The sequence below is a fragment of the Halolamina litorea genome (assembly GCF_026616205.1).
Classification (GTDB): Archaea; Halobacteriota; Halobacteria; order Halobacteriales; family Haloferacaceae; genus Halolamina; species Halolamina litorea.
Window position 1 is genome coordinate 1,159,632 of the sequence record NZ_JANHGR010000001.1, and the last position, 57,671, is coordinate 1,217,302.

The following is a 57,671-nucleotide window of genomic DNA, read 5'->3' on the forward strand; positions in this document are numbered from 1 at the left end:
CCGTTCGGCCGTGAACCGTGGGCACTGTCGACAGGATTATGCGCGCCTGGGCGACAAAGCACCCATGACCGAATCCCCGTTCGACGCCTTCGACGCGATCGACACGCAGATACTGGTCATCCTCTCGGAGGACCCTCGGATGTCCTATCAGAAGCTCTCCCGACGGCTCGCCGAGGAGGGCTACGAGATGAGCGCGGAGGGTGTTCGTCGCCGCGTGACTGACCTGATGGCGGCGACGACGCCGTTCTTCCTGCTCGATCCCGAACAGCTGACCTGGGAGATCGTTCGGATCTCCGTGCGCGCGACCGACGGACCCGGCGACAAGGACGAGGCGTTCGAGCGGATCGCCGAACTGCCGTTCTGGCACGTCACGAAGGGGATCGGCACCTACGACATCTACGGCGTCGGGATGGCGCCGACGCTGGCCCACATCGAGGAGATGGTCTCGGAGATACGGGGCTACGACTGTGTCGATCAGATCGACTTCATCGTCGTGACCGACCGCCGGAGCGATCTGGAGGACTACTACCGACAGGAGATGCGGGAGGACTCCGGCTGAGCCCGGCGAGGGGTATATGTCCCCGGGGCGGGTAGCCGCCGGCCATGACCGATCACGGCTGTAAGGTGTGCCGCGTGCTCGACGAGCGGGGACTCGGCCACCTCGACGCCGAACTCGTGGCGCGCTGGCGCGGCGACGGCGAGGCGCGACTGGGCTACCGACGCCTCGCCGACTGGCTGAACACGACGCTCCTTCGCCGGGAGATGGAGCGAGTCGGCATGGCGACCGGGGGCGGCGAGGCGCGCTCGCGGTACGACCGACTGTCGGACGACGACACCGCCGAGGGCGTGGCCGACCTGCTGCGCCGCGGTGGCGTCGCCGTCGACGACCTCCGTGCCGACTTCGTCTCCTACAGCGTCGTCCGAACCCACCTCCGTGACTGTCTGGGCGAGGAACGCGACCCTGCGCCGCCGTCCGACTGGGAAGCAGACCGGATCCAGGCTCTGGAGGAGTACGCGGCCGACCAAGCCGGGGACGCCGTCAGGTCGCTGGTGAACAAGGGGACTCTCGACGCCGGTGGCGAGGTGTCGCCGTCGGTGTCGGTCACCGTGACGTGTGCGGACTGTGGTGCAACGGTTGCGTTTGCGGACGCTGTCGACGCCGAACGGTTCTGTGACTGCGGGACGTAGTGTCTGCAAAAGCTGTCAGCTCGTTTGCCGCGGGTCGACTGTGCATTCTCCGCCGATAGCGGCAGTCAGAAAACGCCTATGGGCGTTTATTCAGCCCCGTTTGCTTCCGTTTCGATGTTCCATCCAAACCACATGTGAGAGAATAGTTCTCACACGGCGAGCTTCTTCGACCGCGAATCGACCGTGGTGCGAACCGCGTCCAGTGGGTTTCGGCGACGCTGACCGAGCGGCGACGACGGCCACGGAACAGCCGTGTCACTCGTTGGGAGATGGGTTCTGGGAAAACCGAGAGAAGGGGTTGGACGACGTGGAGCGGACCCCGGCTTACCAGATCTGTTCGAGCGCGTCGATGACGTTGCCGCCGAGCACCTTGCGGATCTCCTCGTCGCTGTAGCCGTTGGCGACGAGCCAGCGCGGGATGTTCTGCCACGCTTCGGTGGGGTTCTCCAGTCCGTCGACGTACTCGCTCTCGAGCGTCGACTCGGGCAGTTCCATCCCGTGGAACGACGAGAGCACCCGGAGCAGTTCGGTGTGGTTGCCGTAGAGCACGTCCGGCCCGAACGCGACGTGATCGATGCCGATGAGGTCGACGACGTACTCGAAGTGTTCCATGTACGTCTCGATGTCCGGCAGGTGCGTCGAGGAGAGCAGGCCGACGACCCCGCCGGTGTCGGCGATGGCCTCGAACACCTCGTCGGAGGTTCCGCGGGCGCCCATCCCCGCACCCTGTGCGAGCGCGTGGGTGTCGAAGACGGGCTTCTCGGCCACCTCACACACGTCGAGTGAGGTCTGCGGGCTGGCGTGACTCACCGAGACGGCCATCCCCACGTTGTTCATCCGCTCGACCGCCTTGACGCCGAAGCCGGTCAGGCCGCCGTCGCGCTCGTGGATGTCGCCGCCACCGGTACCGAGCGCGTTGGAGGCGCTGTAGGTGATCCCCATCGAGCGGACGCCCATCCCGTAGAGCTGTTCGATCCGGTCGAGTTCGTTCTCGATCATCGCCGCCGACTCGACACACTGGACGACCGCGAGCTTCCCCTCCTCCCGGGCACGGTGGATGTCGTCGACAGTCCGGCACTGGAAGGCGTAGTCCGAGTGCATGAGGTCACAGGCCCGCATGCTGACCTCGTGGGTGATGTCGTCCCACTTCCACCCGTTGAGCGAGTGGACGCTGGAGAGCCCGTCCAACTGCATGTCGAAGACCGCGTCGAGGCTCGTCTCCGCGAGGAACTCGTAGGCGGTGTGGATCCGCCCCTCACGGATGTAGTCGAACAGGTCCTCGTCGATGTCGTCGGGGAACTGGAAGGCGTGTTCGTGCAGCGAGAGCACGGTGTCATCGGTGAGGTCGTCGACCCGCGCCTCCTCCTCACTGGTGAGTTCGATTTCCCGCGGGGGGAACCCCGCGGTTTTGCTGCTCAGCGGGAACGTCCGGTAGTCCTCGCCGGCTTCGAGGTAGTCGTACGGCTGGTACCCGTCGTACTGCTTGTCGGCACCCATGGTTCTCACAGGAGCCTGACTCGCACTTAGCCGTTTGGGTCGTCACAACATCACACGAAACTCAGCCGTCGAGGCCCGTCCACGCCGCTCCCGCCCGGAGCGCCGTCGCGTCGGCGCCGCGCGGGGCGATGAACTGGAGCCCGACTGGGAGTTCGTCGACGGTGCCACAGGGGACGCTGACGGCGGGGTGGCCGGTGACGTTGAACGGCCCGGTGTTCGACAGCGCGCCGAACAGGTCGTCGACGGCCTCGTCCCAGGTCGGCGCCAGCTTCGGCACCGTCGGCGACGCGAGTACGTCCACCTCCGCGAGCGCGCCGTCGACGCCGGCCGCGACGCGCCGGCGGGCCTCGTGAGCCAGCGCGTAGGCGGCGTCGCCGTCGGTCGCGGTCCGGTGTTCGGCGTAGAGCATCGCGGCCTGGAGCGACGCGCCGAGTTCCGGTTCACCCGCGACACGCGCTTCCTGCAGTCGCGCGGCGAGTTCGGGGTCGCCCGGCGAGAACGACCAGTAGTTCGTGGCGTTCGACGCGAGGTAGTTCCCCACCTCGGTCATGCCGATCCCGAGCCACGCCGGCAGCCAGTAGTCGTAGTCGGTGATCGACACCGAGCGAACACTCGCGCCGGCGGCCTCCAGTTCGTCGACGGCCTCGCGGACCACCTCGTCCAGATCGGGGGCCTTCCCGAACAGTTCCTCGGGGAGACCGATCGTCAGAGCCGCCGGGTCGGCGTCGGCGACGCTGGCGGCGTACTCCTCGGCCTCGTGCCCGCAGGTGCGCTCGTCGCGCGGGTCCGGACCGGCGACGGCGTCGAGACCCAGCGCGAGGTTCTCGACGCTCGGGGCGAGGAAACCGACGTTGTCCAGCGTCTTCGCGTACTGGACGAACCCGTCGTGGCTCACCAGCCCGCGGGTCGGCTTGATCCCCGGCACGCCGGACCACGCGGCGGGGAACCGGATCGAGCCGCCGGTGTCGCTCCCGATGGCGAGGTCCACCTCCCCCGTCGCGGCGACGACGCCGCTGCCCGCCGAGGAACTCCCGGGCTGACGCTCCGGGTCGCGGGGGTTCCGCGCGAGTCGGAAGCGCAGGCTCTCCCGGCTGCCGCCGAAGGCGAACTCGTCCATGTTGGTCTTGCCGGTGATCCGGGCCCCCGCATCGAGCAGTCGGTCCACGACGGTCGCATCGCGTGCCGGGACGAACGCCGGGTCTGTCAACAGCGGGGAGCCACAGGTCATCGGCACGCCGGCGACGGCGACGTTGTCCTTCACCCCGACGGTCAGCCCGTCGAGCGGCCCGCCGACGCCATCGCGCGCCACGTCACAGCGGGTCAGCCACCCCCCGAGTTCGTCCTCCTCGGGGTCCGGGTCCCAGTAGTCCCGTTCCGGCGGGTCGTCCAGAACGAGCGCGTCGAGGGCGTCGAGGACGGCGTCCTGTTCGGCGAACTGCTCGGCGAGCGCCGCCGCCTCGTCGCCGTCGATCGACAGCGAGAGTCGCTCTGCGTACTGTCTGAGGGCCGCTGGATTGGGTGTGTGCTGTGGTGGCATACGGTTCCCAGTTCGGTGGGGCCGCCTTCAACGTAGCGCCGGGTCCGGCACCGTTTGCCGGTATTGTGGGATGTGGCACCGGTACACAAGCTATTTCCCAACCCGGTCGAGAGTTGAGTCCGAAGGTAATGTACGCAGACATCAACGGGGCCGACCTCTACTACGAGGTCCACGGCCCGGACGACGCGCCCGCGATCGTGTCACTGCACGGCGGGCCGGGTATCAGCGACCACCAGAAGGGGAAGGAAGCGTTCGAGGCGCTCACCGACGCCTACCGGCTGGTGGTGTACGACCACCGGGGCTGTGGCCAGTCGAGCCTGACCGAGCCCTACTCGAACGCACAGTACGCGAAGGACTGTCACGGACTGATCGAGCACCTCGACCTCGACGACGTGGTGCTGATCGGCGGCTCCTACGGCGGCTTCATCACTCAGGAGTACGCCACCCGATTCAGCGACGAGGACCGGTTCAACGGCTTCGTCCTCCGGGACACCGCCGCCTCCCACGCCTACGAGGACAACTCCGTGGAGAACGCCCGGGAGTCGTGGGACGACATGAAGGCCCGACACTTCGACCTCCCCGACATCACGTGGGAGGAGTTCATGACGGTCATGGACGGCAACGTCGAGTCCGACGCGGAGTTCGAGCGCATCTGGCTCGGCATGCTGCCGCTGTACGCCCCGAACCTCGACGAGTTCGACGAGGCGGGCGCCAAGAAATCCACCGCCGAGCGCGACTTCCACCACGAGACCCACAACGAGATGTTCACCAACGCCTACCCGAACATGGACTACACCGACGACCTGCCGGACGTAGACGCCCCCGGGCTGGTCACGGTCGGCCGCCACGACTGGATCACGCCGCCGGAGGCCAGCGTCGAGATCGCCGACCTCCTGCCCGACTCGCGGCTGGTGATCTTCGAGAAGAGCGGCCACTCGCCGAACCTCGACCAACACGACCAGTACATCGACCGGGTCCGGGAGTTCTTCGACGAGATCGGGTTCGGCGACCCCTACGCCGAGGCGAAAACTGCCTCTGCCGACGGGGGTGAGCGGCGATGACCGAGACCAGCGATCCGGACGTGATGAACCTCGCCGACGCGCTCTCCGTTTCTTGGCGCCCCGGCACGCCCCGACGGCTGACCTACGTCGAGCGCGAGCGCGGCGAGGACACCGTCTACGACTACCGATTCGACATCGACGCCTCCGAGCGCGTGAAGGCGTTCGACGAGCGCATCTCCGGGCGCTGGGGCCAAGTCGACTGGTGCCCCGAGGGGCGCCACCTGCTCTACACCCGCGGCGGCGACGTCCGCGTCCTCGACACCGAGACCGGCGAGGAGTCGACGCCGGCGCCGAGTGAGTCCTTCGACAACGCGCCGCGGTTCTCCCCCGACGGCGACCGGATCGCGTTCGTCTCCGGCCGCGGCGACGCCGGCAACGACATCTGGGTCGTCGACCGCGACGGCTCGAACCTCGAACGGATCACCGAGGGCGCGAACCCCCACGACGACAAGCGCTGGGAGCCCTCGTGGTCGCCGGAGGGCGACCGGATCGCCTTCGTCGGCGCCGCCGACTGGCACGGCCGCGACTGGGCCGACGAGGCCCACGTCGTCCACGTCGGTACGGGCGAGGTCGACCGGCTCACCCGCGGACTGAGCGTGACCGCGGTTCCCTCGTGGTCGCCGTCGGGCGACAAGGTCGCGTTCTTCGCGAAGGAGGTCGCGGAGCCGTGGTACCGTCACTCCGAGGACGTGCACGTCCACAACCTCCGGACGGGTAACCGGGAGATCTACCCGGTAGAGGCCTCCCACCAGTACAACGTACAGCAGCCCCTCTGGGACGGCGAGGACCGGCTGTTCTTCCCGACCCGCGAGCGCGGCAAGCAGCAACTCGAAGCGATGTTGCTCCACGACGAGAGCGACGCCCGGGGCATCCCGACCCGTGTGACCGTCCACGACGGCGTCTTCGGCGCCGGCCCGGTGGCGCTCTCGCCCGACGGGGAGTACCTCGGCTTCTCCTACGCCGAGGCGGAGCTACCGCCCCACCCGCGCGCCATCCCGACCGCGGGAGGCCACGAGGAGCAACTCCGCGACCCCGAGGTGCCGGAGGGCGTCATCGTCCCCGAGAACGTCACCTACGAGAGCTTCGACGGCGGCTACGTCAACGGCTACCTCTACAAGCCCGAGGGCGTCACCGAGGACGACCCCGCGCCGACGCTCGTGCAGGTCCACGGCGGCGGCCACTTCCAGTACGGCGACGGCTGGCACCCCATCGAGCAGTACCTCGCGGCCCACGGCTACGTCGTGTTCGCCATCGACTTCCGTGGCTCGGGCGGCTACGGGCGACCGTTCCAGGAGCTCTCCATGGGCGACTGGCACGGCGGGCAGGTCGACGACGCCCGCGAGGCGGCCCGGTACGTGCGCTCACTGCCCTACACGACCGACAGCGTCGGCATCTACGGCGGCTCGTGGGGCGGCTTCATGACGCTCATGAGCATCACGCGCTACCCCGAGGTCTGGGACGCCGGCGTCGAGTGGTACGGCGTCTCGAACCAGTTCACCGACTACGAGGAGGTCGATCGCGTCGGTCGCCTGCTCACCGAGCGGGACATGGGTGGCACCCCCGACGAGCAGGAGGACCTCTACCGCGCGGCCAGCGCGGCGTTCAACCTCGACCGCGTGGAGACGCCGCTGCGCGTGCTCCACGGCGCCGAGGACGAGCGCGTCCCGATCAATCAGGCCGAGGAACTCATCGACGAACTCGACGACGGGCCGGTCCCCTTCGACGCCACCATCTACGAGAACGAGGGTCACGGCTTCCGCGACGAGGCGAACCGCCGCGATTCGGTCGAGCAGACCCGCGCGTGGTTCGACGAGCACCTCTGACCCCGGTTTCGGGCCTTTTTCGGCCGCGGGGTTGGGTTTGTGACCCCCCCTACGGGGGGAGGTATGCTAAGACTTATGGTGGGTGCGTCGAACCCATGTGTTAGAGTCCCATGGTTGATGACAGCCCAGACCCCCAGCAGTTGATAGACCGGCGGTCGATACTCCGATACAGCGTCGTCGGCGGCGCCATCGGCCTCGCCGGCTGTACCGGCGGCGGCGACGGTGACGGCACCGACAGCGCCACCGACGAACCGAGCAGCACCGCCGAGGGGACCCCGCTCTCGACGGAGGAGGACGTCCAGACCGGCGGCCGCCCGGTCGTCGGCCTCGGCGCCGAGCCACAAGCGTTCAACCCGCTCGTGACGTCCGACGCCGACGCGTGGGCCATCATGGACCGCCTCTACCCGTACCCGACGGTCCGTGACCCCGCCGACGTGGACAACACCCACCCGTACGTGTTCAACGACTGGTCGTTCGACCCCGACTCCCTGACCGGCGAGGTCACGCTCACCGAGGGGTTCCAGTGGTCCGACGGCGAGCCGCTGAACGCCGAGGGCGTGGCGTGGTGGTTCCAGTACCTGATGGACAACTCCGGCCACCGCTACGAGTCGAACACCAACCAGATCGCCAGCATCGAAGCCACCGGCGAGTACGAACTCAGCTTCGAACTCGAGGCGTCGACGGCCGCGGTGTTCACGCCCGAGACCGGCGTGTTCGCGGTGCCGCTCCTGCCCGCCCACGTCTGGCAGGAGGTCGACGACTACACCCAGTACTCCCCCGACGAACTCATCGGCGCCCAGGGGTTCGAGTGGTCGGACTCCAGTCCGGGGAACTGGTACGAACTGAACAGCAACCCCGACCTGATGCCCGACGAGATCCACGAGGGTCCCTACGTCGACGGCCTCCGGTTCCGCGTCTTCGGCGACATGACGACGCTGGTCGAGGAGCTCCGCCAGGGGAACGTGGACCTGACGTACAACTCCATCGCCCCCAACCGCGCGTTCCAGCTACAGGACGCCGACTCCGCGAAGGTGTGGAACTCCCGAGCGCGTGGCTACAACTACATCGCCCACAACATGCGCCGGACGCCGTTCGACGACAAGCCGTTCCGGCAGAGCCTGGGGTTCATCTACCCGTTCAACTACCTCCAGAGCCAACTGCGACGGGGCATGACCGAGACCGGCGACTACGTCGCCGCGAAGGTGTACGACCCGTGGCGCCCCGACAGCTTCGACAGCCCCATCCAACACGGCCCCTACATGACCGAGGACGGCCAACTCGACGTGGAGCGGGCCCGTGAGTTCCTCGAGAACGCCGACGGCGAACACGACTACACGTTCGGCTCCGTCGAGTCGCCGCAGGTCACCGGCGACCAGGAGATCCGTGTCGACGGCGAACTGCTGACGGAGGCCCACACGAACAACGCCGGCGACGCCGGCCAGGGGCCGATCAGCCTCGTCATCACGCCGCCGAGTACCGCGCCCGTCGAGGCACAGGCCGGCGCACGGTTCGTCGAGAACCTCAACGAGGTCGGTATCCCGGCGGAGACCGAACCGGTCGCCGAAGGGAGCCAGAACTCCCTCATCTGGGGACAGGAGGACTTCGACATGTGGTCCTCGGGCTGGATCTGGATGCCCAAGCCCCACATGTACATGGGCTTCTGGCTCACCAGCAGCAGCGTCGACGCCGACTCCAGCAGCGACAACGTGAACCTCAACCCGATGGGGTACACGAACGCCGACGACCTCATCTCGGCGGTCCAGACGACCTACGAGCCCGAGGAACAACAGCAGGCCACCAAGGAAGCGCTGGCGCAGGTCTACGAGGACCAGCCCGTGTTGGTGACGGAGTACCCCAACCGGCTCCACGCTTCCTCGAACGCCTACACCGGCTGGGTGAAGCTCCCTGGCGGCATCACGCAGAACCCGTGGACGTACCTGAACGTCCGACAGGCCTGACTCCCCCTCCACCCACTCAATGGTCCAAATAACTGGAAGATATCTCCTCCGGCGGGTGGCGATCAGCGTCCTCACCGTCTACGTGCTGGCGACGCTGCTGTTCGCCCTGATGCACGCCATGCCGGGCAGTCCGATCGACGCGCTGATCGGTCCCGGGATGACGACCGAACAGATCGAGAACATCGAGCAGCGCTTCGGCCTGAACCAACCCATCTGGCTCCAGTACGTCGAGTTCATCACGTCGGTGACGTTCTTCGACTTCGGCTACTCGGTCCAGACGCTGGAACCGGTCCGCGAGCGACTGGTCGAGCGACTGGTGCCGACGATCGTGCTGTTCGCCCCGGCGTTCATGCTGCAGTACTCGCTGGGCACGGTGATCGGGACATACCTCGGCTGGAACCGCGGGTCGAAGACCGACCTCGCGGGGTTCACCACGGGGCTGTTCATGTACTCGATCCCCTTTTTCTGGCTGGCGTGGATCCTCGTGGGGGTGTTCTCCTACGAACTCAACTGGTTCCCCAGCGGCTCGATGGTGCCGCCGTACACCACCAGCTTCGCGTGGTTCGAGGCGGTGTTCAACCTCCTGTTGCACATGACCATTCCCGTGCTCTCGCTCGCGCTGGTGGGCTGGGCCGGGCCGATGCTCATCATGCGGACGACGATGCAGGACGTGGTCGACGCCGACTACGTCGACTTCGCCCGCGCACAGGGGTACGACGAGCCGACCGTGATGACCCGCTTTGGCGCCCGGAACGCGCTGATCCCGGTCGTCACGCAGGCCATCATCGGCATCGCGTTCATGATCGACGGCTCGGTCATCGTCGAGACGGTGTTCTCGTGGCCGGGCATCGGCGAGTTGCTCGTCGACGCCATCTTCGCGAAGGACCTGCCGACGGCGCTGGCGGCGTTCTACACGCTCGGGGTCATCATCATCGTCCTGCGGCTCATCACGGACGTGGTCTACACCATGATCGACCCGCGGATCGAGTTCGGGGGTGAGGCCTGATGGCGGCCGAAACCGCCGACGCCGACACGGAGCCGGGCACGCAAAGCCAACTCCGCGAGCGACTCTACCCCTTCGCCGTCGGCGTCCGACGGACGTGGGACCAGTTCACCGAGTCCCGACTCGGCGTGACGGGGCTGTTCATCATCGCGGCGATCTCCTTCGTGGCGATCTTCGCGCCGTACATCGCCCCGCACCCACTGGAGTGGCAGGCGTTCGGGAACAACCCCACCTTCCAACAGGCCGGGCAGTTGCCCCACCCGCCGGCGTTCGGGGACCCCTTCTTCGCGCCGCTGGGCACCGACAGCCTCGGCCACGGGATCCTCACACAGCTGATCTACGGCTCGCGCACCGCGCTGTTCATCGGGCTGGCCGCGGGGGTCCTCTCCTCGCTGGTCGGCGTGCCGCTGGGCATCATCAGCGGCTTCTACAGCAACACGTGGGTCGACGAGGGGATCCAGCGCGTCGTCGACGTGATGTACGGGCTGCCGTTCCTGCCGCTGGTGATCGTGCTGGTGTTCATCAACGGCGTGACGACGACGAACATCATCCTCGGCATCGTCGCCAAGTCGTGGCTGAACAACGCCATCGTGATCCGTGGACAGGTGCTCTCGCTGTCGAAGCGGCCGTTCATCGAGGCGGCCGAGGCGAGCGGCGCCAGCGACTTCCGCATCATGTGGCGTCACATCCTGCCGAACGTCCTGCCGCTGGGGTTCATCTACCTCGCACAGGACGCCGCCTTCGCCATCCTGATCCAAGCGAGCCTCGCGTTCCTGGGGCTGGCGGACTTCACGCAGGTCTCCTGGGGCACGATGCTCCAGTGGATACAGGTGGAAGGCTACATCTACACGGCGCCGTGGTGGCTCATCCCGCCGGGGCTGATGATCGCCCTGCTGGCGGCGTCGTTCTACTTCATCGGCTACAGCCTCGAAGACGTGATGAACCCCGGAGGTAACTCATGAGCAGCGCGACGACACCCACGACGCCCGACGAACCGGACGACGAGACGGTCCTCGAAGTCGAGGACCTCTCGATCACCTACCGCATGGACGACGAGGCCGACGTACACGCGGTGCAGAACGTGAGCTTCTCCATCGAGGCGGGCACGACGTTCGGCCTCGTCGGCGAGTCCGGCTGTGGGAAGACCACCGCCGCCCGCTCGCTGATCGGGCTGCTGGACGACAACGGCGAGGTCACCGGCGGCTCGGTCCGGAAGGACGGCCGTGACCTCACCGAGGTGTCCGACGACGAACTGCGCGCGGCGCGCTGGGACGAGATCGCGACGATCCCCCAGAACGTGATGAACGCGCTCAACCCCGTCGAGACGGTCGGCTCACAGATCCTCGACGTGATCCAACTCCACACCGACCGGAGCCAGGACGAGGCCAAGACCCACGCCGAGGACCTCTTCGAGCAGGTCGGCCTCACCCCCGACCGGCTGAACGACTACCCCCACGAGTTCTCCGGCGGCATGCTCCAGCGCGCGGTCATCGCGATGGCGATGTCCTGCGATCCGGACCTCATCATCGCCGACGAGCCGACGACGGCGCTGGACGTGGTCGTGCAGGACGAGATCCTCTCGGAACTCGCGGAACTGCAGGCCGAGATGGGCGTGGCGGTGCTGGTGATCAGCCACGACATCGGCGTGATGGCCGAGATCTGTGACGACGTTGGCGTGATGTACGCCGGCGAACTCATGGAGGTCGGCACCGCCGAGGAGGTGTTCACCGACCCCTCGAACCCCTACACGATGGGGCTGGCGAACTCCTTCCCGGATATCACCGACCCGGACCGCGACCTCGTGGACATCCCCGGGACCGCCCCGGAGCTGAAGGGCGAACACACCGGCTGCCCGTTCGTCGAGCGCTGTCCGTTCGCGACCGAGGAGTGCGAGAGCTACCGGCCCGAACTCGCCGCCGTCGACGACGGCGCCGACCCGAACGCCGCCGGGAGCGACGCCGACGGCCACCGCTCGCGCTGTCACTACGTCGACGACGTGGAGCGCCTGCGCGAGGACGCCGCCGACCCCGAGACGTGGGGCGGCATCGCCGGCGGCGGCGACGCCGTCGAACCCGGCGACGAGACGGTGTTCGCCGCCGACGGCGTGAAGAAGTACTTCGACGCCGAGTCGGGGCTGCTCGACTCCATCCTCGGTCGGGAGCCGACGCCGGTGAAAGCAGTCGACGGCGTCTCCTTCGACGTGAAGGAGGGCGAAATATTCGGTATCGTCGGCGAGTCCGGTTGCGGGAAGTCGACGCTGGGCCGGACGATGCTGAACCTCCACCAGCCGACGGAGGGAACGATGTCCCTCGACGGCGAGGCCATCGGCGACATCCCCAACGAGGAGTTCCGCCGGGCCGCACAGGTCATCTTCCAGGACCCCTTCGAGAGCCTGAACCCGCGGATGACGATCCAGCAGACGCTGACGGAGCCGTTGGCGCTGCTCGACGACGACCTGACCTACACCGAGCGGATCGAGGTCGCACGGGCGACGCTCGAAGAGGTGGGCCTCTCGCCGGCCGAGGAGTACCTGAGTCGGTTCCCGGACCAACTCAGCGGCGGTGAGCGCCAGCGTGTCTCCATCGCGCGGGCGCTGGTCGTCGACCCGCGCTTCCTCCTCGCCGACGAGCCGGTGTCGATGCTCGACGTGAGCATCCGGGCGAGCGTGCTCAACATCCTCCGGCGACTCCGGCGGGACGAGGGGCTGACGCTGTCGATCATCAGCCACGACCTCAGCCTGATCCGGAACGTCAGCGACCGGACCGGCGTGATGTACCTCGGCGAGTTCGTCGAGACCGGCGACACCGACCGGATCGTGGAGGACCCGAAACACCCATACACGAAGGCGCTGGTCGACTCCGTTCCCGTGCCGGACCCGACGGTCGAGCGCGAACCGGCGGAGATCGGCGGCGACCCACCGTCGCCGCGCGATCCGCCGTCGGGCTGTCGGTTCCACACCCGTTGTCCGGCCGTGATCCCGCCGGCGGAGTTCGAGTTCGCCGACGGGCGGTTCCGCGAACTGATGGACCTGCGGCAGGCCATCGACGCCGGCACGGTGCGGGTCGCCCGCGCCCGGCAGGACAGCGCCGACCCGGACGACCCCGCGTCGGTCGCCGATGCGATCAAGGCCCGGCGCTTCGACGGCGAGTTCGTCGACCCCGAGGCCGAGTCGGTCGTCGACGACGCCCTGACGGCGCTCGCCGACGGCGACGACGGGGCGGCGGCCGACCGGCTGGAAGACGCGTTCACGACGCCGTGTGAACTGGACCGGCCGGAGCTGGTCGAGTTCGAGGACGGGCGACAGGTCGCCTGTCACCTGTACGACTAAGGCGCGGTGACGGTCGGCGGCATCCGTGTGCGACTACGGCGCGGCCCGCCGCCGCGCCGACACCGTTATGTGGCACCGAGCCACGTGATTACTCGATGACTGCGAACGCTTCGAACCCACTGAGTCGACTCATCGCTGCCGGCGGCCAGAAACTGTTCCTCGTGACGCTGAGCGTCGCCGCCCTGTTGGCCGCGCTGGGGTTCTCCTTCGCCGTGTTCGGCGCGTTCTCGGGGCTGCTGGCGTCGACGTTCGACCAGCTCATGGTGATCGCCGTCGGCGTCGGCCTCATCGGCGTCTCCGGCGTCGTCGGCTACTCGGCGCTCAACTGAGGCGCCGACTCAGACACGTGCCGGTGCCGGCGCGCCGAGATATCGGAAAGTTTCCGCGTTCGAACTCGTTGCGAGCGATCGGCGACAGCCGCGCTACCAGACCGTTTCGAGCACTCGCAGCGTGTTTCCGCCGGTGACCTTGCGGATCTCCTCGTCGCTGTAGCCTTCACGGACGAGCCACCGGACGATGTTGTGCCACGCCTCGGTGGGGTTCTCCATCCCCTCGACGTAGTCGAACTCGATTTCCTGCCAGTCGGGGTACTTGTCGTAGTTCTTCCCCATGTACTTGTGCAGGCCGACGTGGTCGCCGTACAGCGTGTCCGGGCCGAACGAGACGTGGTCGATGCCGACCAGCTCCTCGACGTACTGGAAGTGGTCCATCACCGACTCGATCGTGTGTTTCGGGTGGTCCGGGGAGGCGACGTTGTGTGGTGCGCTCTGGATCCCGATGACGCCGCCGGTGTCCGCGACGGCCTCGAGCACCTCGTCTTCGTCGAGACGGGTGATGTCGAGCAGTTCCCGTGCGCCGTTGTGAGAGAGCATCACCGGGTCCGTACTCGCCTCGCAGGTGTCGAGCGTCGTCTGCCTGCTCGCGTGGCTCGGGTCGATCAGGATGCCGAGTTTGTTCATCCGTTCGACGGCGTCCTCGCCGAAGCTCGTCAGCCCCCCGTCGCTGTCCTCGTCGTTGATCCCCGTTCCGAGGGCGTTCGACTCGCTGTAGGTGATGCCCAACGCACGGACCCCGAGCCCGTAGAGGACGTCGAGTCGATCGATCTCGTTCTCGATCATCATGCAGCCCTCGATGCTCGGGACGATGGCGACCTGCCCGTTCTCGTGGGCCGCACGGATGTCGTCGACGCTCCCGGCGCGGACCACGAAATCCTGTTTCGCGATGTCAGCAGCCCTGATCCCGAGGTCGTGAACGACCTCCGAGAACTTCCAGCCGTTCTTCGAGTGCATCCGGAGCACGCCGTCGAGGTGCCAGTCGAACACCGCGTCGAGGTTCGACGCCGCCAACGCGTGGTAGGCGGTCATCGCCCGCCCCTGCCGGCAGTAGTCGTCGATCTCCTCGATGTTCTCGGGGAAGTAGAACGCGTGTTCGTGCAGCGAGACGACCGTCTCCTCCGCCCCGAGGCGCTCGGCGCGTGCCGCCTCGTCGTCGTCCAGCGGGATGCTGTACGGTTCCCCGAAGAAGTGTGGGTCCGCTTGCGTCGCGAACGCCTCGTAGTCCTCGCCGGCCTCGAGGTAGTCGTACGGCTCGTACCCGTCGTACTGCTTTCGCGTAACCATGGGTTACGCTATTACGCCACATGAATAGTTCTTCCGAGCGTGTCGTGGGCTACACCCCCGAGCAGACGCCCCGCTCCCAGTCGCTGACGAGTCGGTGACGGTGACCGGGTCCGGGAGATGGGAACTCGCGAGCGTCGGCGGCCGTCCGATCGAACAGAATCACCGTTCCGCTCAGCAGAACGTATAAGTTGGCGCCGTGGCACTGGGGAACTGACCCATGCCGGACGGCTCACCTTCCCTGAAGTCCGTCGAGCGCTCGTTCCGAATCTTGGAGTTCATCCGGGACAACGAACCCGTCTCGCTCACGCGGGTGTCCGAGAGCCTCGACGTTCCGAAGAGCACCATGCACCGCCACCTCTCGACGCTCGTGTCGGCCGGCTATCTGGTGCGGGAGGACGGGATCTACCGCCTCTCCTTCGAGTTCCTCAGTTACGCCAACCGGATCCAACTGCGTGACCCGGCGTACCCGATGATCAAACGAAAGGTCCGTGACCTCGCCGAGGAGTCCGAGGAGTTCGTCCAGTTCAGCACCGACGAGGAGGACCGCCTGGTGTACCTGTTCAAGGAGACGGGCCGGAACGGGCTGTTCTCGCGGTCGGACGCACGAACGTTCCGGCCGCTCCACTCGACCGCCGGTGGGAAGGCGATCCTTTCGACGTGGCCACGGGAGGCCGTCGAGACGTACATCGACCGGAGCGAACTCGAAGGGATCACCGAGAACACGATCACCGACCCGGACGCGCTGTTCGACGAACTGGATCTGGTCCGGGACCGCGGCTACGCAGTCAACAACGAGGAGACCGTCGAGGGCCTCGGTGCCCTCTCCGTCCCGATCGAGAACACGGACGACGGCGTCGTCGGCGCGCTGGGGATCTCGGGCCCGGTCAACCGCGTCGGCAGCGGTAACGAGGAGTACGCGGAGCTCCTCCTCGACGCGAAGAAGGAAGTGGAACTGAACATCCGATTGCTGTAGCAGCGCCGCGGATCACCGTTTATCGGGATATCTGTTCCGTATATCGAAACTATTCCCGGGTATGGAGTGGGTGGTAGCTTACCGTTACAACAGTACGACTGTAACGGTAGTCTCTGACTTCCCCGTTAGCAGAACAATAATTCCGGATCAGTACACGACATGTGTCTGCGATAACACCACGTCGAAGCCGCCTGTTCGGCGCCGAGCGCGTCAGAGATGGATGGATGCCGGGCCGGTAGGTAGCTCACGTCCACCGGATGTGGCCGAAAAGTTTCGCCTCAAGCCCGAAAACCCGGAAAATATGGGTCGCAGCGGTATCGTCGTTCGCCGCTCGACAGCCACTGCCCCCGTTCCGCTCTCCGGAACCGGCTACCGAATGGCGGGCCGACCGACAGGAGTCCCGGTTAGGGGAGCCGTCGGCGTGCCTGTCGGAGTTCGTGGACGGTGTCGTTCTGGGCCCGTTTCATCTGTACCTCCAAGAACCGGCGCTCGTCGCCGTCGAGGCGGGCGAACTCGTGTGCCGGATCGTACCGCGGAACGGGGTCCCGACTCGTCGCCGGGTCCTGTTCGAACTGGCCGTCCTCGACGAGGTAGAGTCGGGTCAGCGTCCGCGAAAGCTCGGTGATGGCGTTGTTCGCGACCGAGGGCGGGATGTCGCCGGCTTCGGCGCGCTCCCGGAAGGACTCGATCGCCTCGCGGAGTTCGGCGAGTTCGTCGATGGTCGGTCCGAAGTCGAACGCGTCGCCGGCGACCTCGTCGTACTCTTCGACCACGTCGATCAGCCGGTCGGCGTAGCGGGTGTGATCGAACGGCAGTAGCTCAGCGTTGAGGACCCGGAGGATGCTGACCGCGTAGATGCGGATGTCCCGCAGGAGTTCGTCCTTCCCGGCTTTGTCGAGCGTGTCGGTCGAGACGTGCCACGCATCGGAGTTGCCGCCGCAGCCGCCGACGGGGTGGTAGCCGCGCTCGTCCCTGATCTCCTTCGGGATGTTCGACCCCAGCATGAAGAACCCGGTCACGCCGATGTTGTCGAACGAGTAGTCGCCCGCACGCGGCGGGAACTGCTCCGCGGAGGGGATCCCCGCCACGTCGTCGATGGTGTCGGTCACCAACCCGTGTGCCTCGGGCGTCCAACAGGACATGTCGGTGTACTCGGCGGAGTCCTTCGCCCCCGGGCTGTCCATGTTCACCTGTGCGACACAGCGTTCGGCGATCTCGACGGCGTGCTCGTCGGTGTACCACGTCGACCCGGCGTAGCGGCCCGTCGAGTGTGCGGGCCACCAACAGATCCTGATGTCGCGTTTCAGTTTGTCGGCGTGTTCGTTGAACACCCGGGCGAGTTCGAGCATCCCGGCGTCGCCGGTGGCGTTGTCGGTGATCCCGACGTACCACGAGTCGTAGTGACCGTGCAGCAGGAGGAAGTCGTCGTTGTCGGGATCGGCCTTCCCCTCGATGCGCGCCTCGACGATGGGACACGCCATCCAGTCCGTCGTAAGCTCCGTCGAGAGTTCGAGTTCCAACCCCTCCTCGCTCTCGGCCCAGTCCCGCAGGATCCCGCCGTCGTGTTTCGTGACGTTGGCGATGGGTACGTCCGGGATCCGCTCCCGTTCGTCGTAGGGGGGTGCCCCGCCCCAGACCGGCGTCGCGATGCCGTCGTGTGGCTCGCGGCGGTGTTCGTGGATGGCGATGACGCCACCCGCACCCTTCTCCTCGAGCACCGTCGTGGCGCCGATGGAGAAGCTCCCGCCGTCGACGAGCGCGATCCGCCCCTCGAGGTCGTCCAGTTCGGCGAAGGGTTCGCGTGGCCCCTCGACCCCGTCGTCGACGAGGTCGCTGCTCGCTGTCCCGACGTACTCGACTTCCGCCTGGACCGTCGTCGACGCCGAGAAGCCGACGGTCTTGACGATCCCGGGTTCGAACGTCTTGTTGATCGTCCGGATCGTCGCGTCGTGTGGTTGGCTGATGTAGAGTTCGGGGTCGAACCGTTGGTGCTCGACGCCCAGTGCGTCGAGCCGACCGGTCATGTACTCGGCCGCGCGGCGCTCGTCCTCGGTGCCCGAGAGCCGGTTCAGTTCCGCGAACTCCTCCAGCAGGTTCCACGGTTCCTCGATATCGATCGTGTCGAAGATCTCTCGTTCCTCCTCGGTCAGGGCGCTCCTGTCGGTGGTTGCCTCGCTCATGCGGACGGAGGTTGCGAATCGAACTATATGAACGCTTGCATGGTGGTAACTATCAAGCTGAACCGGCGAAACGCTTATCGCGCTGGTTTCCACTGGTGTAGGCGTGATAACGAGTGTCAATACCGTCGCGCGGGAGATCCCCTACGCCGACGCGTTCCCGACGTCCTACGACGACCCCAGCCCGACCCAACACGTGTTCGTTCGAGTGCGAACGGCGGACGCGACCGGCTACGGCGAAGGTTCGGCGCTGAAGTGGTTTACGGGGGACACCGCCGAGACGATGGCGTCCATCGTCCGGTCGGAGTTCGCCCCAGCTATCGACGGCAAGTCCGTCCCCGCGGCCCTCGGGGCCTGCCGTGATCTGGCGGCCCGACTGCCGGGGAATCCGGGGGCGAGTGCCGCCGTCGAGATGGCGCTGCTCGACCTCCGCGCGAAACAGATCGGGGTACCGGTCCGGGACCTCCTCGGACAGCCCCGTCGGGACTCGATCCCGCTGGCGTTCGCTTCGGGCGCGCTCCCGGCGGAGACGGTCGCGGCGAACGTCGCCGACGCGTTCGAAGCGGGGTTCCGAACGTTCAAGATCAAAGTCGACGGCGACCTCGACGGCGACGCCGCGCGGATCAACGCGGTGACGCGGGAGTTGGCGGACCGAGCCGACCCCGGGGAGGCGTTCGTCAGGGCCGACGCCAACACGGGGTGGGAGTCCTACGAGCGGGCGGTTCGGGCCGTCGACCGCATCGACCGGCAAGCGTTCATCGAGTACTACGAACAGCCGGTAGCGGCCGACGCCGTGGGTGATCTGCGTTCGCTGCGCACCGGACGCGGGGTACCGGTGTTCGCCGACGAGGCGATCCACGGTGTCGAGGAGGTCCGTGAACTCACCCGCGAGCCGTCGGCCGTGTCGGGGTTCTGTGCGAAACTCGCGAAGGCGGGCTCGCTGGTCGACATCGTCCGGATGGGGGAGCTCGCGGCCGACGCCGACCTCCCGGTGACGCTCGTCAGCGCGTTCGAGACATCCCTCGGCGTGGCGGCGAACCTCCACATCGCGTCGGTGCTCCCGACGCTCTCCTCGGCGGCGGAGCTCGGCGGGAACCTCATCGAAGAAGACCCGGTCGACCGACCGATCGCACGGCAGCCGGACGTCGCGGTCCCGGAGGGTCCGGGGCTCGGTGTCGAACTCGACGACGGCCTGTTCGACTGAGCCCTCGGGCCCCAGGAGCGTTCAGTTCGGAAGCTGGTCTCGCAGCCGCGACAGTTCGAACACCGCGTCGTTCTGCGCTCGCTGCAGTTCGACCTGCAGGAACCGGTACTCGTCGTCGTCCTCGTCGTACAGCTCGAACATCGACGTGTTCTCGTAGCGGGGGTACGGCGGCCGGTTGTACGCCGGGTCCTGCTCGAACTGGCCGTCGCTGACGAAGTTGAGCCGAGTGAGCGTGCGCGAGAGCGTCTTGATCGTCTCGTTCGCGGTTGTCGGATCGACCTCGCCGGCGTCGACGGCGTCGTGGAACGCCTCGACCGCGTCGCCGACCTCCTCCAGCGCGTCGAGCGTGGGCCCGAAGTCGAACGCGTCGCCCGCGAGGTCGTCGTAGTCCGCGACGATGGACTGGTGGCGCTCGACGTTCCGCGCGTGGTCGTGCGGGAGCACGTCCGAGCGGAGCAGCCGCGAGACAAGCACCGCGTACATCCGGATGTCCCGGACGAGTTCGGGTTTGCCCGCCTTGTCGAGGGTGTCGGTGCTGAGGTGCCAGGCGTCGGCGTTGCCGCCACAGCCGCCGACGGTGTGCCAGCGCATGGTCTCCCGCACGTCCGCGGGGATGTTCGAGGAGAGCGTGAACGCCCCGGAGAGGCCGAGGTTGTTGAACGAGTAGTCGCCCGCGCGTCGGGGGCGGTTCTCGCTGTAGGGCGCCCCAGTCGCGTCCTCGATGGCCGAGGCGACGACGCCGTGCATCTCCGGCATCCAGCAGGCCATATCCACGTACTCAGTCGAGCCCTTCGCGCCCGGGCTGTCCATGTCCACGTGGGCGACACAGTCCTCAACGAGGTCGGTGGCGAACTCGTCGGCGTACCACGTCGAGCCGGCGTAGCGCCCCGTCGAGTGTCCGGGCCACCACGCGACGCGCAGGTCCCGCTTCAGGTCGTCGGCGTGCTCGTCGAAGACGCGGGCGAGTTCGAGCAGCCCGGCGTCGCCGGTCGCGTTGTCGGCGATGCCGACGCCCCACGAGTCGTAGTGGCCGTGCAGCAGCACGAAGTCGTCGTTGTCGGGGTCGGCGTCGCCGGCCTCGATGCGCGCCTCGACGATGGGGCACGCCATCCAGTCCGTCGTCACGTCGGTTTCGAGGGTGACCTCGTGGGTCGCCTCGGCGTCGGCGTACGACCGGAGTTCGTCGCCGTCCGGCCGAGTGACGTTGGCGATGGGGACGTCGGGGATCCGCTCCCGTTCGTCGTAGGGCGGTGCGCCCCCCCAGACCGAACTCGCGATCCCGTCGTGGGGTTCGCGTTCGTTCTCGTGGATGGCGATGACGCCCGCGGCACCCTTCTCTTCGAGCACCCGGGTCGCGCGGATCGAGAGGCTCCCCGCGGCGGTGAGGGCGATCTTCCCGCTCAGGTCGTCCACGTCGGCGTACGGCCGCGTGATGTTCACCGCGTGGTACTGGCTGTCGTCGTCGTTCCCCACGTCGCTCTGCTCGGCTTCGCCGACGTACACGAGCTCACCCGTCACCGTCGTCGCCGCCGAAAACGCGACCGTCTTCACCGGGCCCGGTTCGAAGACGCCGTCGTCGACGGTTATCGACGCGCTGTGTGGTTGGCTGATGTAGAGTTCGGGGTCGTAGCGTTCGTACTCGACGCCGAACGCCTCGAGCCGGTCGGTCAGGTACCGCGCGGCGCGGCGTTCGTCCTCGGTACCCGAGACGCGCACCAGTTCCGCGAACTCCTCGAGGAGCGCCCACGGTTCGTCTATCGATACGGACTCCGTGAGTTCTGACTCGTAGGAGTCCAGCGGCTTCTCGCTGGGGGGCTGCTGAGACATCGTCTTGGTAAGTCAATCCACACCACAAAAAGCTTCGTGTGGCCCCGTCTGTCGCCTACTCTCGGTTCGGCGTCACGACGACCTTGCCGAACACCTCGCGGTTCTCGATGGCCTGGTGGCCCTCAGCGACCCGGTCGAGCGGGAGCACGCGGTCGATGACGGGGCTGACCTCCCCACGGGCGATCAGCCGCCCCACGTCTCGGAAGTCCTGCCGGCTCCCCATCGGGGTGCCGAGGATACGGCGGTGGCGCTGATAGAGCGACCTGATGTCGATGTCCGGGTCCGCGCCCGAAGTGGCCCCACAGATCACCATGCGGCCGCCGGTCGCGAGGCTGTCGATGGACTGTTGCCACGTCTCCTGGCCGACGTGGTCGGCGACGAGGTCGACACCGCGGCCGTCGGTGAGTTCGACGATGCGCTCGTCGAAGGGCGTCCGGGTGTAGTCGATCACCGATTCCGCCCACGTCGACGCCCGGTCAGCCTTCCAGTCGGCGGAGGTCGTCGCGTACACTTCGGCGCCGACCCGGTCGGCCAGTTGGAGCGCGGCGTGGCCGACGCCGCCGCTGGCGCCGAGGATCAGCGCCGTCTCGCTGGGCGCCAGCCCCCCGCCGCTCACGAGCATCCGCCACGCGGTCGTGAACGAGGACGGCCACGCCGCGGCCGTCTCCATCTCGACGTGGTCGGGGACCGGTTCGAGGTTCGCCCCGGGGACGATAGCGTACTCGGCCAGTCCGCCCGGGAAGTCGCTCCCGAACTTCCGGTCGTGTGGGCACATCGTCTGTTCGCCCCGCTCGCAGAACTCACACTCCCCACAGCTCACGTGGTGGTAGACGTTCACCCGGTCGCCCACCGCCCAGTCGTCGACGCCCGCGCCGACGGCGTCGACGACGCCGGCCATCTCTGTGCCGGGGCGCTTCGGGAACTCGTCCTCGATTTCGGGGTGGCCCGTGCGGGCGAACACGTCGGCGTGTTGCAGCGCGCAGGCTCGCACTTCGAGGCGTACCTCGTCGGGACCCGGCTCGGGCCGTGGGATGTCGCGGACTTCCAGTACGTCCTCGGGCGCGCCACTATCGACTATGTGTACGGCTCGCATGCCCAGCAGGAACAGTTCCACCCTCATAGCTCTGTGCCAGGCTCCGGGGGCCGCCGCTGAAGCGGCCGAAAGTGGCCCGAAGCCGCTTTCAGTCGCCGCTACCGTTGTAGTCGGCCTTCGACATGTGAGACCAACCCAAGGAACTATGTACCATGACACGGAGAACCAATCGGTAGCCCATGGCCAAAGAGCAACCTGACAACCGACTGCCAAGGCGTAACTTTCTGAAAAAGACCGGTGTGGCTGGAGCGACGGTAACGCTCGCCTCGTTCGCCGGCTGTGCCGGGGACGGTGACAGCGGCGGCGAGGGCACGGACAGCGAGACGGTCGCCGGCGGTGACGGCGACACCGTCGAGATGGACGGGTTCCAGGTCCCCTCCGAGAACGTCGTCGCACAGGGCGATCTGGACGACGCACAGGCGATCCCCGAACTCACGCTCATCGTCAACCCACCAGACGCACAGCCCGACGACCACGAGACGTCGATGTTCGTGAGCGAGGAGATCGCCAAGCTCGGCATCGACACGACCGTCGAGACGATGACGTGGCCCTCCCAGTCCTCGACCGTCTGGGACGGCACCGACTGGGACATGACGTTCTGGCAGATGGTCGGACGCCCGTCCCGATTGGACCCCGACGAGTTCTCGGTCCAGATGGGCCACTCGAGCTTCCAGGAGGGGTACAACTACTACTTCTGGGAGGACGACGAGTACGACGAGAAGGTGATGGCCCAGCGTGAGGAACTGGACCAGGCGGCTCGCGAGGAGCTAGTGAAGGAGACCCAACGGATCTTCCACGAGCGCGGGCCGAGCACGTTCCTGATGTACCCCGACAAGACGATCCCGTGGAACAGCGAACGCTGGGAGGGCGTCGTCGAACTGAACGGGATGGGCGCGGTGAACATGCTGACGTTCTCGAACATCGAGCCCACGGGCGACCGGACGGACCTCAACATCGCCTACGACCAGGAACTGCAGGCGCTCAACCCCTTCGACCAGTCCGGCGAGATCGACATGATCCAGCACCGGATGATCTGGGACCGCCTGGCGTGGCCCGACGAGTCCGCACTGCCCGCACCTCGGCTGGCCGAGGAGTTCAACTGGAAGGACGACACCACCCTGGAGGTACCGATCAAACAGGGCCACACGTTCCACGACGGTGAGGACCTGACCGCCGAGGACGTCAAGTACAGCTACGACATCCACCGCAACTACTCGACGTACTTCTCGGGGCCGGTCGAACCGGTCAACGAGATCACGGTCGTCGACGACTACACCGTCGAGTTCAGCTTCGACTACCACTACGCGCCGTTCCCGATGGCGGCGATGGGCCGCATCGCCATCATCCCCAAGCACAAGTGGACCGACATCATCGAGAACCGGATGGACGTCGACAACCCGATGCTGTACCAGGAGGACACCCCGCTCGGGTCGGGGCCGATGGAGTTCGTCCACTGGAAGCCGTCCGAGGAGGTCCGTCTGGAGCGCTTCGACGACCACTTCGACCCCGTCGCCTACGAGGCCCGGAACTCCCGCATCATCCCCAGCGTCCAGACGATGCTGACCCAACTCGAGAACGGGACCCTCGACATGCTGGCGAACTACCGTGGCGACAAGGACGTGCTGCAGGACCGCGTCGAGCAGAACGACAGCCTCAGCATGGCGTCGACGACGACGGTCGGGTTCAAACAGATCTCCTACAACAACGACCGCCCGCCGTTCCACATCGACGGGTTCCGCCGCGCGATGAACCACCGCTTCGACAAGGAAACGATCGTGAACGACATCTACAGCGGCTGGGGGAGCATCGCGCCGAACTCGCTGGTATCCTCGGCGCTGGACTCGTGGCACAACGACGAACTCGAACGCTACGAGTTCAGTCTGCAGGCCGCCGCGAACGAACTCATCGAGGCTGGCTTCGTCTGGGACGAGAGCGACGGTATGCTCTACATGCCCGCCGACAAGACCGAAGTCGGCAACTAACACCCTCCATTTCGCACTATTATGGGATTGAAAGAATTCGTAACGAGGCGTATCATTCAGATCGTCGTCCTCTATTTCGCGATAGCGACGATGCTGTTTTTCCTGTTCCGTGCCGCGCCGGGCGACCCGCTCGCGGCGTACATCGGGACGGGGTTCACACAGGAGCAAGCGGCCCAGATCCGCGCGACGTTCGGCCTCGACCAGCCGGTCCACGTCCAGTACTGGAAGTACATGACGAACCTCGTCACGTTCAACTTCGGGCTCTCCTACATCACCGGCGACCCGGTTTGGCGGATCATCCGGAGCCGCATCTGGAACACGCTCGTCCTGATGGGGACCTCGGTGATCCTCGCGTACCTGATCGGCGTCCCCTTCGGGGCCTACCTCGCGTGGAACCGCGGGACGAAACGCGAGCGGATCGGCGTCGTCTTCGCGCTGGTCTCCCGAAGCGCGCCGGTGTTCTGGACCGGACTGCTCGGCATCTGGCTGTTCTCGTTCAAACTCGGCTGGCTGCCCGCGGGGTCGATGTCACAACCCGGCGTGACCTACTCGAGCAAACTGGCACAGTTCACCAGCCCGGACTTCCTGCGACACCTGATCCTCCCGGCGTTGATTCAGGCGTTCTACTTCTACAGCTTGCCCGCGTTGCTGATGCGAAACAGCATGCTCGAAGTGATGAACGAGGACTTCGTCGACTTCGCGGAGCTGAAAGGGATCAGTGACTTCGCGGTGATGCTGAAACACGCCGCACGGAACGCGCTGTTGCCCATCGTGACGGCGTTCGCCGTCGCCGCGGGCTTCGCCGTCGGCGGGAGCGTCGTGCTCGAAACCGTGTTCGCGTGGCCCGGACTGGGCAGGGAGATGGTCCGAGCGGTCATCGCGAACGACTACCCGGTGGCACAGGCGACGTTCCTGATCCTCGCCGGACTGGTACTGGTCGCCAACTTCCTCGCCGATCTGGCCTACGGCTACCTCGACCCACGGATCACGTATGACTGAACGAACAAGCGACTCGAACACGGCCGCCATCGACTCGGAGTCGAACGTCGACAGCCTCGACTCGGAGTTCTCCACGTGGTCGGAACGCCAAGCCGACGCGTGGCGTCGACGTATCGCCTTCCTCAAGCAGGAGCCGATGGGGCTCGCGGGGATCCTCATCATGCTCGCGATCATCGCGGTCGCCATCCTCGCGCCAGTGATCGCCCCCTACGAACCGACCGAAACCGACTACGGGAACTCCCTGGCCCCGCCGAGCGCCGAGCACCCGCTTGGCACGGACAGCGCGGGCCGGGACATCTTCAGCCAACTGGTGTTCGGCGCCCGGCCGGCCCTGCAGATCGGGCTACTCAGCGCCATCAGTGTGGCCTTCGTCGGGATGAACGTCGGCTTGATAGCCGGCTACTACGGGGGGTACGTCGACGACGTGTTGATGCGACTGGTGGACTTCGCGTACGGCATCCCGTTCACGCCGTTCATCATCGTGCTCGTCGCGCTCTGGGAGCCGTCGAAGTGGACCATCGTCGGCGCCATCGCGTTGCTGCTCTGGCGACAGACGGCACGTGTCGTCCGTTCACACGTGCTGAACCTCAAGGAGAAGCCGTTCGTGAAGAGCGCACGCACCGTCGGCGCCAGCGACAGGCGGATCATCTACAGACACATCGCGCCGAACGTCCTCCCGCTGGTGTTCCTCTACGGCAGTTTCGCCATCGCGTGGGCGATCCTGACGGAGGCGTCGATCAGCTACCTCGGCTTCGGCGACCCGACTGCGGTGACTTGGGGCCAGATGCTCCAGTCGGCCCAGCAGTCACAGGCGCTCGCTCGTGACGCGTGGTGGTGGTTCACCATGCCCGGCATGGCGATCATGCTGACGGTCATCTCGGCGTTCCTGATCGGCCGTGGCTACGAAGAACAACTCAACCCGGAGCTCCAAGAGAAATGACGCTACTCGAAGTAAACGACTTACACGTGACGTACAGCGGCGACCCGGACGTGGAGGCTGTCAGGGGCGTCTCGTTCACGCTCGAGGAGGGCGAGACCCTCGGCATCGTCGGCGAATCCGGCTGCGGGAAGACGACGCTCGCCCAGGCCATCATGGGGGCCCTCCCCGACAACGGCGAGATCACGGGCGGCGAAATCATCTTCGACGGCGAGGACATCACGCACCTCTCGAACCGCGAACGCCGCGAGATCCGCTGGGAGCGGATGTCGATGATCAGCCAGAGCGCGATGAACAGTCTCGACCCGGTCTACCGGGTCAAAGACCAGATCAAGGAGGCAATCCAGGAACACCGGGACATGTCCGACTCGGCGAGCTACGAGCGGGCCCGGGAGCTGATGGAGCTCGTGGGTCTCGACCCAGACCGCGTCGAGGACTACCCACACCAGCTCTCCGGGGGGATGCGCCAGCGGGTCATCATCGCGATGAGCCTCGCGCTCGACCCGGACCTGATCATCGCCGACGAGCCGACGACGGCGCTGGACGTGATCATCCAGGAGCAGATCCTCTACCGCATCAAGGAGCTCCAACGGGAGCTCGGCAACTCGATGGTGATGGTCACCCACGACATCAGCGTCGTCGCCGAGACCTGTGACAGTATGGTGGTGATGTACGGCGGCGAACTGATGGAGTACGGCGGTGTCGACGAGATCTTCAACGAGGCCCAGCACCCCTACACGCTCGGCCTGCAGAACGCGTTCCCCAGCGTCGAAGGGGAGAAGCGCGACCTCACCAGCATTCCCGGCTCGCCGCCGGACCTCTCCGAGCCGCCGGGAGGCTGTCCGTTCGCCTCCAGGTGTCCGTTCTCCGCTCCCGAATGTGAGCAGCCGCTTCCGACCGTCGAGGCGGGGGAGAACCACCAGGTCCGCTGCCACGAACCGATCCCGTTCGAACAGATCCGCAACCGATCCACCGAAGACGAGACATGGCTATCACCGAATCAACACTGAACTGGGACTACGACGGTCCGATCATGGAGGTAGCGGGGCTAGAGAAGCATTTCCCACAGAGCACGGGGATCGTCCACCAGCTCATCGGTGGGGAGACGAAACACGTCAAAGCCGTCGACGGGGTGGACATGGCAATCGAGAGCGGCGAGACCATGGGGCTCGTCGGCGAGTCCGGCTGTGGGAAGTCGACACTCGGCGAGGTCCTGATCGGCCTCCAAGAGCCGACGGGCGGCTCGATCAAGTTCCTCGGGACGGAACTCGACTCGATGTCGGGCGCCCAGCGCAAGGAGTTCCGACGGAACGTCCAGATGATCTTCCAGGACCCCTACGAGTCGCTGAACCCCCGCTTCTCCGTCGAGCAGTGGATCCGCGAACCGCTCGAGGTCCACGACATGGACAACCAGGACGAGCGGATCTACCAGGCGCTCGAGCGCGCGGAGCTGACGCCACCGGAGAACTACGTGAGTGAACACCCCCACGAACTCTCCGGCGGGGAGCGCCAGCGCGTCTCCATCGCCCGCGCGCTGGTCCTCGAACCCAAGTTCATCGTGGCCGACGAACCGGTCTCGATGCTGGACGTGTCCGTGCGCGCGAGCATCCTGAACCTGCTTCGTGACCTCGTCGACGAACTCGACATGGGGGCGCTGTACATCTCCCACGACCTCTCGCTCATCCGGCAGATGTGTGACCGGACGAGCGTGATGTACCTCGGGAACGTCGTCGAGCGCGGGCCGACCGAACGCCTGATCAAGGACCCCAAGCATCCCTACGCGAGAGCGTTGCTCGACGCGGTCCCCGTACCGAACCCGGAACACCAGATCTCCAAGCCGCAGTTGCAGGGGGAGCCGCCGGACCCGGTCGAACTCCCGGAGGGCTGTAACTTCCGCCCGCGGTGCCCGTTCGACACGGAGGAGTGTCTCGAGGTACCGGGACTCGACGCCTACGAGTCGGCCGAGGGGGATCACGCGGCCGCCTGTTGGCGGGTAGAGGCCATCGACGAGACGTGACACGCCCCCGTCGGCACCCCCCGTGTTGTCGACGGAGCCGCCTCACCCGTCGTGGGTCGTCGCGTCGGACCGCGCGCGGTTGCGTGCTGAGAGTCGGGACATAGCTTTATCGCGGGCCGATCGCTAGTTCGGGTCGTGACAGACATTGCCTACCTCGTCCCGGGACGGGGACTGGAGCCGACCGAACTGGACCGCCGTGAGGGTATCGCCAACGAACTCACGCCCGCACACGTCGACGTGAGCGTCGTCGACGCCGACGACGGGCCGCTGTCCATCGAGAGCGAGGTCGAACACGAGTGGTGTGTCCGGAGTCTGCTCGGCCTTCTGCGGGACCACGAGGACGACCACGACGCGTTCGTCATCGGCTGTTTCGGTGATCCGGGGCTCGCCGCGGCCCGCGAGTTCGTCGACAAGCCAGTCGTGGGTCCCGCATCGTCGACGTTCCACACGGCCGCCCAGCTATCCGATCAGTTCTCCTGTTTGACGATCCGTTCCACGCCGGCCTCGAAGCGCCGGCAGATATTCGCGGACCACCTCGGCTCGCAGTTAGCCAGCGTCCGCGTCGTCGAACAGGGCGTGCTCGACGTCGACCACGAGTCGGACGCGGTCGTCGAGAAGATGGTCACCGAGGCCGAGCGGGCCGTGACGGAGGACGCCGCCGAGTCGGTCATTCCAGGCTGTATGAGCCTGGCGTTCATGCAGGTCCACGACCGGGTCGCCGACGGGCTCGGCGTGCCGTTCCTCGACCCCGTTCGCATCAGCCTCGGGACCGCCGCGATGTGGGCCGACTACGGGTTGGACCACAGCCGGGTCACCTACCCCGCGTTCTCGGCGGAGCGGGAAGCGAGCTTGTTCGAGTGAGCGAGCGTGCGCGGCGGGCCACGGAACCGGCGGCGACCCTGTCCTGCCCCGCCAGTCGGGGCGGTGATCGAGGAGTGCCGTTCGTGACCCTGAGCTGCCACGTATGCGAAGCTATTAGCAAAGCGGGTCCCCGAACCGGGTATGGATCAGCCACTGTACGAGGAGGGATCACCATCGGTAACCGGTGTTGACGCGGCGATCGTCGACGACGTGTCGGCCGACGAGCCGTGGGGCGTCGTGGAACGCTTCGCGGAACTGGAGCGCGTCTCGGGTACCGAGGACGAAGCGACGGCGATGGCGTACCTGCGTGACCGGCTGGACGCGTTCGGCGTCGATCACGAACTGTTCGAACCGGAACTCTACCTGAGCACGCCCGGGGGAGCGAGCATCGAGACCGACGACGGCTGGGCGTCCGACACCGCCAAGACGGTCTCGTTCTCGGCGGACCGCACCGTGGAGGGCGACCTCGTCTACGTCGAGAACGACGACGAGATGGACTCCATCGAGGCGATGCTTTCGGTCTCGCTGGAGGGGCTCCCCGAGGACCTCTCCGGAACGGTAGTGATGAGCGAGTCGATCATCCCGATCAGCGCCATCGGAGAGCTCTCCGACCGGGGCGCGGAGGCGTTCGTCGGCATCCACCCCCACGAGCGCGAGCCACACGAGGGGATCGTCACGCCGGTCTGGGGCGGCGCGCCGCCCTACGACGACCGAGAGCGGATCCCCGACCTCCCCGTCGCCAACGTCTCCGCGAGCGAAGGGCGTGAACTGCGCGAGAAAGCCGCGAACGGCGCCAGCGTCACCGTTACGACCGAGACGACGACGGGCTGGCAGGCAGCGCCGCTGTTGCTGGCGAAGATCCCCGGCGAGGCCGCGCCCGGGACCGACGAGTTCGTGCTGGCCCACGGCCACGTCGACTCCTGGCACGTCGGCGTCACCGACAACGCCACGGGCGACGCGACGCTGCTGGAACTGGCTCGGGTGCTGAACGACCACAGCGAGGCCCTCCGGCGGGACGTGTGGGTCGCGTGGTGGCCCGGGCACTCGACGGGGCGCTACGCCGGGTCGACGTGGTTCGCCGACGAGTTCGCCGCCGACCTCGCCGAACGCTGTGTCGCTCACGTCAACATCGATTCCCCGGGCGTCGCCGACGCCACCGTCTACGACGAGCGCGTGAAGTGGATGGCCGCGGTCCACGACGTGGCGGCCAACACCATCCACGACGTGAGCGGGAAGGGCACCACCAAGGAGCGCCCGGCCCGCGCGGGCGACTACTCGTTCAACAACCTCGGGATCCCGGGCATGTCGCTCCAGTCGAGCATTCCCCAGTCGGTTCGAGACGAGCGGGGCTACCACCCCGTCGGCGGCTCGGCCGGCCACGCCGACGCCTGGCACCTCACGACCGACACCATCGAGAAGGCCGACCCGGACGTGCTGGAACGCGACACCGAGGTCTACACGCTCGCCACGGCCCGATTGAGCCGCGCGGACTGCCCAGCCGATCCGGTCCGAACCATCGACCGCATCGCCGCCGTCGCCGAGGAGTACGACGGCGCCAGTGAGTTCGACCTCGGCCCGGTCGTGGACGAACTCGACGCGCTGCGCGAGGCGACGGTCGCGTTCCTCGACGACGCCGACGGCTACCCGGCGGCGGCCGACCGGCTCGTGAAGTCGCTTACCCGGCTGAACTTCGTCACCGAGGGGGCGTTCGAACAGGACCCCGCCGAGAGCCGGGCGCCGTTACCGCGACTCGCGCCGGTCGAGCGGCTCCCCGAACTGGGCGGCGACGACGCGCGGTTCCTCGAACTGCAGCTACAGCGTGCGCGAAACGACGTCGTGGCGGAGCTCCGGCGGCTTCGACGGTCGTTGTAGGGGATAGCTCTTTACCGGTCGTCGGGAACAGTGGAGGTGATGCGGTTCGCTGCCAACATCCCGACGGCCGCCGGCGCCTCCGAGTACTCCACGCTCGCGTTCTGTGACTCGATCTCGTGGGAGAAACAACGGTCGTTCGCCCGGGCCGCCGAGGCTGCGGGCTTCGACGGCCTCGGCGTCCCCGACCACCTGCTCGCGGGCGACGACGCGACGACGGAGTGTTTCACGACGCTGACCGCCCTCGCTGGCGCCACCGAGGAAGTGACGCTGTTCCCCAAGACGGTGAACAACGAACTCCGCCACGGCCCCCTGCTGGCGAAGATGGCCGCCGACCTCGACAACGTCAGCGACGGCCGACTCAAACTCGGCATGGGCGCGGGGTGGAAGGCCGACGAGGCGCTGGCGTACGGCTACGACTGGCCCGACGCCCCGGAGCGCCTGCGTGCGATGGAGGAGACCATCGAACTCACCAAGCGCCTCTGGACTGAGGACGAGGTCGACTACGACGGCGACTACTACCAACTCGACGGCGCGACCTGTCGCCCCCGGCCACGACAGGATCCCCACCCGCCGATCATGGTCGGCGGCGGCGGCGAGGAGTTCACGCTCCGCATCGCCGCCAAGCACGCCGACGAGTGGAACTACTGGGGACCGACGGAGGTCATGTCGCACAAGATCGACGTGCTGCGGGACCACTGTGAGACCTACGACACCGACTTCGACGACATCGACGTATCGTGGTTCGCGCGCTGTATCGTCCGCGAGACCGAAGCGGAGGTCGAGGCGATCCTCGACGAGGTGCCGCGCTTCCGCGACCCCGACCCGGACGACCCGATGGCCTCGTACAACAACCTCATCGGCACGCCAGAACAGTTGGTCGCGGAGTTGGAGCCCTACGCCGACCTCGGCGTCGACGAGGTCGTGCTGGAGTTCGTCGACTTCCCTGAGCCGACTGGGGTGGAGCTGTTCGCCGAGGAAGTCGTCCCGGCGTTCCGCTGAGGGACTGTCGGGCCGACAGCCGGCGGGTTAGGCCCGCCGGTCGAGAAACGCCTCGACGGTGTCGGCAGCTTCCTCGACGTTGTGCGCGAGCTTCGAGACGCCGCGGACGGCTTTCGTCCGGGCGAATCCGGCCCGCGGACCGGTTCGATCCGGGAGCGATTCGGCGACCCGGAGGTACGGCAGCAGTTCGTGGGGGAGCGCTGGGTCGTGTTCGTGCGCCGGCGACTCCATGTACAGCGCCGGGATGAGTAGGTTGCCGAGTCGGACCTGTACGTCCTCGACGGCCGTCGCGACGCCGTCGTCGTCGACGCCGTTGGCCACCGCGGCGAAGGACTCCAGCGCGGCGTCGAGGCGGTCGAGCCGGTCGTACACCGGCCCGAAGTCGACCTCGCCCCCGGCCGCGTCGTCGATTCCCTCGGCGAGCGCGCGGATCTCCGTCGCCGTCTCCCGGTAGTCGTGGGGGAGTACTGGCGAGTTCGAGAGCCGCGAGACGATGGCCGTGTACAGCCGGGCCTCCTCGGCCATCAGATCGAAGTCGATCTTGTCACGGGTGTCCTCGGGGGTGTGCCACCACCAGCCGCCGCCGACGGGGCCGGCGTCCTCGTGGTCGGCGCTGAACCGAGCGCCCGAGAGCAGCGAGGAGAGCCCGGCGCCCCAGAACGACTGGTCGGAGTTCCGGCCCGGCCGGCTTCCGCCGCCGAGCAGGCCGCCCTCGTCCCGCGCCGTCTCCAGCGGGAGCGGGCCGTCCGCCAGCACGTCGAGGTGTTCGTCCCCGACCTCGGCCATGTGCTGGGCCCAGAGGTGGTCAGCGCCGTCGAGGCCGTTCAGGTCGATGTGGATGTAGGCGACCCCGTTTTTGCGGAGGTCGAGCCAGTTCCGGTCTGCGTAGCGGGCGCTCCCGGCGTACCGGCCCATCGAGTGGCCGGGCCAGAACCCGACGACGAGCCCACGTTTCGGCGGGTTCTCGGCGAACACGCGGGCCAGTTCCATCGACGTGGCGACGGCCGAGGCGTTGTCGGTGACACCCTCGTGCCAGGAGTCGATGTGGTTGCCGACGACGGTGTATCGGTCGCTCTCGGTGCCCTCGATGCGCGCGACCGGACACGGCAGTTCCTGCTGCTCGGTCCGGGCCTGCGTCTCGACGGCCACCTCCACGTCGTCGCCGGCGAGTCGCTCCGTCAGCCACTCGCCGTCGCTCTGGTGGATCTCCGCCACCGGGAGGTCGGGGAGTTCGTCCACGTCGTCCACCGAGGGCGAACCCCAGATGGGGGAGGCGATCATCTCGTGCAGTTGGCCCTCGGTCGGCGACTGGAACACGGCGGCCCGCGCGCCGGCCTGGTCGATCGCCCGCACGGCACCGGGGGTGGGGAGCCCTTCCGTGAAGACGACCTTCCCCGAAAGATCGGGCAGGTCAGTCGCGCTGTGGCCGACCGCGTCCACCGCGACGAGTTCGCCGCTGACCCCGCCCGGGGGCGTGCTCGCGCTGAACGCGGTGGTGATCGCGTCCTCGAACGCCGTGTGGACCGGGCTGGTGACCGTCACCGTCGCGGACACCGGGACGCTCGTGTACGCCTCGACCGTCTGCAGTTCGACGTCGACGCCTTCGGCCCCGAGTTCGTCGACGATGTACTCCGCCGCCTCCCACTGGTCGTCCGTTCCGGGATACCGTCGCAGGTCGGCCAACGCGTCGATGTGGGTCTCCAGCGCGCTCCGGTCGATCTCTCCGACGAGTCCGTCTTCCGTCGTTCTGTCGACTGTGTCAATCACACCCACAACGAGGGAACGACCGCAATAAGCGTGACGGGGGCAGCGGCCGTGAAACGGGACAAAACGCGCCTCAAACGTCGATCGCGTCCCCTACCGATCGACCGCCTCCCAGATCGCCGCCGCGCGGAGTGCGCTCGCATCGGCGCCACGTCGCCCGATGAACTGCAGTCCGACCGGGAGTCCATCGTCCGAGCCACAGGGTACCGAGACGGCCGGGTGGCCGGTGAGGTTGAACGGGCCGGTGGTGCGGACCGCTTCGTCGAGCGTGCTGTCGGCCAGGTAGTTCTCCCCCTCCCAAGCAGGCGCGACCATCGGCGTCGTCGGCCCCGCGAGCACGTCCACGCCGTCGAGTGCGTCGTCGACGCCCGCGGTTACCAACTCCCGGGCACGCTGGGCCCGTGCGTAGTACTCTTCGCCTTCGGCCAGCAGGTGCTGCCCGTAGAGGAACGCCTCCGCGGGGTAGTCGCCGAGTTCGTCGGTCCGTTCGGCGAACGCCGCTTCGACGGCCGCCGTGAACGCCGGGTCCGTCACCGATGGCTGCCAGTAGTCGTTCCCGTTCGCCTCGACGTATGCCGCGGCCTCCGTCATCGCGATGGCCCACCACGCGGGCACGGCGTACTCGAAGTCAGGGATCGATACCTCCCGGACGGTCGCGCCGGCGGCAGCGAGGGCGTCGATGGCCGCTCGCACCGTCTCGTCGACGGCACGGGCGCCGCCGAACAGTTCTTCGGGGACGCCGACGGTGAGCGTCTCGGCCGCGCCGGCGTCGATGCCGGCGACCACATCGACGTACGCCTCGGGGCTCGACCCGACCGTGGCTGCGTCCTTCGGGTCCGGTCCCGCGATGGCCGCGAGCGTCCGAGCGACGTGCTCGACCGTGTCCGCGAGGATCCCGATCTCGTCGTTCACCTTCGAGAACTGGACGAACCCCGTCAGCGGAACGAGTCCACGGCTCGGCTTCAGGCCGACGACCCCACAGAACGACGCCGGGAACCGAACCGAGCCCCCGGTATCGCTCCCGAGGGCCACGTCGGCGAGGCCGTCCGCGACGGCGACGCCGCTGCCCGCCGAGGAGCCACCCGGCTGATGGTCGGGGTCGTTGGGGTTCCGAGCCAGGCGGAACCGCATCGTCGCGGCGTCGCCGCCGAGCGCGAACTCGTCCATGTTGGCCTTGCCGACGATCCGTCCGCCGGCGTCCAGTAGCCGATCGACCGTTGTCGCGTCCTCGGCCGGGACGTGGTCCGCGAACAACGGCGACCCGCAGGTCATCGGGAGCCCCGCAACCGCGATGTTGTCCTTGACCGCGACGGTCAGCCCGGCCAGTAGCCCCTCGTCGGTTCGTTGGATGTCACACCGGGAGAGGAACGCCGCGTTCGGGTCGTCGTCCCCGTCCGGGTCCCAGTACTCTCGGTCGGGCGCGGTCGGCATGTCGAGTCCGTCGAGACGGGCCACCAGTGTGTCCTGTGTCTCCATGGCGGCCGCCTGCTCCTCCGGATCGAACCGATCCGGGTCGAGGCGCGCTCGTTCGGCGTACTCGCCGATGTCGTCGGCCGTGAGGCTCGAGTCGTCCATGTGCATTCCTCACAATCGAGCCGTCAAATAGTTTCGCCGGCGAGGTGTTCCCCGTCCCGGCCGGTGCCCCTCGCAGGGGGCGGAACATTCTTTCGTCGTACCAGAACCCTCGTGTGGCCGGCGATGACTGACCTTCGTCATGCCTCGGCGGTACAGAAGCACGCTGACTGGGTCCGGACCGCAAAAAAATCGTCGGCGGCAGGGGTTTGGCTGTCGGTCGCCGTGCCTCAGTCGTACAGAATCACGGCTGTCGGTCGCCGTGATTCAGTCGTCGCCCGCCGCTGCGGGCGCCCCACCCAACAGATCGCCGAGCTTCTCGAACTTCGGCTCGGGGTAGGTCTTCGAACTCTGCGAGATGCCGTGACGAGCCCACGACGCGGCCTGCTCCAGCGCGATGCTCGCGGGGTCGAGGAACGGTACGCCGACGCGCTCCTCGATCTCCTTATTTCGCTGGGCGAACGAGAGGCTCATACAGCCCGGGAACAGCGCCTCGGCGCCGTCCTCCTCGACGGCCGCCTTCCCTTCTCGGACCATGCGCTCGACGAGGTCGTCGTCGCCGTGGTCGATCTCCTCGACGGGGGCGTCGACTGACCGGACGCTGACACAGCGCTCCGAGAGGTGGTGTTCGTGAGCCTGCTCGTGGCTCATCGGCATCGTCTCGTCGAGGATCGTGAGCCACGAGAACCGGTCGGAGATCATCGCCGCGGTGTGGATCGTTGCCTCGGCGGGACCGACGACCGGGATGGTCAGTAGCTCCCGCAGCGCGCGGCTGCCGGGGTCGCCGAAGCAGCCGATCACCAGCGCGTCGAACTCGTCTTCGATACGGTGGGCGGTCTTCATCGAGCCGACGACACACCAGTACTCCTCGACGGCGCTCTCGATGCTCGTCGGGCCGGGACCGTCGGCTTCCACCACGGTCACGTCCACGTGGCCGGGCGTGAGTTCGTTGGCGACACGCTCGCGGCGTTCTTTCTCCTTACTGGGGAGGCCAACGCCGGGAACGAGGTAGCACACGTCGACCATCAGGCCTCACCTCCAGTGGTCCGCGCCACGGTGCGGTTCGCCCGTGCCAGTTCACCAAGCACGGTGTTCCGTTCGCGGGCGAGCCGGCTGGCGTCGAAGCCCGCTCCCTCGTCGGTTCCGGGGCGGCGTGTGAGCGTCGAGAACGCCTCTCGGAGCTCCCACGGCCCATCGATCGATACGTCGTCGAAGAGGTGCCCGTCGAACTGTTCGAGGGCGCCCCTGTTGATTGTCGGCTGGCTCATGGAGTCGCGTTCGCGCGGAAGGATGCAGGGGTCATAAAGTTTGGTAACAGTAACCACAATCTGCGCTCCCGGGACGCCGATCTCACCGCGACACCGGCCATTCTGTATCGCGTTATCAGATATATAGATACACGATGGCTATATGTGTTCGTCGAGAGACGTCGTGTTCATGACGGAGGAACCGGTCGTTCTCGGCGATCTCGAACTGACTCGGGGGGTGACGATCCAGATGACGGCTGTCGGGACGCTGGGGTTGGCAGTCGCGTTCACGCTCTTCGGGGCGCTGTACCAGACCGTCATCGGTACACCGCCGTCGCTCCAGTTCACGCCCGGGGTCGGGTGGTGGACGAGCGCGCTCGACGTGCTGGTACTCGTCGTTCTCACGGCGGTGTTCATCGTCCCCCACGAACTCCTCCACGGGCTCGCGATCCGGTACTACGGCGGCGACCCACGCTACGGCGTCGGCGTCGCGCATTTCGTCCTCCCTTACGCTTACGCGACGACCGACCACGAGTTCACGCGGAACCAGTTCATCGTCGTCCTCCTCACGCCGCTGGTCGTCATTACGACCGTCGGCCTACCCGTGATGGTGGCGCTTGAGTGGAGTTGGCTGCTCGTGCCGCTGGCAGCCAACGCGGCCGGCGCCGTCGCCGACGTGTGGATGGCGCTGACGCTGCTTGGCTACCCGGCACACGTCCGCCTCGAGGACCACAAGACGGGCGTCCGTATCGTCGGGAGAGAGGGTGATCGGCCGCGCCCGCTCTCGGTGACGGCGATGGTTTGGGACGCTCTCGTGGGTGCGGCTATCTCGGCGTTGGGAGTGTTGGTGCTACTGGCTGTCGGCGGGCCGTTCGTACTGTCGGCGATGGGTGTCGAGTCGGTCACGGTCGGCACACCCGGAACTGTCGGCTACCTGTTCTCCTTTACGAACACGCCCACGGAGATCTCGATGGGCGTCGGACCGGCGGTCTTGGGCGTCGGCGCGGTGATCGGCCTCGCGTACGCACTGATCAAGAGCTATCTGCGCGTCGCCCGCGCCTGACTCCGTGCGTACCGCTCAGGCCTGTTCGGCGCGTTCCCAGTCGGGCGACGACGTCAGGCGCGGGACCGCGTTTCGGAACTCCGCCCGCGTCGCGCCGTAGAAGCGGCTCCGGCCGACCGGGGTTCGGAGTTGGAGGATCAGCGTCTCGTCGGTGGCCTCGAACGCGGCCAGCGTCCAGCCACCGCCCGTGTGGGCCCACGTTCCGAACCGCTCGGCGTCCTCGACGATCCGACTCCCCAGCTTCCAACTCTGTCGGGTCAGCTGTCGCAGATCGAACGGTACCGTCTCCGGCAGCGACGCAGGGCCCGGGTCGTCGGCCGATGCATGCGTAGCCATACCACGCAAAAGTGGGTGCAGATTCAAAAGCGCTACTAGTCGCCTGTCGCCTCACTCCCCCACCGTGATTCGGGCCGGCCCGCTCAGAACACGAACGGGCCGCGCTGTTGGATCGGCTGGCCATAGGGTTCGCCCGCCACCGCGACGAGTCGGAGTTCGCCCTCGACGGTGGTGCCGCCGGCTTCTGAAACCGGCAGCACGTCGCCCGTGCCGAACGCCTCGCCGTCGACGGCCCCCTCGCCCTCGACGCCGAAGAGGAAGCCCGACCAGCCCTCGGGGGCGGTCCACTCCCACATCCCGTCGACGCGCACGTCCTCGTAGGTTATCTCCGTCACCGTCGAGAGCGGGGAGCCCTCGCCGACGACGGTGGTGATCGTCGCCCCCTCGACCTCGTGGGTCGGGAGTTCGTCGGCGTCCGCGTCGGCGTAGCTGGCGTCCATCTCCTTCTTCTCGCGCGGGAGGTTCACCCACAGTTGGAGGCCGTTACAGCTCGCGCCGTCGGCGGGCATCTCGGAGTGTTCGATGCCGCCGCCGGCGACGATGTGCATCGCGTCGCCCTCGTAGGCGGTGTGGGACACGCCGAGGGAGTCGCCGTGTTCCATCCCGCCGTCGAGCATGTAGGAGACGATCTCGAACCCCTTGTGTGGGTGAGTGGGGAAGCCGTCGTCGGGCTCGATGTAGAAGCGTTCGAACAGCACGAACGGGTCGAGGTTGTGCGGGTACCCCTCGGTCGGGAACGCACGCGTCGAGTTCACACCGGTCCCGTGGCGAACCGTCTCGCCGGGAATCGGGCCGTCGGTGTTGACCGTTTGGTCGAAAGACATGCTTCGAGTCACTCGGTGGCTACGGATAACCGTCACGGCGCCGGCACTCCGGAACTCTCAATATCCCTATGAAGGAAAGGCTGAGACCGACTGGATGGCTGTGATAGTCGCTTAGTAGCTACTTCACTACCTTTCAGTTCCCGAACTTGAATCCGTTTCAGCGAACGTTCTTACCGGGTGGGGTCCAACGTGGAACTGCACAATGAGCGACTACGAACTGCCGCCGCTGCCGTACGAGTACGACGCGCTGGAACCCTCGATCTCCGAGCAGGTGCTGACCTGGCACCACGACACGCACCACCAGGGCTACGTGAACGGCTGGAACAGCGCCGAGGAGACGCTGGCCGAGAACCGTGAGAACGGTGAGTTCGGCTCTTCGCCGGGTGCCATCGGGAACGTGACTCACAACGGTTCGGGTCACATCCTCCACGACCTGTTCTGGCAGTCCATGAGCCCCGAGGGCGGCGACGAGCCTTCGGGCGCGCTCGCCGACCGCATCGAGGAGGACTTCGGTTCCTTCGACGCCTGGAAGGGCGAGTTCGAGGCCGCCGCGGGCGCCGCGGGCGGCTGGGCGCTGTTAGTGTACGACTCCTTCAGCAACCAGCTCCGCAACGTCGTGGTCGACAAGCACGACCAGGGCGCCCTCTGGGGCAGCCACCCGATTCTGGCCCTCGACGTCTGGGAGCACTCGTACTACTACGACTACGGCCCGGCCCGCGGCGACTTCATCGAGGCGTTCTTCGAGGTCGTCGACTGGGAAGAGCCGTCCGCCCGCTTCGAGCAGGCGACGGAACTCTTCGAGTAAGCCAGTCACGGCGACGAGCCCATCGGGTCTCGTCCGCCAACCAGAACGCGACGTCACACAGGCTGCCGAACGGCCCTTCCACGATTCGTCCACGCACCCGGCGACGGCGGCGACGACGGTTGGCACACCCCGCTGACGGCCGCCCGGGTGCGCTTTTGCGGTCCGCCGCGCTCATAACCCCGCCAGCCGTACGCTCGCCATGGCCACGCCCGAGGGGGTCGCCGCCGACGACACCCGTCGCCAGATCATGGAGGCGACGTTCCGCGCGCTGAGCGAGCACGGCTACTCGGACCTCCGGGTCCGGGACATCGGCGCGGAGTTCGAGAAGAGCCGGACGCTGATCCACTACCACTTCGACGGCAAGCACGACCTCATCGCGTCCTTTCTGGAGTACGTCATCGAGCAGTACGAGGAGCCCGAGGCCGACGACCCGGCCGACCCGTGGGCGACGCTCTCTGCCCGGCTCGATCAGTGCCTGTTCGGCCCCGACGTTGGCGATTTCGACCACTGGGAGCGCATGACCGTCTACCACGAACTGTTCGCTCACGCGCGCCACGACGAGCGCCATCGCGCCGTCTTCACCGACCACTACGAGCAACTCCGCGGGAACCTCACTGCGGTGATCGAGGCGGGGATCGAAGAGGGGGCGTTCCGCAAGGTCGACGCCGAGTCCCTCGCACAGCTACTGACGGACGTGATCCACGCCGCACGGGCACGCCGGATCTCGTTAGGCCACGAGGACGCCCCCGATCAGGCCCGCGAGGCCGTCGACGCGTTCGTGCTCGACACCCTCGAACCCGAAAACTGAGCCGCCGTGCGTCGACTCAGAAGCCGATGTTCGAGGTCGAACTCGGGCCGTCGTCGTCCTCCAAGCCGCCCGCCTGCAGGAACTCGTAGTTGTCGTCGACGAGCACCACGTCGCCGTCCTCCACCGCCACCTCGACCGGGAGCAGCGACATCCCCGCGGCGGGCCCGTTGCTGCAGCCGCCCTCACAGGCGTCGAACATCGAGCCGTGTTTGGGACAGATGATCTCGCCGTCGCGCATCGCCGCCCCCATCCCCCGGTCGAGTTTCTGGGGCTCGTGGGGACAGTCGTTGATCCACGCTTCGACGCCGGGGTCGTCCTCGCAGGGCACGAGGATGGCCTCCCGCTCGTTGGTGAAGGCGTCCTCGACGCTGAACAGGAAGGAACTGTCCGCCGGCACCGCCGACATCGACGTGATCGTCTCCGCCATCGGCCGATCCACGCGCCCCCGGGGGAAATGCTCCCGGGTTCTGCCGGAGTCGGACTGTCCGCAGGTCAGAACGCGTGGCGGTGCCAGCCGCCGTCGACGGGGACGTGGCTCCCCGTGACGTAGTCCGCTGCCGGCGAGGAGACGAACGCCGCGACCTTGCCGAACGTCTCTGGCGACCCGAGGTCGTCGACCGGGAGGTCGGCGACGCGCCGAGCGAGCGCTTCGTCCTCCGTGATCCCCTCGCGTTCTGCGCGCTCGCGGAGCTTTTCGTCGATGCGGTCGGAAGCGATCCCCTTCGGCCCGACGCAGTTCGAGCGGACGCCGTCGGCACCGTACTCCTCGGCGAGCGTCTTCGAGAGGCCGTAGATCGCGGGCCGGAAGACGTTACACACCGCGCTGCGGGCGTCGGGCTCCATCACCGAGACGGCGACGAGGTGGGTGATCGCGCCCCCACCGTCCCGGAGCGCGGGCAGGGCGGCTTCGCAGGCACCCATCGTCGAGCGGAGGATACCCTGATAGGCGTCGTCGAAGTCGGCCAGCGAGAGCTCCGGGAGCGGTGCCGTCGACGGCCCACCGTGGTTGGTCACGAGTACGTCCAGCCCGCCCAGCGCCTCGATCGCCGCCTCGGTCCCCGACTCGACGGATTCGGGGTCGTCGAGGTCACAGACGACGTACTCGACGGCGTCGGTCGCACAGTCCGTGGCCTCACGGATCGACGCGGCGGCGGCGGCGAGTCGCTCCTCGTCGCGCGACGAGATCACCACCTGCGCGCCCTCACGGGCCAACTCCGTCGCTACCGCCTGTCCGATCCCGCTACTCGACGCGAGGACGAACGCCCGCGCGTCACGTAGTCCGATATCCATGTGAGACGCTCACGCACCGACGCGATAAGCGTGGCGCCGGGCGGGCACTGACGCCGCCACCACGGCCCCGACAACGGGGTTCCGGTACCGGTACGTCCCACCGGGGACGCTCCGCCCTTTACGTTCTTTACCGTACGGTCAAACGATGAGCCAAGACTACTCTATCGACGCCGACTGGGCCACCCAGTACATCGACGGCGAGTTCGTCCCGAGCGAGAGCGGCGAAACGATCGCCGTCGAGGACCCCTCGACGCGGGAGGACGTGACCGAGGTGCCCGCCGGCGTCGAAGCCGACGTCGACGCCGCCTACGAGGCCGCCGCCGAGGCACAGGAGTCCTGGGCCGAACAGCCCCCCGCCGCGCGGGCCGAGGTCGTCCAGAACCTCCTCGGACTGTTGGAGGAACACGAAGACGAGATCACCTCGCTGCTGACTCAGGAGGTCGGTGGCTCCCCCGCGATGGGGGCGACTTCCATCCAGATCGCCAGCGACCACGCCGGCGAGGCGGCGACGCTCCCTCGACGGATGAAAGGCGAGACCGCCGAGTCGAACATCCCGGGCAAGGAGAACCGCCTCTTCCGCGAGCCGAAGGGCGTGGTGACGGTGATCTCGCCGTGGAACTTCCCGCTGAACCTCTCGATGCGGGCGGTCGCGCCGGCCATCGCCGCCGGGAACAGCGTCGTCCTGAAGCCCTCCACGCAGTCGCCGATCACCGGCGGCCTCCTGTTCGCCAAGCTGTTGGAGGAAGCCGGCCTGCCCGAGGGCGTGCTGAACGTCGTCGTCGGCCGGGGGAGCGAGATCGGCGACCGCGTCGCCAGCCACCCCGAGAGCGACGTAGTCGCGTTCACCGGCTCCACCGAGGTCGGCCGCCACGTCGCCGGCCTCGCGGGTGAGAACCTCGCGGTGCCGGCGATGGAACTCGGCGGCAACAACGCCCACGTCGTCACGGGAGACGCCGACCTCGACCGCGCCATCGACGGCGCCGTGTTCGGGAGCTTCGTCCACCAGGGACAGGTCTGTATCTCGATCAACCGCCACATCGTCCACGAGAGCGTCTACGACGAGTACGTCGAACGCCTGACCGAGCGCGCCGCGGAACTGCCCGCCGGGAGTGCCCACGAGGAGGGCACCGTCGTCGGGCCGATCATCGACGAGTCCCAGCGCGACGAGATGCTGGAGTACGTCGAGCGGACCGTCGACGCCGGCGCGACGCTCGAGACGGGTGGCGAGACGGTCGACCTCGACGGCGTCGAGGACTCACTCGTCGTCGCGCCGACGGTGCTCTCGGACGTGGACAACGAGATGGCCGCGGCGTGCAACGAGCACTTCGGCCCCATCGCGCCCGTGATCCCGTTCTCGACGGTCGAGGAGGCGATCGAACTGGCCAACGACACTGAGTACGGCCTCTCGGGGGCGGTTCACGCCGGCGACCTCGGGGTCGCCGAGAAGATCGCCCACGGGATGGAGACCGGCAACGTCCACATCAACGACCAGCCGATCAACGACGAGGCCCACGTCCCCTTCAGCGGCGTCGGCGCCTCCGGGGTCGGCCACTACAACAGCGACGCGTTCCTCGAGGAGGTCACCGAGACGAAGTGGATCTCGGTCCAGAAGGAACCCCGCGACTACCCGTTCTGAGGCGGCCGCTGAACGGGGCCGCGCTAAGACGACGTGGCCGCGAGGAGGAGAGAGAGACCACCGTTTCCGGTGCTCTACGGAGCGAACGAGTGGTCGTGTCAGGGTGGACGACGGCCGTCCACGCCGACACGACGAGTAACGACTGCTCTACGGACTAACTCATCCGCCCCCTACATGAATCCTGCTCTATTCATCGCCGGTTTCGGGAGTTCCCCACCCGCCCGCCCCGGGAAAGCACTGGAAACAGTGGTGTCTCTCTCCCCCGCGGCGTCGACGCCGAATCGCGGCGGTTCGACAGCTTCATACAGCACCGGAAACCCCACTCCACCACGAAACAGCGGAAACGGTGGTCGACGACGAGCCACCGGAAACTACGCCTGCTAACCCATGCCAGACATCAGCTTCAGCCCGGACGACTCGCTCTACCGCGACCGGGACCGGCTCTCCGAGGAGTACACGCCCGCGGAGCTGGTCGGCCGCGACGACGAGATCGCCCGCTACCACACCGCGCTCCAGCCCGTCATCAACAACGAGGACCCCAACAACATCTTCGTCTACGGGAAGACCGGCGTCGGGAAGACGGCGGTCACCCGCTACCTGCTCGAGCAGTTGGAGGCGGACGCCGGCACCTACGGCGTCGACCTCACGACAGTCGAACTCAACTGCGAAGGGCTCACCAGCAGCTACCAGGTCGCGATCAACCTCGTCAACAAGCTCCGCCCGCCGGACGAGGGGATCTCCAACACCGGCCACCCGATGCACGAGGTGCTCTCCCAGCTCTGGGACGCCCTCGAGAGCATCGGCGGCACCGTCCTGATCGTGCTCGACGAGGTCGACAACATCGGCGGCGACGACACGCTGCTCTACCAACTCCCCCGCGCCCGCTCGAACGGCAACGTCGACGCCGCCCGCGTCGGCGTCATCGGCATCAGCAACGACCTCGCGTTCCGGGAGAACCTCCGGCCCGAGGTGAAGTCCTCGCTCGCGGAGGTCAACATCCGGTTCCCGCCCTACGACGCCGGCGAACTCAAGCAGGTGCTCTCCCAGCGGACGAGTGTGGCGTTCTACGACGGTGCGCTCGCCGACGACGTGGTGCCGCTCTGTTCGGCCTACGGCGCCAAGGACGGCGGCGACGCGCGGAAAGCCCTCGACCTGCTCCGGGCCGCCGCCGACCTCGCGCGGGCGGACAACGCCGACACCGTCACCAGCGACCACGTCGAGTCGGCCCGCCGCGAACTCGAACGCGAGGAGGTGATGGACGGGATCGCCGACCTTGCCGACCAGCACAAACTGGTGCTCTACGCGCTGGTCACCCTCGAAGCCGCCGATGAGACGCCGGCGCGCTCCCAGAAGGTGTACGAGCGCTACGCCGAACTCTGTGACAGTTCGACCCACGACGCCCGAACGACCCGCCGCGTTCGGGACTTCCTCGGCGAGATCGAGGGGTTGGGGATCACGGCCTCCAGTCGCCACAACGACGGGCTTGCGGGCGGCCAGTACCGCGCCCACGAACTCTCCCACAGCACCGAACTCGTGTTGGCGGCGATGTCTGACCTCGTCGATCACGTCGGTGTCCACGAGAGCATCGTCGGCCTCGTCGAGGACTCCGACCGGATCTCGGTCTCGCTGGCCTGAGCCGCGCCGTCGACCCCCGTGTCGCGACTGACCGCCGACCCGTGCGCGAACAGTTCCCACCGTTAACGTCATGTCGGGTGGCCCATACCTACTCCCAAATGGATACCGACGAGGCCGCCGGCCGTGCCGGCGACGTGATCGACGAACTGAGCGCCGCCGTTGTCACCGACCGATCGTTCCTCGAAACCGTGATGACGGGCGTACTGGCCGGCGGCCACGTGCTGCTGGAGGACGTGCCGGGGACCGGGAAGACCCTCGCGGCGCGGAGCCTCGCGGGCGCACTGAACCTCTCGTTCACCCGCATCCAGTTCACGCCGGACCTGCTCCCGGCGGACATCACCGGCTCGAACGTCTACAACGAGGGGGCCGGCGAGTTCACCTTCGCCGAGGGGCCGGTGTTCGCCAACGTCGTGCTGGCCGACGAGATCAACCGTGCACCCCCCAAAACGCAGGCCGCGCTGCTGGAGGCGATGGGCGAGGGGCAGGTCTCCGTCGACGGCGAGACCCACCAGCTTCCGGACCCGTTCGTCGTCATCGCCACCCAGAACCCCGTCGAACAGGAGGGGACCTTCGGGCTGCCGGAGGCCCAGCGCGATCGCTTCATCGTGAAGACGTCGATGGGCTACCCCGACTTCGACGGGGAGATGGAACTGATCAACCGCCGCGCGGGCCGGACCGAGTCGGTCCCCAGCGTCTCGGCGGTCGCCGACGAGGCGACGGTCCGTGACTTACAGGCCGTGCCCGAGACCGTCCGTGCCGAGCGCAACGTCCGGGAGTACCTCGTGAAACTCGGTCGGGCGACCCGCGAGCACCGCCACGTCTCCGTCGGCGTCTCCCCGCGTGGGATCCAGCACCTGTTCGAGGCGAGCCGTGCCTACGCGACCCTGCGGGGCCGAGAGTACGTGGTCCCCGACGACGTGAAGCGGATCGTCGACGACGTGTTCCCCCACCGACTGGTCCTGACCGCCGAGGCCGAGATCGAGGGCATCGACGCCGCCGACGTGCTCGAGGAGGTCAAGGGACAGGTACCCGTCCCGGCGATGGAGGCCTGAACGGACGGGCTACCGCCGATAGCCTGTGAGCAGGGAGCCGAGACCGAGGAGTGCCACCACGGCGCCGATGAAGCCCGCCGTCATCGGACTGTCCGCGGGTTGACGAACGAGGAACGCATCGCTCGGCGAGTCGGGATCGACGTACGCCGTCGCCGCCTTGCCGTCCTCGTAGTCCGCGAGTACTGCTTCAGCCGCCGAGCGGGTGTCGTAGTTCGGCGTCGACGCCGAGGCGAAGACGCTGTGACTGGTGTAGTTCTCGCCGCCGTAGCGGTAGGTGAACGTCGCCGTCGGGCGGTAGTCGACGCCGGAACTGCTGGCCCCGCCGACCGACTCGACGCCGGCCTCCTGTACGGTCGCGTTCACGGCGACGGAGTCGTCCAGTGCCGCCTGCTGTTGCTGGTAGTCGTACGCGCCGAACCCACCGACGGCGAGACCGACCACGAGCAACAGGGCGCCGCCACGGACCGGATCGACCTCCCGACCGCCTATTCGGACGGTGAAACCGTCGTCGCTCATCGCCGACAGTCCATGGCGCGCCGCCTGTAAACTGATCGAACCTATCGCGCCAACACCAGGCTGGCGAGGAACGCCACTCCGAGCGTGACGAACAGCACCAGCGCCGCGGTCGTCTCGGTCGCCAGCGACACCGACGTCGTCGACGAGACGGCCGCCAGTCCGGCCGCGGCGGTGACGCCGCCGATCAGGACCGCCGTCAGGACGCGGACGAACTGCACCGGCAGCGACGGCGCCCGGCGGCCCACGTCCCGGCCGAGTCCCACGCCGAAGCGGCCGATGTCCCAGACGACGACGGCGCCGACCATCACGCCAAGCGCGTGGCTCGCCGGCACGCTGAGTGCCGCGGCGAACCCACCGGCTGCGAGCAGCCCCGCGCCGGCGAGCGTGGTTGCGGTGTGGCGTCGGGGCACCACCCCGAACAGCATCCCGCCCCGCAGGAAGGCCAACGCGCCCGCACCCGTCGCCGTCCCCACGGCGACCAGCCCGAGCGCGACGACCTCCCCGGAGTAGTAGTCGACGACGGTGCCGGCCTGTTCGAGCACGAGGTCGGCGACCGGGCCGGGCAGCGAGCGCTCCAGTTCGCCCAACACCGTGTTCAGGATCAGTTCGTGGCCGAACCAGCCGGCGGCGAACGCCGTCCCGATGCCCGCGAGTACGGCGAATTTTCCGAGGTGTTCGCTGATCCCGGCACGGTGGAGCCGTCGGAGCACCCGTACGGCGAGGACGATACAGACGCTGACGACGAGCACGCGCACCGTCAGCCAACGGAGCCCCTCGGAGGTCGAGAGCCACGCGAGCAGGCCGTAGAGCCCCCCGGGAACGGTCGTCCATATCGCGGCGTAGGCCGGGCCCATCACGAGGCGGGCTCCGACCAGAACGATGCCGAGCACGACGCCGAATTTCGCCCACCCCAGCAGCCAACACAGGCGCTCGAACGCCGCTACCACGGCGTCGTCGTCGCCCGAGCGGTCGTCGAGTAGCTCAGCGACCGGAAGCGCCGTCAGCGCCCCCTGGAGCGCGAGCAGGGCGAGCGACGTGAGCAGCAGGAACACCCCGAACGGGGGCACCATCGTCGCTTCGGGGAACAGCGACGGAACCGTCTCCAGCGCCGGCAGGGCCGCGAACGGCTCCATCTCCTCGGCCTGTCGGATCGCGTTCCCGACGAAGCCGCCAGCCACCACGATCAGCGCCACCGCGGCGATCATCGTGCTCTTCGCGGCGGCGGCGACACCCTCGCCGTCGGCGGAGTCCCCGGGGATCGACGCCGCGCCGAACGCCGCGAGCACGATACTGAGTGCGACGAACACCGTCCCCTGTGGAACGATCCCGCCCAACTGTGCGATCAGCGCGTAGCCGACCCCGGCGAACAGCAGGCCGCCCGCGAGGGGTGCGAGCGTCACGCCGAGCAGCGTCCCGGCCATGCTGTAGCGGTCCCAGCCGAGCAGCCAGACCACGACGGCCATCCCGGCCGCACCGCCGGCGGCGATAGATAGCGAGTCGAGGGCGCCCAGCGCGTCCGCCAGTAGCCAGCAGCCGACCACGACGATCAGCGCCGCGAGCGCCGACCCCGCACGTGGGGGACGCCAGTTCCGTTCGGGAAGCGCCGTCACCGTCTCGGCGCCGGCGCCGTCGGCGGAATCAGTCGCCATCAGTGACCACCCCCGTCAACGGCGGCGGCGACAGCGGAGAGCGAACGGTCCGCGGGCCAGTCGATCACGCGGTCACAGACGCCGCGGGCCTCCCGCAGGCGAACGTCCCGTCGAGCGCCGCTCAGCCGCCCACCCGGCGTCCGATCGCCGGTCGGGTCCGGCGAGAGGAGCGTCGGCGTGTTCCCCACGACGGCCGCGCGCTTGGCGTAGGAGAGCGGCGCCCGATCCACCAGCGGCGAGACGACCAACAGTTCGGCCCGGTCGGGGAACTGGGCGATCAGCCCCGAGACGCCCTTGGGCTCGGTCGTCCGGCGTTCGGTGAGCGACTCCCCCGGCCCCCGTCCCGGCGTTCGTACGGCGGCGGCGTCGGCCGCGGCCGTGAAGGTGGCGTCGGCGGCCCGGCGCCCGGCCTCACTGGCGGCGTCCTCGATCCAGAGTGCGTCCCCGGCCGTTCGGACCGACACGTCCACGTCGGCGGCGTCGACGCCGAGAACGGCGAGCGAGACGCGGTGGCCGAGCGACCGGTAGCGCTCGACCGCCGCTTCAGCGGCGTAAGCGGCGTACTCGGCGCCGGTCGGGTGTGTCGGTGCGGAGGAGCGCCGCGTAGTCGGGCGCACGTCGAGCAACACGACCTCCCGGGCCGCCCGCTCCTGTCTGAACTCCGTGGTGACCAGTTCGCCGGATTTGGCGTACTGGCGCCAGTTGACACGGTTCCGCGCGTCACCCGGCCGGTACTCCCGGGTCGAGTGGAACTCCAGGCCCTCGCCGCCCTGGTCGCTCTGTGTGACACCGGTCCGGAGCCGTGTGGCCCGATCCAGCCCGGCGAGTGCGGCGGGGTCGGTACAGTCGATGGAGTCGGCACCGGCGACCGTCGCCGACAGCGTGGCGGCGTCCGTGCCCAGCAGCGAGCGAACGATCAGCCGCGCGTCGCCGAACCCGAAGTCCCCGCGCTTTGCGATCACGCTGTAAGAGAACGTCCCGGTCGAGCCGGGGCGTAGCGCCATCGACGCGCGGGGGGAGCCTTCGACCACCGCGAGTTCCTCGGGGACGCCGTCGACGACCCGGAGGTCGGTCAGTACCGTCTCGCCCGTGTTGGTGACCGAAACGGTCACTTCGACCGGATCGCCGGGCGTGAGTCGCCGCTCGTCGACGCGGCGCTCGACATCGACGGACAGTCCGGTGGGGAGCGTCGAGAGCGCGGCGTAGCCGACGTAGGCGAACGGCACCGCCGCTCCCGCGAGCAGCGTCGCCTCCCCGTAGAACACCCCCAAGCTGACCAGGAAGAAGCCGGCCACGAGCCAGACGCTCCAGGGGGCGACGCGCCGGACCCGGCGAAACATCCGCAGGGAACTCCCCGACTCGTTCGACGGGCCTGCAACGTCGTCCACCGGCTCAGCCGCGGTCTCGTCCTCGGTTTCGGGGGGCTGATCGTCGTCCGGTTCCGCCGTCTTCGGCCGTTGGGTTGCCTCACTCATCGGTTGTCACCCCATCCGTCTCCTCGTCCGCTTCGACCGGCATCCGCGTGGCCGCGTCGGGCGCCGCCGCGAGTTCGCCGACGGCGTCGATGCTGCGGACGACCCGCCGACGCCCCTCGCTGGCCCCGTCGAGCCAGCCCCGGAGGCGCGCCAGCAGCGGCACCGGCGCGTCCGATCCGAGGAACCCCGCGGCGAGTTCGTCGTCGGTCCACGCACCCTGCGCGATCCGGCGCTGGGCACGCTCCGGGGACTCGCCGGCGGTCTGGAGCGCCGCCACGGCCGTCTTCGATAGCCCGCGCCGCCGTGCCCGGGCGTCCTCCAGCGACTCGATGTCCTCGATCGAACGGTCGGCGCCGGCGCCGGTGACCGTCGCGGGATCGACGCTCACGGATTCGGGCGGCCGGTCGCCGTCCTCGACCAACACCGGTTCGGGGTCGCCGCCGCCCGACAGCTTCCGGATCATACCCACGAACAGCGACATCGCCGCCACGACGCCGACCACGACGAAGAGGGTCTGTTCGGTGTCGAACTCCTCGATCAGGTCGACCGCCGGTGCGAGCGCGGCCTCGGCGGGGCCGGTTACCCCGGGAGCGAACACCAGCGCCGCTGCCACGCCCAGCGCCGCCAACAGCGCGAGCGTGATCAGCGCCCGCCCGAGCCATCGGAGCGCGCTCACGCGGTCCCACCTCCGTTCGCGTCGTCGGGGGCCGGATCGGCGGCCCCGTCGTCGGCACCGCCACCCGAGGACGCGTCGAGGGCGTCGACGGCCGACTCGGCGGCGTCCCGCTGAGTAGCGGGGTCGGCCCCGCCGTAGGACACCTCCCGGTAGGCGTCACGCAGTCGCTCGACCGGGCCAGCGGGGAGGTTCGCGTCGTCGACGGCGAAGCGAGCCACTTCGCCGGGAGTCAGCGTCCGTACCCTGCCCAGCGGCAACAGCGAGAGGAACCGCTGCCACGCCCGGCGAACCCGCTCGCGGGCCGCGGCGGTCTCCGGATCCTCGTCGGCCGTCGCCGCCGTGTCCGACGCCTCGTCGGTTTCGGCGTCGTCTGGTCGGGGGTTTCGGACCCAGTCGAGGAGTCGCTCGGGCAGCGAACTGATCGCCGCAGCGACCGACACCGCCCACGCCGTGAGGGCGGCGACGATGGCCGACCCGACCTGTCCGGGCGTCTTGGTCCGCGCGTAGAGTTCGGCGGCGAGTTCCGTCAGTCGGTCGGCGGCGTTCCGGAGCGCGGTCACCGCGGCGTCGACGCCGCGACTCAGCGCGTCCGAGAGCGAGACGACGCTCATCAGGATCAGCTGATACCCCTGGCGGATGCTGTCGCCCATCCGGCCGAGCAGGCCCCGGGGCGTCACCCCGCGGTAGTACGCGACGCCGAAGACGGCGGCGATGGCCGCGAGGAGGGCGGCGAGCAGGCGGCCGAGCGTCCCGTAGAGACCGTCGATGGTGACGGAAGCACGTTGGCCGTGGGCCGTGACCGCGAGCGTGACCGAGTCAGCGGGCGGGAGTCGAGCAAGCGCGGTGCCGTTCGCCCCGGTCGTCCCGGCCACTTCGCCGTCGATGGAGACGGTGCCGTTCGACAGCGGCTGGTCGCCCAGCGTCGCGTTGAGCGTTACCGGCGCGAACGGAATCGTCGCCGGCCAGCCGACGCTGTAGTTCAGCGCCAGTTCCCGAATCGAGACCGTCTCGCTCCCGCTGACGCTCCCGCGGCTGATGGCGTACTCGTACTCGCCCGGGTCGCTCGGCAGCCTGACGGTCAACTGCCCGCGGTCGCCCGTGCGGCCGATCTGCTCGCCGTTGCGCGTGACGACGGCGTCGCGGACCGGCACGTCGTCGATAGTGGCGACCAGCGTCACTTCGGCGTCGCTCCGGACTGTCCCGACGAACGAGACGGTGGCGTTCGTGTTCAGGGTAAAACTCGTGTTCTCGTCGGTCTGGAAGGCGTAACCGTCGACGGCACGCGGCGCGTCACCTGGCGGCGGCAGGGTCGCGGCGGTGTCGGTTCGAACCGTCACGTCGAGCCGCTGTGTGTAGGGCACCTCGCCGACGACGGTGCCCTCGGCGTCGGTCCGTCCGATCGGGTCGCCGTTGAACAGCACCTGTGCGCCGGCGACCGGTTCGCCGCCGCGCGTGACCGTCACTTCGACGGTGGCGCCGGGGACGGCGGTTCGGTTGAGCGAGACCGAGATGGGCTGCTCCGTCGGCGACGGTGTCGGCGTGGGAGTCGCCGTCGCGGTCGGCGGTGCCTCGGTGCCGTTCTCCGTGGTCCCGTTCTGCTCGCCCGGAACCGCCGTGTTCGGTGTCGAAGTCGGCGTGGGCGTCGGCGTCGGGGACTCGGTCGGGGCCGGCGTCGGTGCAGGGGTCGGCGTCGGAGACTCGGTCGGTGTCGGGGTCGGCGTCTCCTCGAGCGCCGCCTCTTCGGTCTGCTCTCGCTCCGCGCTCGGCGTCGGGTCGAAGCGGACCCAGCCGACCTCGGGGAAGTACACTTCGACCCACGCGTGTGCGTGCATCCCGCGAACCGTGTACTCGTTCGGCCCAGTCTGCTCGCCGGGGGCGTAGCCGACGACGTACCGGGCGGGGACGCCCTGCGTCCGCAGCATCGTCGTCATCGCGGTGGCGAAGTACTCACAGTAGCCGGCGTCCATCTCGAAGACGAACTCGGAGGTGATCGTCCCGTTCTCCCGGTCGTGGCTCGCGTTCAGCGAGTACTCCTTGTTCGACTCCAGCCACTCCTCGATCAGAACGGCCGTCTCGTAGGGGTTCTCGGCATCGGCGGTCAGTTCCGCGGTGAAAGCGCCGACGCGTTCGGTGTCCCGGTTCGGCGGGAGGCTCGTGTAGACGCGCTCGACGTCGGCGGGGTACTGGTCGCCGGCCGCGCGGAGGGTCTCCGGGTCGTCCGGCGGCGCGACGGACTCGCCGACGTAGGTCGTGCCGGCGGGCACCTGTTCCCCGCTACTGATCGACCGTCCCGGCCCGAGTTCGAGGGGGTAGCCCGACAGCGAGACCGATTCGGGTTGCCAGACGGTCGGTAGCGCCGTCGCTGGCTGTGCGAGGGTCACTTGGTACCTGACCCGTTCGCCGGCGGCGCCCTCGATGGGCGCGGTGCCGTCGAAGTCGGCCGCCTCGCCGGTGCGCTCCCAGCCCTGCCCGGTGTAGCGGTCGAACGAACCGGTCCGCCAGTAGCTGGGTCGGTCGCTCTCGACGACGAAGTGCACCTCCTGGTTCAGGCTGCTGTAGGGGTTCGCCGCCTCGCTTCCCTGACTGCTCCCGGCGGAGAGTTGACTCAGCGAACTCAGCGCGCCCAACGCGCCGGCGGCGCTGGCGGGGATGCCCGCGCCTTGAGCGCCCGCGCTCAGCGGCTGGCCGAGGTCGAACTGCGCGGCTGGCGGCGACGCGTCGCCGACGAACAGCGGCAGCGCGATGCTCGCAAGCACCACCGCGGCGACACAGACCAGCGTCAGTACGACCCGCCACCACCGACGATCCGAGCCGAGGTCGACGGTTCCGTTGTCGTCGCTCACGTATCGTTCAGTACGATTGTCCGGGGTGACATGAATGATGCGGTGTGAATCACCCACATGGCTTGGCCGAAACACGGCGTCAGCGTCGCCGACGGCGGCGGTGTGTGGCACTTGGACACCGCCGCCGAGAACGTGTCAACGGAAGTCAATGGGGACTTTATCAGTTAGTCTTGAGTCCCCGAACCCATGTGGCAACTCGGTGAAGACGGGGAGCGACCGGAGTGGCGAGTCGTCGAGACTCCTTTCGACATCACGCTGTTCGACGTGGCACAGACGACGCAGGGGCTCTATGCGGTGGGCAGTGGGGGGCACCTGGTCGCGGACCGCGGCGAGGGCTGGGAGATCGTCTTCGACGACGGTCCGTCGACGCGGGACAACCAGATGCGAGCCATGGACGTGACCAGCGACGGCGAACGCGTCTGGATGCTCGGCTCGTCGGGGGCGATGGCGTGTTACGACGTGGAGGAGCGCAAGAAGTTCGACTACTCCTACCCCAACGAGATGACCTCGACGTGGGAGGGGATCGCCATCGCCGGCGAGCGGGGCAAGGAGAAGGGTCTCGCCGCCAACGGTTCGGGGGAGATCCTGCCGTTCACCATCGACGGCTTCGACGTGGACTGGGGCCAACTGGACAAGCCGGCGGGGAAGGGGTCGAAGATGGCCGCGCTCGCGGCCACCCCCGACGGCATCGGCTTCGGCGTCGACACCTCCGGCAACGCGTTCAAGACGACCGCCGAGGACGGCTGGAAGGACATCGGCATCGTCAACGCGCAGGTGAAGTTCTACGACATCTACGCCGGCACGAACCAGCGGGTCTACGTGGCCGCCGGTGACGGCCGGATCTACCGCTACGACGACTCCTACAACAACTGGACGCCCATCGGCGTCGCCGAGACCACCTCCCTGACCGCCATCGACGTCTACGATGAGGGGAGCCGCAAGCGCCAGATGGTCTGTATCGGCGCCAACGGGAACATCTACCAGCGAACCGGGAAGGAGCGCTGGGAGGAGATCCCCTCGCCGACCAAGAACGCGCTCAACGCCATCCGACTGGGCAGCGCGTTCGACGTGGCTGTCGGGAAGAACGGCACCGTGATCGAGCGCCCGCGCGGCACCACCCGATCGGCGGGGAAGTCCGCGGACGGCGACAACTTCGACGGCCGAGGCGAGACCTACCAAGGCGACGGCAACCAGATGGAGACGACCGACCGCCAACAGCGGGAAGACCGGATGAAGGACGGAATCGATCAGCAGCAGAAGCAGTTCGAGTAAACCGCCCGAACAACCCCGTTTCGCCCCTTGACCCGTCCGGAACACAAGAACGGGGGTGTGTTCTGCGGGTCGACCTCACGCGAGGGGGGTCGACACGGCGCCGGTGCCACAGTACTTGCGCCGCTACCTCGGGGCGGGTCACTCCCCTCTTCTCGGGGGCGCCGTACTTCGCTTCGTAGCGGTGTTTGCGGACGCGGAGTTCCCTGTCACGGGTCGGAACCGGTGGCGGGGACGGCAAGGAATCGTCGTGGCCGGAGAACGACTCGACATGGATACGTGGGCGAGGGCACTCGTCGCGACGGTCGGCGTCTTCGCGGTCGCCCTCGTGGCCTCGATTACGCTCTGAGCGGGCGAGCGGACCGAACGGACTCGATCAGGGCACACTTTTTACACCTTCTCCTGTGTTCGATGCGCTATGTGGCACCAGCAAACGGGGGCCGATCGGGCGCAGTGGCGGACCGCTGACACGCCGTTCGAGGTAGACCTCTACGACGGCGAACTCACGCCGAAGGGGGCCTACGCCATCGGTGAGGGTGGGACAATCGTCGCCGACACGGGGACCGGCTGGCACGTCGTCGTCGAGGGGGCGGCGCCGACAGCCGACGCGACCAGCGTTCGGGCGATGGACAGCACCTCCGCCGGGGAGCGACTCTGGATGGTCGGCACCGGCGGCAGCCTCGCCTGTTACGACGTGAGCAAGGGCGAACTGTTCGAGTACGACTACCCCGTCGAGATGGCCTCCGTCTGGGAGGGGATCGCCATCTCCGGCGACGCCGGCGAGGAGAAGGGCGTCGCGGCCGACGGCCGCGGCGGCATCCTCCCGTTCAGCGTCGACGGCCACGACGTGGACTGGGGGACCGTCGACCGCCCCGACGAGAACGAGCGCATCGACGCGCTGGCGGCCAGCCCCGACGGGATCGCCTACACCATCGACACCGGGGGGATCGCCTACAAGACGACCATCAAGGACGGCTGGTCGGCGACGGGAACCGTCAAACCCGACACCACGTTCCACGACCTCGACGCCTGGGAGAACGAGCGGGTCTACGTGAGCGCCGACGACGGCTGTCTCTACCGCTACGACAACGAGCCCGACGACTGGGCCCCGTTGGGTGTCACCGGCGGCACCGGCGTCGTCTCCATCGACCTCCACGACGAGGGGGACGGCTACCCCCAGATGTGTGCCCTCGGCGCCGACGGCGCGCTCTACGAGCGAACCGGCCCCGAGGAGTGGGAGCGTACGGCGCTCCCGACTGACGAGCCACTGATCGACCTCGCACTCGGGTCCCCCGACCTCGTCGTCGGCGCGAACGGGACGGTGCTCGTGCGCGAGCGCAACGAGGAGTTCCACGAGGAGGACCCGCAGTCGGCCGACGCCGAAACCGCCGACGGCGGCGACGTGGACCCAGCGGACGCCGACGACAGCGATACGGACGCCCCCGACCCGCCGGACGAACCCGACGCCTAACGGTCGTTCCAGCGCCGTTCTGCGAGGCTGTCGAGCAGTTCGCGGACATCAGCCCCGCCGGCGTCGACGGCCGCGGTCGCTTGGTGTGCGCCGACAGTCGTCACCGACGCCGTCACCGCCGACGCCCCCTGTCGCTCCAACAGCCACGCGTAGGCCGCGGCCTGTAGCTCGTAGCGTTCCGTGAGTTCCGGTTCCGGCGGGCGCAGGCCGACTTTGAGTTCGTCGATGTGCCAGCGGCCGTCACCGTCGACCGACACCACGTCCGCTCGGCCGCCGATCTCGACGGCCACCCCGCGGACCCTGACGACCGCGTCCAGCGGCTCCTCGACGAACCGACGGTCGCTGTTCACGAGCCGGTCGTACGCTTCTGTCGCCGCCAACTGCGGGCAGAGCGTTCCCGCGACGTAGCGTCGGAGCTCCTCGCGCTCTTCGGGAGCGACGCCGTTTGCGTGGGCGGCGACCGCACGGTCCAGCGCCGCGGGCAACGGCCCGCCACAGTCCGACAGCGTCGCCGCGTCGACGCCCGCCGAGAGCGCGAACGTGAAGAGGTCGTGTGCCACGTCGCCGACCACTTCCGGCCCCATGGTCTCGAAGCTGAGCGGCACGGTCACCCCGTCCTGCTCGGCGTGGAGGGGACGCCCGCTCAGGTGGGCGAGCACGCCTTCCTCGGGTGCGGCGGCGAGTTCGTAGACGGTGCTGGGGTTGACGAACCGCGGCGTCCAGCCCCGGTCCGGAAGCGGCGGCGGCCCGTCGTTGCCGTCGGCGTCGCCTGACTCCTCGGTCGCCGTCGGCGACGCTGCCGACGGTCGGTGGACAGCGACCGCCAGCGGGTCGTGCTGGCCGGGCGTGTCGACGGTGTACTCCCCGCTGCGCCCCTCGTGGAACTCGAACGCTTCCCGGAGGCTGTCGACCCAACGGTCGCGCGGGGTCGGTGCCGACCGACGACCCGGCAGCGGGAGCACGAGGTGGTCGCGCGCCCGCGAGAGGGCGACATAGAGGAGCCGCCAACGCTCGGCGCGCGCGTCGGCGACCGCGGTACGCAGCGGCGGCGGGCCGGCGAGCATCCCACCGTCGGTACTGCCCACCTCACGTTCGTCGGTCCCGTCGTCGATCCAGCGTTCGCTCGCCCAGCGGAGACCCGCGTCGCCGTCGCCCGGCGAGGCGTCGGGGTCGTACGGACCGTTCTCGAGGACGGTACCGCCCAGTGCCGGGTAGTCGTCGCCGAGGGCGACGTTCGCCGGCGGCGCGAGCGCGACGTGGCGACCGTGGGCGACCAACTGATCGAGGTAGGCGCCGTACCGTCCCAGTTCGGTACCGGGGTCGGCGAGCGCGACTACGTCGTCCTCGTCGCCTTTCGCGCCGTGGATCGTCCGGAACGTCACGTCGGCCTCGGCGGCGGTGGGGAGGCTCGGCCCAGTCCGGGGATTCCGCCGCGCGTGGTTCAACTCCGCGGAGAGCTCCGCGAGCGAGTAGGTCTCCTCGCCCTCCCAGTCGCCGACCGTACCGACCAACCGGTCCAGCACGGCGGCGTCCTCGACGGCGGTCGCGCTCTGGTCTAGCGGGTCGACGGCCAGCGAGAGCGTCTCGACCACGTCCGCCACCACGTCGGCGCCCGCACCCGCGAGGTGGTCGGCTCGGCGGTCCGCGAGTTCGGCGAGGCCGTCGACGAACGCGCCCTTCGCCCCCCGCATCGACCCGGAGTCGGCGACGGCGTGGATCGACCAGTCCGAACGCATCAGTCGGTCCACCAGCCCGTTGATCGGCACCGCGTCGTCGTTGGTCAGA

At 68.1% G+C, this 57,671-nt stretch carries 47 protein-coding genes (1 of these 47 only partly in view); 27 read left to right on the forward strand and 20 right to left on the reverse strand.

The window, feature by feature from the left end:
* Window positions 1-64 precede the first annotated feature (64 nt).
* On the forward strand, window positions 65-559 hold the full coding sequence (locus NO998_RS06110; RefSeq protein ID WP_267646204.1) for an Lrp/AsnC family transcriptional regulator: 495 nt from the start codon (window positions 65-67) through the stop codon (window positions 557-559).
* A gap of 44 nt (window positions 560-603) precedes the next feature.
* Window positions 604-1,188 (forward strand): rod-determining factor RdfA, encoded by a 585-nt coding sequence (rdfA, locus tag NO998_RS06115; RefSeq protein ID WP_267646206.1) that lies wholly within the window; start codon window positions 604-606, stop codon window positions 1,186-1,188.
* A 324-nt stretch (window positions 1,189-1,512) separates the two neighbouring features.
* On the opposite strand, the gene NO998_RS06120 is transcribed toward rdfA, so the two are convergent.
* Window positions 1,513-2,685, reverse strand: coding sequence for a dipeptidase (locus NO998_RS06120; protein ID WP_267646208.1), 1,173 nt, complete (start codon window positions 2,683-2,685; stop codon window positions 1,513-1,515).
* A gap of 61 nt (window positions 2,686-2,746) precedes the next feature.
* Window positions 2,747-4,222: an amidase gene (locus NO998_RS06125; protein WP_267646209.1), complete on the reverse strand. Its 1,476-nt coding sequence runs from the start codon at window positions 4,220-4,222 to the stop codon at window positions 2,747-2,749.
* A 128-nt stretch (window positions 4,223-4,350) separates the two neighbouring features.
* On the opposite strand from NO998_RS06125, the gene NO998_RS06130 reads away from it, so the two are divergent.
* From NO998_RS06130 to NO998_RS06160, 7 genes are all read left to right on the forward strand, one after another.
* A complete protein-coding gene (locus NO998_RS06130) occupies window positions 4,351-5,283 on the forward strand; it encodes an alpha/beta fold hydrolase (RefSeq protein ID WP_267646210.1) in 933 nt (310 codons plus the stop codon).
* Window positions 5,280-7,106 carry a S9 family peptidase gene (locus NO998_RS06135; RefSeq protein ID WP_267646211.1) on the forward strand — a complete coding sequence of 609 codons (1,827 nt, stop codon included), beginning with the start codon at window positions 5,280-5,282 and terminating at the stop codon, window positions 7,104-7,106. The genes NO998_RS06130 and NO998_RS06135 overlap by 4 nt, the downstream gene beginning before the upstream one ends.
* Before the next feature lie 110 nt (window positions 7,107-7,216).
* Entirely contained in the window at window positions 7,217-9,064 is a 1,848-nt protein-coding gene (locus NO998_RS06140; protein ID WP_267646212.1) for an ABC transporter substrate-binding protein, read from the forward strand.
* Between the two features lie 19 nt (window positions 9,065-9,083).
* Complete coding sequence (locus tag NO998_RS06145) at window positions 9,084-10,070, forward strand: ABC transporter permease (protein WP_267646213.1); 987 nt, start codon at window positions 9,084-9,086, stop codon at window positions 10,068-10,070.
* Entirely contained in the window at window positions 10,070-11,029 is a 960-nt protein-coding gene (locus NO998_RS06150; protein WP_267646214.1) for an ABC transporter permease, read from the forward strand. Before NO998_RS06145 ends, NO998_RS06150 begins: the two co-directional genes overlap by 1 nt.
* On the forward strand, window positions 11,026-13,395 hold the full coding sequence (locus NO998_RS06155) for a dipeptide ABC transporter ATP-binding protein (protein WP_267646215.1): 2,370 nt from the start codon (window positions 11,026-11,028) through the stop codon (window positions 13,393-13,395). The genes NO998_RS06150 and NO998_RS06155 overlap by 4 nt, the downstream gene beginning before the upstream one ends.
* Window positions 13,396-13,490: 95 nt before the next feature.
* A complete protein-coding gene (locus NO998_RS06160) occupies window positions 13,491-13,724 on the forward strand; it encodes a hypothetical protein (RefSeq protein WP_267646216.1) in 234 nt (77 codons plus the stop codon).
* A gap of 93 nt (window positions 13,725-13,817) precedes the next feature.
* On the opposite strand, the gene NO998_RS06165 is transcribed toward NO998_RS06160, so the two are convergent.
* A complete protein-coding gene (locus NO998_RS06165; protein ID WP_267646217.1) occupies window positions 13,818-15,014 on the reverse strand; it encodes a dipeptidase in 1,197 nt (398 codons plus the stop codon).
* A 217-nt stretch (window positions 15,015-15,231) separates the two neighbouring features.
* Between NO998_RS06165 and NO998_RS06170 the strand changes: the two genes are divergently transcribed.
* Window positions 15,232-15,987, forward strand: coding sequence for an IclR family transcriptional regulator (locus NO998_RS06170; protein WP_267646218.1), 756 nt, complete (start codon window positions 15,232-15,234; stop codon window positions 15,985-15,987).
* Window positions 15,988-16,391: 404 nt separating this feature from the next.
* Here NO998_RS06170 and NO998_RS06175 read toward each other — a convergent pair whose 3' ends face one another.
* A complete protein-coding gene (locus tag NO998_RS06175; RefSeq protein ID WP_267646219.1) occupies window positions 16,392-18,167 on the reverse strand; it encodes a M28 family peptidase in 1,776 nt (591 codons plus the stop codon).
* A gap of 103 nt (window positions 18,168-18,270) precedes the next feature.
* On the opposite strand from NO998_RS06175, the gene NO998_RS06180 reads away from it, so the two are divergent.
* Window positions 18,271-19,368, forward strand: a complete 1,098-nt coding sequence (locus tag NO998_RS06180; RefSeq protein WP_267646220.1) for a mandelate racemase/muconate lactonizing enzyme family protein — start codon at window positions 18,271-18,273, stop codon at window positions 19,366-19,368.
* A gap of 21 nt (window positions 19,369-19,389) precedes the next feature.
* Here the strand turns inward: NO998_RS06180 and NO998_RS06185 are convergent, their stop codons facing one another.
* Together NO998_RS06185 and NO998_RS06190 are read right to left on the reverse strand one after the other, a co-directional pair.
* Window positions 19,390-21,195 carry a M28 family peptidase gene (locus NO998_RS06185; protein ID WP_267646221.1) on the reverse strand — a complete coding sequence of 602 codons (1,806 nt, stop codon included), beginning with the start codon at window positions 21,193-21,195 and terminating at the stop codon, window positions 19,390-19,392.
* Between the two features lie 55 nt (window positions 21,196-21,250).
* Window positions 21,251-22,288, reverse strand: a complete 1,038-nt coding sequence (locus NO998_RS06190) for a zinc-binding dehydrogenase (RefSeq protein ID WP_267646222.1) — start codon at window positions 22,286-22,288, stop codon at window positions 21,251-21,253.
* A 239-nt stretch (window positions 22,289-22,527) separates the two neighbouring features.
* Between NO998_RS06190 and NO998_RS15775 the strand changes: the two genes are divergently transcribed.
* The 8 genes from NO998_RS15775 (at window position 22,528) to NO998_RS06230 (ending at window position 31,955) form a co-directional block, all read left to right on the forward strand.
* A complete protein-coding gene (locus NO998_RS15775) occupies window positions 22,528-24,270 on the forward strand; it encodes an ABC transporter substrate-binding protein (protein WP_267646223.1) in 1,743 nt (580 codons plus the stop codon).
* Window positions 24,271-24,291: 21 nt separating this feature from the next.
* Window positions 24,292-25,269 (forward strand): ABC transporter permease, encoded by a 978-nt coding sequence (locus NO998_RS06200; RefSeq protein ID WP_267646224.1) that lies wholly within the window; start codon window positions 24,292-24,294, stop codon window positions 25,267-25,269.
* Window positions 25,262-26,209 carry an ABC transporter permease gene (locus NO998_RS06205; RefSeq protein WP_267646225.1) on the forward strand — a complete coding sequence of 316 codons (948 nt, stop codon included), beginning with the start codon at window positions 25,262-25,264 and terminating at the stop codon, window positions 26,207-26,209. The genes NO998_RS06200 and NO998_RS06205 overlap by 8 nt, the downstream gene beginning before the upstream one ends.
* A complete protein-coding gene (locus NO998_RS06210; protein WP_267646226.1) occupies window positions 26,206-27,216 on the forward strand; it encodes an ABC transporter ATP-binding protein in 1,011 nt (336 codons plus the stop codon). The genes NO998_RS06205 and NO998_RS06210 overlap by 4 nt, the downstream gene beginning before the upstream one ends.
* Complete coding sequence (locus tag NO998_RS06215; protein ID WP_267646227.1) at window positions 27,192-28,223, forward strand: ABC transporter ATP-binding protein; 1,032 nt, start codon at window positions 27,192-27,194, stop codon at window positions 28,221-28,223. Before NO998_RS06210 ends, NO998_RS06215 begins: the two co-directional genes overlap by 25 nt.
* 135 nt (window positions 28,224-28,358) lie before the next feature.
* The gene (locus NO998_RS06220) at window positions 28,359-29,084 is read left to right on the forward strand and encodes an aspartate/glutamate racemase family protein (RefSeq protein ID WP_267646229.1); all 726 of its coding nucleotides are present in this window, start codon (window positions 28,359-28,361) and stop codon (window positions 29,082-29,084) included.
* Window positions 29,085-29,225: 141 nt separating this feature from the next.
* Complete coding sequence (locus NO998_RS06225; RefSeq protein ID WP_267646230.1) at window positions 29,226-30,956, forward strand: M28 family metallopeptidase; 1,731 nt, start codon at window positions 29,226-29,228, stop codon at window positions 30,954-30,956.
* Between the two features lie 39 nt (window positions 30,957-30,995).
* Complete coding sequence (locus NO998_RS06230; RefSeq protein ID WP_267646232.1) at window positions 30,996-31,955, forward strand: LLM class flavin-dependent oxidoreductase; 960 nt, start codon at window positions 30,996-30,998, stop codon at window positions 31,953-31,955.
* Between the two features lie 27 nt (window positions 31,956-31,982).
* Here NO998_RS06230 and NO998_RS06235 read toward each other — a convergent pair whose 3' ends face one another.
* The 4 genes from NO998_RS06235 to NO998_RS06250 all read right to left on the reverse strand — a co-directional run bounded on the left by NO998_RS06235 (window position 31,983) and on the right by NO998_RS06250 (window position 36,559).
* Entirely contained in the window at window positions 31,983-33,722 is a 1,740-nt protein-coding gene (locus NO998_RS06235) for a M28 family peptidase (RefSeq protein WP_267646234.1), read from the reverse strand.
* Between the two features lie 90 nt (window positions 33,723-33,812).
* Window positions 33,813-35,294, reverse strand: coding sequence for an amidase (locus NO998_RS06240; RefSeq protein WP_267646236.1), 1,482 nt, complete (start codon window positions 35,292-35,294; stop codon window positions 33,813-33,815).
* 264 nt (window positions 35,295-35,558) lie between these two features.
* Window positions 35,559-36,317, reverse strand: coding sequence for an aspartate/glutamate racemase family protein (locus NO998_RS06245; protein ID WP_267646238.1), 759 nt, complete (start codon window positions 36,315-36,317; stop codon window positions 35,559-35,561).
* Window positions 36,317-36,559 (reverse strand): hypothetical protein, encoded by a 243-nt coding sequence (locus NO998_RS06250; RefSeq protein WP_267646239.1) that lies wholly within the window; start codon window positions 36,557-36,559, stop codon window positions 36,317-36,319. Before NO998_RS06250 ends, NO998_RS06245 begins: the two co-directional genes overlap by 1 nt.
* A gap of 169 nt (window positions 36,560-36,728) precedes the next feature.
* Here NO998_RS06250 and NO998_RS06255 point away from each other — a divergent pair, with 169 nt between their 5' ends.
* Window positions 36,729-37,601: a DUF3267 domain-containing protein gene (locus tag NO998_RS06255; protein ID WP_267646240.1), complete on the forward strand. Its 873-nt coding sequence runs from the start codon at window positions 36,729-36,731 to the stop codon at window positions 37,599-37,601.
* 15 nt (window positions 37,602-37,616) lie between these two features.
* Here the strand turns inward: NO998_RS06255 and NO998_RS06260 are convergent, their stop codons facing one another.
* Together NO998_RS06260 and NO998_RS06265 are read right to left on the reverse strand one after the other, a co-directional pair.
* Entirely contained in the window at window positions 37,617-37,937 is a 321-nt protein-coding gene (locus NO998_RS06260) for a hypothetical protein (protein WP_267646241.1), read from the reverse strand.
* Between the two features lie 83 nt (window positions 37,938-38,020).
* A complete protein-coding gene (locus tag NO998_RS06265) occupies window positions 38,021-38,761 on the reverse strand; it encodes a pirin family protein (RefSeq protein WP_267646242.1) in 741 nt (246 codons plus the stop codon).
* Between the two features lie 202 nt (window positions 38,762-38,963).
* Between NO998_RS06265 and sod the strand changes: the two genes are divergently transcribed.
* Window positions 38,964-39,566 (forward strand): superoxide dismutase, encoded by a 603-nt coding sequence (gene sod, locus NO998_RS06270; RefSeq protein ID WP_267646243.1) that lies wholly within the window; start codon window positions 38,964-38,966, stop codon window positions 39,564-39,566.
* A gap of 199 nt (window positions 39,567-39,765) precedes the next feature.
* Window positions 39,766-40,374 (forward strand): TetR/AcrR family transcriptional regulator, encoded by a 609-nt coding sequence (locus NO998_RS06275; protein WP_267646244.1) that lies wholly within the window; start codon window positions 39,766-39,768, stop codon window positions 40,372-40,374.
* A 16-nt stretch (window positions 40,375-40,390) separates the two neighbouring features.
* Here the strand turns inward: NO998_RS06275 and NO998_RS06280 are convergent, their stop codons facing one another.
* Together NO998_RS06280 and NO998_RS06285 are read right to left on the reverse strand one after the other, a co-directional pair.
* Entirely contained in the window at window positions 40,391-40,801 is a 411-nt protein-coding gene (locus NO998_RS06280) for a Rieske (2Fe-2S) protein (RefSeq protein WP_267646245.1), read from the reverse strand.
* Between the two features lie 65 nt (window positions 40,802-40,866).
* Window positions 40,867-41,664: an SDR family oxidoreductase gene (locus NO998_RS06285; RefSeq protein ID WP_267646246.1), complete on the reverse strand. Its 798-nt coding sequence runs from the start codon at window positions 41,662-41,664 to the stop codon at window positions 40,867-40,869.
* Window positions 41,665-41,809: 145 nt separating this feature from the next.
* Here NO998_RS06285 and NO998_RS06290 point away from each other — a divergent pair, with 145 nt between their 5' ends.
* From NO998_RS06290 to NO998_RS06300, 3 genes are all read left to right on the forward strand, one after another.
* On the forward strand, window positions 41,810-43,300 hold the full coding sequence (locus NO998_RS06290; protein WP_267646247.1) for an aldehyde dehydrogenase family protein: 1,491 nt from the start codon (window positions 41,810-41,812) through the stop codon (window positions 43,298-43,300).
* Between the two features lie 387 nt (window positions 43,301-43,687).
* On the forward strand, window positions 43,688-44,935 hold the full coding sequence (locus NO998_RS06295; RefSeq protein WP_267646248.1) for an orc1/cdc6 family replication initiation protein: 1,248 nt from the start codon (window positions 43,688-43,690) through the stop codon (window positions 44,933-44,935).
* 98 nt (window positions 44,936-45,033) lie between these two features.
* Window positions 45,034-45,987 carry an AAA family ATPase gene (locus NO998_RS06300; protein WP_267646249.1) on the forward strand — a complete coding sequence of 318 codons (954 nt, stop codon included), beginning with the start codon at window positions 45,034-45,036 and terminating at the stop codon, window positions 45,985-45,987.
* 9 nt (window positions 45,988-45,996) lie between these two features.
* Here the strand turns inward: NO998_RS06300 and NO998_RS06305 are convergent, their stop codons facing one another.
* The 5 genes from NO998_RS06305 to NO998_RS06325 are packed head-to-tail and all read right to left on the reverse strand — an operon-like array spanning window position 45,997 to window position 53,146.
* Complete coding sequence (locus NO998_RS06305) at window positions 45,997-46,503, reverse strand: DUF3592 domain-containing protein (protein ID WP_267646250.1); 507 nt, start codon at window positions 46,501-46,503, stop codon at window positions 45,997-45,999.
* A gap of 41 nt (window positions 46,504-46,544) precedes the next feature.
* Window positions 46,545-48,152: a DUF7519 family protein gene (locus NO998_RS06310; RefSeq protein WP_267646251.1), complete on the reverse strand. Its 1,608-nt coding sequence runs from the start codon at window positions 48,150-48,152 to the stop codon at window positions 46,545-46,547.
* Window positions 48,152-49,627, reverse strand: a complete 1,476-nt coding sequence (locus NO998_RS06315) for a DUF58 domain-containing protein (protein WP_267646252.1) — start codon at window positions 49,625-49,627, stop codon at window positions 48,152-48,154. The genes NO998_RS06310 and NO998_RS06315 overlap by 1 nt, the downstream gene beginning before the upstream one ends.
* The gene (locus NO998_RS06320) at window positions 49,620-50,303 is read right to left on the reverse strand and encodes a DUF7269 family protein (protein ID WP_267646254.1); all 684 of its coding nucleotides are present in this window, start codon (window positions 50,301-50,303) and stop codon (window positions 49,620-49,622) included. The genes NO998_RS06315 and NO998_RS06320 overlap by 8 nt, the downstream gene beginning before the upstream one ends.
* A complete protein-coding gene (locus NO998_RS06325) occupies window positions 50,300-53,146 on the reverse strand; it encodes a transglutaminaseTgpA domain-containing protein (RefSeq protein ID WP_267646256.1) in 2,847 nt (948 codons plus the stop codon). The genes NO998_RS06320 and NO998_RS06325 overlap by 4 nt, the downstream gene beginning before the upstream one ends.
* A gap of 186 nt (window positions 53,147-53,332) precedes the next feature.
* On the opposite strand from NO998_RS06325, the gene NO998_RS06330 reads away from it, so the two are divergent.
* Both NO998_RS06330 and NO998_RS06335 read left to right on the forward strand, forming a co-directional pair.
* Complete coding sequence (locus NO998_RS06330; protein WP_267646257.1) at window positions 53,333-54,418, forward strand: WD40/YVTN/BNR-like repeat-containing protein; 1,086 nt, start codon at window positions 53,333-53,335, stop codon at window positions 54,416-54,418.
* A 415-nt stretch (window positions 54,419-54,833) separates the two neighbouring features.
* Window positions 54,834-55,886, forward strand: a complete 1,053-nt coding sequence (locus NO998_RS06335; protein ID WP_267646259.1) for a beta propeller repeat protein — start codon at window positions 54,834-54,836, stop codon at window positions 55,884-55,886.
* Here the strand turns inward: NO998_RS06335 and NO998_RS06340 are convergent.
* Window positions 55,883-57,671, reverse strand: the 3' portion of a protein-coding gene (locus NO998_RS06340) for a UvrD-helicase domain-containing protein (RefSeq protein ID WP_267646260.1). 1,760 nt of this gene lie beyond the right edge of the window; only the last 1,789 of its 3,549 coding nucleotides appear in the window; the start codon falls outside the window, past its right edge — the gene reads right to left on this strand; it ends in the stop codon at window positions 55,883-55,885. The two genes, NO998_RS06335 and NO998_RS06340, sit on opposite strands and share 4 nt — an antisense overlap.

Bases quoted from the DNA above. Each gene is read 5' to 3' on its own strand.
- NO998_RS06110 (WP_267646204.1), top strand. From the start codon at position 65: ATGACCGAATCCCCGTTCGACGCCTTCGACGCGATCGACACGCAGATA.
- rdfA (WP_267646206.1), top strand. From the start codon at position 604: ATGACCGATCACGGCTGTAAGGTGTGCCGCGTGCTCGACGAGCGGGGA.
- NO998_RS06120 (WP_267646208.1), bottom strand. From the start codon at position 2,685: ATGGGTGCCGACAAGCAGTACGACGGGTACCAGCCGTACGACTACCTC.
- NO998_RS06125 (WP_267646209.1), bottom strand. From the start codon at position 4,222: ATGCCACCACAGCACACACCCAATCCAGCGGCCCTCAGACAGTACGCA.
- NO998_RS06130 (WP_267646210.1), top strand. From the start codon at position 4,351: ATGTACGCAGACATCAACGGGGCCGACCTCTACTACGAGGTCCACGGC.
- NO998_RS06135 (WP_267646211.1), top strand. From the start codon at position 5,280: ATGACCGAGACCAGCGATCCGGACGTGATGAACCTCGCCGACGCGCTC.
- NO998_RS06140 (WP_267646212.1), top strand. From the start codon at position 7,217: ATGGTTGATGACAGCCCAGACCCCCAGCAGTTGATAGACCGGCGGTCG.
- NO998_RS06145 (WP_267646213.1), top strand. From the start codon at position 9,084: ATGGTCCAAATAACTGGAAGATATCTCCTCCGGCGGGTGGCGATCAGC.
- NO998_RS06150 (WP_267646214.1), top strand. From the start codon at position 10,070: ATGGCGGCCGAAACCGCCGACGCCGACACGGAGCCGGGCACGCAAAGC.
- NO998_RS06155 (WP_267646215.1), top strand. From the start codon at position 11,026: ATGAGCAGCGCGACGACACCCACGACGCCCGACGAACCGGACGACGAG.
- NO998_RS06160 (WP_267646216.1), top strand. From the start codon at position 13,491: ATGACTGCGAACGCTTCGAACCCACTGAGTCGACTCATCGCTGCCGGC.
- NO998_RS06165 (WP_267646217.1), bottom strand. From the start codon at position 15,014: ATGGTTACGCGAAAGCAGTACGACGGGTACGAGCCGTACGACTACCTC.
- NO998_RS06170 (WP_267646218.1), top strand. From the start codon at position 15,232: ATGCCGGACGGCTCACCTTCCCTGAAGTCCGTCGAGCGCTCGTTCCGA.
- NO998_RS06175 (WP_267646219.1), bottom strand. From the start codon at position 18,167: ATGAGCGAGGCAACCACCGACAGGAGCGCCCTGACCGAGGAGGAACGA.
- NO998_RS06185 (WP_267646221.1), bottom strand. From the start codon at position 21,195: ATGTCTCAGCAGCCCCCCAGCGAGAAGCCGCTGGACTCCTACGAGTCA.
- NO998_RS06190 (WP_267646222.1), bottom strand. From the start codon at position 22,288: ATGCGAGCCGTACACATAGTCGATAGTGGCGCGCCCGAGGACGTACTG.
- NO998_RS06200 (WP_267646224.1), top strand. From the start codon at position 24,292: ATGGGATTGAAAGAATTCGTAACGAGGCGTATCATTCAGATCGTCGTC.
- NO998_RS06205 (WP_267646225.1), top strand. From the start codon at position 25,262: ATGACTGAACGAACAAGCGACTCGAACACGGCCGCCATCGACTCGGAG.
- NO998_RS06210 (WP_267646226.1), top strand. From the start codon at position 26,206: ATGACGCTACTCGAAGTAAACGACTTACACGTGACGTACAGCGGCGAC.
- NO998_RS06215 (WP_267646227.1), top strand. From the start codon at position 27,192: ATGGCTATCACCGAATCAACACTGAACTGGGACTACGACGGTCCGATC.
- NO998_RS06225 (WP_267646230.1), top strand. From the start codon at position 29,226: ATGGATCAGCCACTGTACGAGGAGGGATCACCATCGGTAACCGGTGTT.
- NO998_RS06230 (WP_267646232.1), top strand. From the start codon at position 30,996: ATGCGGTTCGCTGCCAACATCCCGACGGCCGCCGGCGCCTCCGAGTAC.
- NO998_RS06240 (WP_267646236.1), bottom strand. From the start codon at position 35,294: ATGGACGACTCGAGCCTCACGGCCGACGACATCGGCGAGTACGCCGAA.
- NO998_RS06245 (WP_267646238.1), bottom strand. From the start codon at position 36,317: ATGGTCGACGTGTGCTACCTCGTTCCCGGCGTTGGCCTCCCCAGTAAG.
- NO998_RS06250 (WP_267646239.1), bottom strand. From the start codon at position 36,559: ATGAGCCAGCCGACAATCAACAGGGGCGCCCTCGAACAGTTCGACGGG.
- NO998_RS06255 (WP_267646240.1), top strand. From the start codon at position 36,729: ATGACGGAGGAACCGGTCGTTCTCGGCGATCTCGAACTGACTCGGGGG.
- NO998_RS06260 (WP_267646241.1), bottom strand. From the start codon at position 37,937: ATGGCTACGCATGCATCGGCCGACGACCCGGGCCCTGCGTCGCTGCCG.
- NO998_RS06265 (WP_267646242.1), bottom strand. From the start codon at position 38,761: ATGTCTTTCGACCAAACGGTCAACACCGACGGCCCGATTCCCGGCGAG.
- sod (WP_267646243.1), top strand. From the start codon at position 38,964: ATGAGCGACTACGAACTGCCGCCGCTGCCGTACGAGTACGACGCGCTG.
- NO998_RS06275 (WP_267646244.1), top strand. From the start codon at position 39,766: ATGGCCACGCCCGAGGGGGTCGCCGCCGACGACACCCGTCGCCAGATC.
- NO998_RS06280 (WP_267646245.1), bottom strand. From the start codon at position 40,801: ATGGCGGAGACGATCACGTCGATGTCGGCGGTGCCGGCGGACAGTTCC.
- NO998_RS06285 (WP_267646246.1), bottom strand. From the start codon at position 41,664: ATGGATATCGGACTACGTGACGCGCGGGCGTTCGTCCTCGCGTCGAGT.
- NO998_RS06290 (WP_267646247.1), top strand. From the start codon at position 41,810: ATGAGCCAAGACTACTCTATCGACGCCGACTGGGCCACCCAGTACATC.
- NO998_RS06295 (WP_267646248.1), top strand. From the start codon at position 43,688: ATGCCAGACATCAGCTTCAGCCCGGACGACTCGCTCTACCGCGACCGG.
- NO998_RS06300 (WP_267646249.1), top strand. From the start codon at position 45,034: ATGGATACCGACGAGGCCGCCGGCCGTGCCGGCGACGTGATCGACGAA.
- NO998_RS06305 (WP_267646250.1), bottom strand. From the start codon at position 46,503: ATGAGCGACGACGGTTTCACCGTCCGAATAGGCGGTCGGGAGGTCGAT.
- NO998_RS06310 (WP_267646251.1), bottom strand. From the start codon at position 48,152: ATGGCGACTGATTCCGCCGACGGCGCCGGCGCCGAGACGGTGACGGCG.
- NO998_RS06315 (WP_267646252.1), bottom strand. From the start codon at position 49,627: ATGAGTGAGGCAACCCAACGGCCGAAGACGGCGGAACCGGACGACGAT.
- NO998_RS06330 (WP_267646257.1), top strand. From the start codon at position 53,333: ATGTGGCAACTCGGTGAAGACGGGGAGCGACCGGAGTGGCGAGTCGTC.
- NO998_RS06335 (WP_267646259.1), top strand. From the start codon at position 54,834: ATGTGGCACCAGCAAACGGGGGCCGATCGGGCGCAGTGGCGGACCGCT.